The organism is Pectobacterium aroidearum (assembly GCF_041228105.1).
In the GTDB taxonomy this organism is placed as follows: domain Bacteria; phylum Pseudomonadota; class Gammaproteobacteria; order Enterobacterales; family Enterobacteriaceae; genus Pectobacterium; species Pectobacterium aroidearum.
The window spans coordinates 4265512-4323182 of record NZ_CP166097.1 but is presented as its reverse complement, the minus strand read 5'-3'; the positions used below and the strand labels follow the sequence as shown (position 1 = coordinate 4323182).

The 57671-nt window shown below is 54.0% G+C and carries 53 protein-coding genes and 4 tRNA genes (1 of these 57 running past the window's edge); 36 read left to right on the top strand and 21 right to left on the bottom strand.

Going from position 1 to position 57671, the window contains the following annotated elements:
- From AB8809_RS19480 to deoD, 5 genes are all read left to right on the top strand, one after another.
- Window positions 1–231 carry the end of an amidohydrolase gene (locus AB8809_RS19480; protein ID WP_349855311.1) on the top strand. It extends 1248 nt beyond the left edge of the window, so the window shows 231 of its 1479 coding nt (coding positions 1249–1479); the start codon falls outside the window, past its left edge; its stop codon occupies window positions 229–231.
- A 651-nt stretch (window positions 232–882) separates the two neighbouring features.
- The gene (gene deoC, locus AB8809_RS19475; protein WP_012773301.1) at window positions 883–1662 is read left to right on the top strand and encodes a deoxyribose-phosphate aldolase; all 780 of its coding nucleotides are present in this window, start codon (window positions 883–885) and stop codon (window positions 1660–1662) included.
- Window positions 1663–1808: 146 nt separating this feature from the next.
- Window positions 1809–3137, top strand: a complete 1329-nt coding sequence (gene deoA / locus AB8809_RS19470) for a thymidine phosphorylase (RefSeq protein WP_349855310.1) — start codon at window positions 1809–1811, stop codon at window positions 3135–3137.
- Window positions 3138–3224: 87 nt separating this feature from the next.
- Entirely contained in the window at window positions 3225–4448 is a 1224-nt protein-coding gene (gene deoB / locus AB8809_RS19465; protein WP_349855309.1) for a phosphopentomutase, read from the top strand.
- A 45-nt stretch (window positions 4449–4493) separates the two neighbouring features.
- The gene (gene deoD, locus AB8809_RS19460) at window positions 4494–5213 is read left to right on the top strand and encodes a purine-nucleoside phosphorylase (RefSeq protein WP_039485937.1); all 720 of its coding nucleotides are present in this window, start codon (window positions 4494–4496) and stop codon (window positions 5211–5213) included.
- A 50-nt stretch (window positions 5214–5263) separates the two neighbouring features.
- Here deoD and AB8809_RS19455 read toward each other — a convergent pair whose 3' ends face one another.
- The 5 genes from AB8809_RS19455 to AB8809_RS19435 form a co-directional block, all read right to left on the bottom strand.
- On the bottom strand, window positions 5264–7000 hold the full coding sequence (locus tag AB8809_RS19455; protein ID WP_349855308.1) for an SbmA/BacA-like family transporter: 1737 nt from the start codon (window positions 6998–7000) through the stop codon (window positions 5264–5266).
- 48 nt (window positions 7001–7048) lie between these two features.
- Complete coding sequence (locus AB8809_RS19450) at window positions 7049–9544, bottom strand: TonB-dependent siderophore receptor (RefSeq protein WP_349855307.1); 2496 nt, start codon at window positions 9542–9544, stop codon at window positions 7049–7051.
- Between the two features lie 148 nt (window positions 9545–9692).
- Entirely contained in the window at window positions 9693–10670 is a 978-nt protein-coding gene (locus tag AB8809_RS19445; protein ID WP_012773307.1) for a FecR domain-containing protein, read from the bottom strand.
- Window positions 10667–11209, bottom strand: a complete 543-nt coding sequence (locus tag AB8809_RS19440) for a sigma-70 family RNA polymerase sigma factor (RefSeq protein WP_349855306.1) — start codon at window positions 11207–11209, stop codon at window positions 10667–10669. The genes AB8809_RS19445 and AB8809_RS19440 overlap by 4 nt, the downstream gene beginning before the upstream one ends.
- 181 nt (window positions 11210–11390) lie before the next feature.
- Window positions 11391–12287 carry a LysR substrate-binding domain-containing protein gene (locus AB8809_RS19435; RefSeq protein WP_349855305.1) on the bottom strand — a complete coding sequence of 299 codons (897 nt, stop codon included), beginning with the start codon at window positions 12285–12287 and terminating at the stop codon, window positions 11391–11393.
- A 100-nt stretch (window positions 12288–12387) separates the two neighbouring features.
- On the opposite strand from AB8809_RS19435, the gene AB8809_RS19430 reads away from it, so the two are divergent.
- Complete coding sequence (locus tag AB8809_RS19430) at window positions 12388–12687, top strand: carboxymuconolactone decarboxylase family protein (RefSeq protein ID WP_012773310.1); 300 nt, start codon at window positions 12388–12390, stop codon at window positions 12685–12687.
- Window positions 12688–12691: 4 nt separating this feature from the next.
- Entirely contained in the window at window positions 12692–13081 is a 390-nt protein-coding gene (locus AB8809_RS19425; protein ID WP_349855303.1) for a tautomerase family protein, read from the top strand.
- A 139-nt stretch (window positions 13082–13220) separates the two neighbouring features.
- Here AB8809_RS19425 and AB8809_RS19420 read toward each other — a convergent pair whose 3' ends face one another.
- From AB8809_RS19420 to AB8809_RS19410, 3 genes are all read right to left on the bottom strand, one after another.
- Window positions 13221–13700, bottom strand: a complete 480-nt coding sequence (locus tag AB8809_RS19420) for a discoidin domain-containing protein (RefSeq protein WP_012773312.1) — start codon at window positions 13698–13700, stop codon at window positions 13221–13223.
- A 201-nt stretch (window positions 13701–13901) separates the two neighbouring features.
- Window positions 13902–14345, bottom strand: coding sequence for a ribosomal protein S18-alanine N-acetyltransferase (gene rimI / locus AB8809_RS19415; protein ID WP_012773313.1), 444 nt, complete (start codon window positions 14343–14345; stop codon window positions 13902–13904).
- Entirely contained in the window at window positions 14314–14727 is a 414-nt protein-coding gene (locus AB8809_RS19410) for a DNA polymerase III subunit psi (protein ID WP_012773314.1), read from the bottom strand. The genes rimI and AB8809_RS19410 overlap by 32 nt, the downstream gene beginning before the upstream one ends.
- A 159-nt stretch (window positions 14728–14886) precedes the next feature.
- On the opposite strand from AB8809_RS19410, the gene rsmC reads away from it, so the two are divergent.
- The gene (gene rsmC / locus AB8809_RS19405; protein WP_180777477.1) at window positions 14887–15930 is read left to right on the top strand and encodes a 16S rRNA (guanine(1207)-N(2))-methyltransferase RsmC; all 1044 of its coding nucleotides are present in this window, start codon (window positions 14887–14889) and stop codon (window positions 15928–15930) included.
- A gap of 6 nt (window positions 15931–15936) precedes the next feature.
- On the opposite strand, the gene AB8809_RS19400 is transcribed toward rsmC, so the two are convergent.
- A complete protein-coding gene (locus tag AB8809_RS19400) occupies window positions 15937–16929 on the bottom strand; it encodes an aldo/keto reductase (protein ID WP_205947085.1) in 993 nt (330 codons plus the stop codon).
- A gap of 113 nt (window positions 16930–17042) precedes the next feature.
- On the opposite strand from AB8809_RS19400, the gene AB8809_RS19395 reads away from it, so the two are divergent.
- The 4 genes from AB8809_RS19395 to AB8809_RS19380 all read left to right on the top strand — a co-directional run bounded on the left by AB8809_RS19395 (window position 17043) and on the right by AB8809_RS19380 (window position 18464).
- Window positions 17043–17948 carry a LysR family transcriptional regulator gene (locus AB8809_RS19395; protein ID WP_349855300.1) on the top strand — a complete coding sequence of 302 codons (906 nt, stop codon included), beginning with the start codon at window positions 17043–17045 and terminating at the stop codon, window positions 17946–17948.
- A 103-nt stretch (window positions 17949–18051) separates the two neighbouring features.
- Window positions 18052–18138: transfer RNA gene (locus AB8809_RS19390), tRNA-Leu, on the top strand.
- Window positions 18139–18211: 73 nt separating this feature from the next.
- A tRNA-Leu gene (locus AB8809_RS19385) sits at window positions 18212–18298 on the top strand.
- 79 nt (window positions 18299–18377) lie between these two features.
- Window positions 18378–18464: transfer RNA gene (locus AB8809_RS19380), tRNA-Leu, on the top strand.
- A 121-nt stretch (window positions 18465–18585) separates the two neighbouring features.
- Here the strand turns inward: AB8809_RS19380 and AB8809_RS19375 are convergent.
- Both AB8809_RS19375 and AB8809_RS19370 read right to left on the bottom strand, forming a co-directional pair.
- Window positions 18586–18876, bottom strand: coding sequence for a DUF1435 domain-containing protein (locus AB8809_RS19375; RefSeq protein WP_043881708.1), 291 nt, complete (start codon window positions 18874–18876; stop codon window positions 18586–18588).
- A 106-nt stretch (window positions 18877–18982) separates the two neighbouring features.
- Window positions 18983–19885 carry a LysR family transcriptional regulator gene (locus tag AB8809_RS19370; RefSeq protein ID WP_256542339.1) on the bottom strand — a complete coding sequence of 301 codons (903 nt, stop codon included), beginning with the start codon at window positions 19883–19885 and terminating at the stop codon, window positions 18983–18985.
- A 128-nt stretch (window positions 19886–20013) separates the two neighbouring features.
- On the opposite strand from AB8809_RS19370, the gene budA reads away from it, so the two are divergent.
- From budA to AB8809_RS19355, 3 genes are all read left to right on the top strand, one after another.
- Window positions 20014–20796: an acetolactate decarboxylase gene (budA, locus tag AB8809_RS19365; protein WP_012773320.1), complete on the top strand. Its 783-nt coding sequence runs from the start codon at window positions 20014–20016 to the stop codon at window positions 20794–20796.
- 21 nt (window positions 20797–20817) lie between these two features.
- Window positions 20818–22497 carry an acetolactate synthase AlsS gene (alsS, locus tag AB8809_RS19360; RefSeq protein WP_349855297.1) on the top strand — a complete coding sequence of 560 codons (1680 nt, stop codon included), beginning with the start codon at window positions 20818–20820 and terminating at the stop codon, window positions 22495–22497.
- A gap of 134 nt (window positions 22498–22631) precedes the next feature.
- Entirely contained in the window at window positions 22632–24095 is a 1464-nt protein-coding gene (locus AB8809_RS19355; protein ID WP_349855296.1) for an alpha/beta hydrolase, read from the top strand.
- 44 nt (window positions 24096–24139) lie between these two features.
- Here the strand turns inward: AB8809_RS19355 and fucO are convergent, their stop codons facing one another.
- Window positions 24140–25291 carry a lactaldehyde reductase gene (gene fucO, locus AB8809_RS19350; protein ID WP_349855500.1) on the bottom strand — a complete coding sequence of 384 codons (1152 nt, stop codon included), beginning with the start codon at window positions 25289–25291 and terminating at the stop codon, window positions 24140–24142.
- A 562-nt stretch (window positions 25292–25853) separates the two neighbouring features.
- Here fucO and gcvT point away from each other — a divergent pair.
- From gcvT to AB8809_RS19305, 9 genes are all read left to right on the top strand, one after another.
- Window positions 25854–26969, top strand: coding sequence for a glycine cleavage system aminomethyltransferase GcvT (gcvT, locus tag AB8809_RS19345; RefSeq protein WP_181829665.1), 1116 nt, complete (start codon window positions 25854–25856; stop codon window positions 26967–26969).
- Window positions 26970–27144: 175 nt separating this feature from the next.
- Window positions 27145–27537, top strand: coding sequence for a glycine cleavage system protein GcvH (gene gcvH, locus AB8809_RS19340; RefSeq protein ID WP_012773325.1), 393 nt, complete (start codon window positions 27145–27147; stop codon window positions 27535–27537).
- Window positions 27538–27654: 117 nt separating this feature from the next.
- A complete protein-coding gene (gene gcvP, locus AB8809_RS19335; RefSeq protein ID WP_349855294.1) occupies window positions 27655–30528 on the top strand; it encodes an aminomethyl-transferring glycine dehydrogenase in 2874 nt (957 codons plus the stop codon).
- A gap of 144 nt (window positions 30529–30672) precedes the next feature.
- Window positions 30673–31143, top strand: coding sequence for a GNAT family N-acetyltransferase (locus tag AB8809_RS19330; protein WP_181847027.1), 471 nt, complete (start codon window positions 30673–30675; stop codon window positions 31141–31143).
- A 178-nt stretch (window positions 31144–31321) separates the two neighbouring features.
- Complete coding sequence (locus tag AB8809_RS19325) at window positions 31322–32194, top strand: carbohydrate ABC transporter permease (RefSeq protein ID WP_012773329.1); 873 nt, start codon at window positions 31322–31324, stop codon at window positions 32192–32194.
- A gap of 25 nt (window positions 32195–32219) precedes the next feature.
- The gene (locus tag AB8809_RS19320) at window positions 32220–33083 is read left to right on the top strand and encodes a carbohydrate ABC transporter permease (protein WP_369987615.1); all 864 of its coding nucleotides are present in this window, start codon (window positions 32220–32222) and stop codon (window positions 33081–33083) included.
- 37 nt (window positions 33084–33120) lie between these two features.
- Window positions 33121–33945, top strand: a complete 825-nt coding sequence (locus tag AB8809_RS19315) for a phosphodiesterase (RefSeq protein ID WP_012773331.1) — start codon at window positions 33121–33123, stop codon at window positions 33943–33945.
- Complete coding sequence (locus AB8809_RS19310) at window positions 33945–35033, top strand: ABC transporter ATP-binding protein (RefSeq protein WP_180777488.1); 1089 nt, start codon at window positions 33945–33947, stop codon at window positions 35031–35033. Before AB8809_RS19315 ends, AB8809_RS19310 begins: the two co-directional genes overlap by 1 nt.
- Complete coding sequence (locus tag AB8809_RS19305; protein ID WP_012773333.1) at window positions 35026–36333, top strand: ABC transporter substrate-binding protein; 1308 nt, start codon at window positions 35026–35028, stop codon at window positions 36331–36333. Before AB8809_RS19310 ends, AB8809_RS19305 begins: the two co-directional genes overlap by 8 nt.
- Before the next feature lie 44 nt (window positions 36334–36377).
- Here AB8809_RS19305 and AB8809_RS19300 read toward each other — a convergent pair whose 3' ends face one another.
- The 4 genes from AB8809_RS19300 to AB8809_RS19285 form a co-directional block, all read right to left on the bottom strand.
- Window positions 36378–37640 (bottom strand): MFS transporter, encoded by a 1263-nt coding sequence (locus tag AB8809_RS19300; RefSeq protein ID WP_181829662.1) that lies wholly within the window; start codon window positions 37638–37640, stop codon window positions 36378–36380.
- A gap of 92 nt (window positions 37641–37732) precedes the next feature.
- Window positions 37733–39877 carry an alpha-galactosidase gene (locus AB8809_RS19295; protein WP_349855293.1) on the bottom strand — a complete coding sequence of 715 codons (2145 nt, stop codon included), beginning with the start codon at window positions 39875–39877 and terminating at the stop codon, window positions 37733–37735.
- 214 nt (window positions 39878–40091) lie between these two features.
- Window positions 40092–41096 carry a LacI family DNA-binding transcriptional regulator gene (locus tag AB8809_RS19290; RefSeq protein WP_349855292.1) on the bottom strand — a complete coding sequence of 335 codons (1005 nt, stop codon included), beginning with the start codon at window positions 41094–41096 and terminating at the stop codon, window positions 40092–40094.
- Between the two features lie 43 nt (window positions 41097–41139).
- On the bottom strand, window positions 41140–41748 hold the full coding sequence (locus AB8809_RS19285; RefSeq protein ID WP_181829659.1) for an HD family hydrolase: 609 nt from the start codon (window positions 41746–41748) through the stop codon (window positions 41140–41142).
- Window positions 41749–42160: 412 nt separating this feature from the next.
- On the opposite strand from AB8809_RS19285, the gene AB8809_RS19280 reads away from it, so the two are divergent.
- The gene (locus tag AB8809_RS19280) at window positions 42161–42808 is read left to right on the top strand and encodes a hemolysin III family protein (protein ID WP_012773338.1); all 648 of its coding nucleotides are present in this window, start codon (window positions 42161–42163) and stop codon (window positions 42806–42808) included.
- Between the two features lie 54 nt (window positions 42809–42862).
- On the opposite strand, the gene ygfZ is transcribed toward AB8809_RS19280, so the two are convergent.
- Complete coding sequence (ygfZ, locus tag AB8809_RS19275) at window positions 42863–43864, bottom strand: tRNA-modifying protein YgfZ (RefSeq protein ID WP_182100312.1); 1002 nt, start codon at window positions 43862–43864, stop codon at window positions 42863–42865.
- A 235-nt stretch (window positions 43865–44099) separates the two neighbouring features.
- Between ygfZ and sdhE the strand changes: the two genes are divergently transcribed.
- The 3 genes from sdhE (at window position 44100) to rlmF (ending at window position 45765) form a co-directional block, all read left to right on the top strand.
- Window positions 44100–44366 (top strand): FAD assembly factor SdhE, encoded by a 267-nt coding sequence (sdhE, locus tag AB8809_RS19270; RefSeq protein ID WP_012773340.1) that lies wholly within the window; start codon window positions 44100–44102, stop codon window positions 44364–44366.
- Window positions 44347–44760, top strand: a complete 414-nt coding sequence (locus AB8809_RS19265; RefSeq protein WP_012773341.1) for a protein YgfX — start codon at window positions 44347–44349, stop codon at window positions 44758–44760. Before sdhE ends, AB8809_RS19265 begins: the two co-directional genes overlap by 20 nt.
- Window positions 44761–44829: 69 nt before the next feature.
- Window positions 44830–45765, top strand: a complete 936-nt coding sequence (gene rlmF, locus AB8809_RS19260) for a 23S rRNA (adenine(1618)-N(6))-methyltransferase RlmF (RefSeq protein ID WP_349855291.1) — start codon at window positions 44830–44832, stop codon at window positions 45763–45765.
- Between the two features lie 45 nt (window positions 45766–45810).
- Here rlmF and AB8809_RS19255 read toward each other — a convergent pair whose 3' ends face one another.
- The 4 genes from AB8809_RS19255 to AB8809_RS19240 all read right to left on the bottom strand — a co-directional run bounded on the left by AB8809_RS19255 (window position 45811) and on the right by AB8809_RS19240 (window position 48928).
- Complete coding sequence (locus AB8809_RS19255) at window positions 45811–46134, bottom strand: hypothetical protein (RefSeq protein ID WP_180777498.1); 324 nt, start codon at window positions 46132–46134, stop codon at window positions 45811–45813.
- Between the two features lie 28 nt (window positions 46135–46162).
- Window positions 46163–46681 (bottom strand): flavodoxin FldB, encoded by a 519-nt coding sequence (gene fldB, locus AB8809_RS19250; protein ID WP_012773344.1) that lies wholly within the window; start codon window positions 46679–46681, stop codon window positions 46163–46165.
- A 330-nt stretch (window positions 46682–47011) separates the two neighbouring features.
- Entirely contained in the window at window positions 47012–47398 is a 387-nt protein-coding gene (locus AB8809_RS19245; RefSeq protein WP_349855290.1) for a thioesterase family protein, read from the bottom strand.
- Window positions 47399–47599: 201 nt separating this feature from the next.
- Window positions 47600–48928, bottom strand: a complete 1329-nt coding sequence (locus AB8809_RS19240) for an MFS transporter (protein WP_012773346.1) — start codon at window positions 48926–48928, stop codon at window positions 47600–47602.
- Window positions 48929–49239: 311 nt separating this feature from the next.
- Between AB8809_RS19240 and xerD the strand changes: the two genes are divergently transcribed.
- The 8 genes from xerD to AB8809_RS19200 all read left to right on the top strand — a co-directional run bounded on the left by xerD (window position 49240) and on the right by AB8809_RS19200 (window position 57427).
- Window positions 49240–50139 (top strand): site-specific tyrosine recombinase XerD, encoded by a 900-nt coding sequence (gene xerD / locus AB8809_RS19235; RefSeq protein WP_349855289.1) that lies wholly within the window; start codon window positions 49240–49242, stop codon window positions 50137–50139.
- Window positions 50140–50264: 125 nt separating this feature from the next.
- Window positions 50265–50981 carry a bifunctional protein-disulfide isomerase/oxidoreductase DsbC gene (dsbC, locus tag AB8809_RS19230; protein ID WP_349855288.1) on the top strand — a complete coding sequence of 239 codons (717 nt, stop codon included), beginning with the start codon at window positions 50265–50267 and terminating at the stop codon, window positions 50979–50981.
- A 6-nt stretch (window positions 50982–50987) separates the two neighbouring features.
- Complete coding sequence (recJ, locus tag AB8809_RS19225; protein WP_349855287.1) at window positions 50988–52748, top strand: single-stranded-DNA-specific exonuclease RecJ; 1761 nt, start codon at window positions 50988–50990, stop codon at window positions 52746–52748.
- 114 nt (window positions 52749–52862) lie between these two features.
- Window positions 52863–53961 (top strand): peptide chain release factor 2 gene (gene prfB / locus AB8809_RS19220; RefSeq protein WP_012773350.1). Its coding sequence is split into 2 segments (ribosomal slippage): window positions 52863–52937 and window positions 52939–53961, totalling 1098 coding nucleotides; the frame shifts between segments, so codons are not numbered across the junction.
- Between the two features lie 8 nt (window positions 53962–53969).
- Window positions 53970–55487: a lysine--tRNA ligase gene (lysS, locus tag AB8809_RS19215; RefSeq protein WP_012773351.1), complete on the top strand. Its 1518-nt coding sequence runs from the start codon at window positions 53970–53972 to the stop codon at window positions 55485–55487.
- A 282-nt stretch (window positions 55488–55769) separates the two neighbouring features.
- Window positions 55770–56525 (top strand): helix-turn-helix domain-containing protein, encoded by a 756-nt coding sequence (locus AB8809_RS19210; RefSeq protein ID WP_012773352.1) that lies wholly within the window; start codon window positions 55770–55772, stop codon window positions 56523–56525.
- A 62-nt stretch (window positions 56526–56587) separates the two neighbouring features.
- Entirely contained in the window at window positions 56588–57271 is a 684-nt protein-coding gene (locus AB8809_RS19205; RefSeq protein WP_349855286.1) for a LysE family transporter, read from the top strand.
- Between the two features lie 82 nt (window positions 57272–57353).
- Window positions 57354–57427 (top strand) — tRNA-Gly (locus tag AB8809_RS19200).
- Window positions 57428–57671: the final 244 nt, after the last annotated feature.

Sequence of the window (57671 nt, the reverse complement as noted above, 5' to 3'; positions counted from 1 at the left end):
CACAGCTGGCAGGCGGTGGCATCCGGCGGCATGGCGATTGGCTATAAAGGCATGGACGTAGCGGCTAAAACGCTGGCCGTTACAGGAGCCAAGCTATTGAGCGATCCTGCATTGATTCAACAGGCGAAAGCTGAGTTTGATAAGAACCGTGGCGAGAACTTCCACTATAAGCCGCTATTAGGCGACCGGGAACCCGCACTGGATTACCGTAAACCTTCCGCAGGGAAATAATTTTCCTGCTCTGCCTACGCTTTCTCTCTGTGTTTAGGGAGAAAGCGCTATGCTTACTACATACCCGTCATACTTCAAGTTGCATGTGCGTTGGCTGCGTTCAGTCACCCGAATCACTTACTCAAGTAAGCTCATCGGGACTCCTTCGCTTGCCGCCTTCCTGAAACTTGAATTATTTAGGGTATATATGACTTCAACCAGAAGCATCGGGCGATCTGTGACCGCGTGCTGCCGCCTCTTTATTCCTTTATGAAGGGCGGAGCTGGCCGACAAGGCTGTCAGCTCTCTTCCCCCGGCTTGGCCTTATTCAGGGAAGTATGTGTGATTGAAATCACATATAATCACTATCTATTGCATTTCTCTTACATCAAGTGTGAATGAATGCACAAAATAGTCCGGCATGGCGTGTTCAAATGTTTGATATGCCCACGTGTATAAAGAGTTTCTTTCGGTATCGTTCTTTCGGTGTTGAAATCATCACAGGATGAATTGTAGAGGAAGGCTGATTGCGGTGAGAAGGATCTCGGTGCCGCTACAGGTTGTTTCTCCTGAGCGCTATCTTCAAGGAACCAAGTCCGCTCGCCAAACGTGCTGGTTTTACACCAGTTTATGTTCAGGCCGGTTAGACCGGCTGACGAGTTGGAGAGTTGTATGAACAAGCTGACCACGGCCGCGCAACGTGCGCTGGAGCTGATGGATTTAACTACGCTGAATGAGGATGATACGGATGAAAAAGTGGCGGCGCTCTGCCGTCAGGCGAATAGCCCGGCAGGGAAAACTGCTGCTATCTGTATCTATCCCCGTTTTATCCCCCTGGCGAAAAAGGTCCTGCGTGAGCAGGGTACGCCGGATATCCGTATTGCGACGGTAACCAACTTCCCGCACGGCAATGATGATGTTGACATCGCGGTTGCAGAAACCAAAGCGGCGATCGCCTACGGCGCTGATGAAGTTGATGTCGTCTTCCCCTATCGCGCCCTGATAGCAGGCAACGCGCAGATCGGTTTTGAGCTGGTGCAGGCATGTAAAGCCGTGTGTCAGGATGCCCACGTGCTGTTGAAGGTGATCATCGAGACGGGTGAACTAAAACAAGACGCGCTGATTCGTCAGGCCAGTGAGATTGCGATTGATGCGGGTGCGGATTTCATTAAAACCTCAACTGGCAAAGTACCCGTAAACGCGACACCAGAGAGTGCGGCGATCATGCTGAAGACGATCCGTGATAAAGGCGTAGGCGAACGCGTTGGTTTTAAAGCCGCGGGTGGCGTACGCAACGCGGAAGATGCCGCCATCTATCTGCAACTGGCAGACGATATCATGGGCGCCGAATGGGCGACGGCGCTGCACTTTCGCTTTGGCGCCTCCAGCCTGCTGGCAAGCCTGTTGACGACGCTCGGCCATGCCGCCGTCGCTCCACAGGGCAGCTACTGATCGCACGCATACGACGCACGATGTTATTCGTGACCACATTTTTTTCATGACAGCATTCTGTTTATGACGGCATTGGCTCACAACAGTACATGCGCTCGCAGCGACAGGCTGCGGGGCCATATCAGAATTCATCAGGAGTACAGACCTTGTTTCTGATTCAGGAAATTATTCGTAAGAAGCGTGACGGAAAAGCGCTAAGCGAAGAAGAGATCCGCTTCTTTATCAACGGTATTCGTGACAATACCGTCTCTGAAGGCCAGATCGCGGCTCTGGCGATGACCATTTATTTTCATGACATGTCGATGGATGAACGTGTGGCGCTGACGCTGGCGATGCGTGATTCCGGCACGGTACTGGACTGGAAGAGTTTGAACCTGAACGGCCCGCTGGTGGACAAACACTCTACCGGCGGCGTGGGTGATGTCACTTCGCTGATGCTGGGGCCGATGGTCGCTGCCTGCGGGGGATACGTTCCGATGATTTCCGGGCGTGGCTTGGGACATACCGGCGGCACGCTAGATAAGCTCGAAGCGATTCCGGGATTGGATATCTTCCCGAACGATGACGATTTTCGTCGCATCATCCAGCAGGTCGGCGTCGCGATTATTGGGCAGACCTCCTCGCTGGCTCCGGCGGATAAGCGCTTTTACGCCACGCGTGACATTACCGCCACGGTCGACTCCATCCCGCTCATTACCGCGTCGATTCTGGCGAAGAAGCTGGCTGAAGGGCTGGATGCGTTGGTGATGGACGTCAAAGTGGGTTCTGGGGCGTTTATGCCGACCTACGCGCTGTCCGAACAGCTGGCGCAGGCGATTGTCGGCGTAGCGAATAACGCGGGATGTCGCACCAGTGCGCTGCTGACGGACATGAATCAGGTGCTGGCTTCTAGTGCGGGTAATGCGCTGGAAGTGCGGGAAGCCGTACGTTTCCTGACGGGGGAGAGCCGCAATCCGCGTCTGTATGATGTTACTATGGCGCTCTGTGGCGAGATGCTACTGGCGGGTGGGCTGGCAAGCTCGGCAGACGACGCGCGTTCACGCCTGCAGGCAGTGTTGGATAACGGCAAAGCCGCTGAAGTCTTTGGCCGCATGGTGGCCGCACAGCGCGGCCCAGGTGATTTTGTCGAACACTACGATCGCTACCTGCCGGTGGCGACATTGAGTAAGCCAGTGTTCGCGGCGCGGGAAGGTATCGTGACGGCGATGGACACCCGCGCGCTGGGCATGGCAGTCGTATCGCTGGGCGGCGGGCGCCGTCAGGCTACCGATACGATCGATTACAGCGTCGGTCTGGATAGCATGATTAGCCTGGGTGAGCGCGTTGACGCGCAGCGCCCGCTGGCGGTGATCCATGCCAATACGGAAGCGCAATGGCAACAGGCGGCAAATGAGGTTCGCGCTGCGATCCAACTGGGCGACACGGCGCCAGAAAAGACCCCGATGGTCTATCGCCGGGTGAGCGCAGAAGCGTGATCGCCAGAGTGGGTTATTGGTCGTCTTGAAATTGATATTCCCCTGCTTAGGCAGGGCGTTAGCGCAGAGCTGCGCAGGAGAAAAAGAATGAAACGTGCATATATTATGGTTCTTGACTCGTTTGGCATCGGCAGCAGTGCGGATGCAGAACGTTTTGGTGATGCGGGTTCGGATACGCTGGGTCATATCGCTCAGGCGTGTGCAGCGGGAACGGCGGATAAAGGGCGCAGCGGCAAGCTGCATTTGCCGAACCTGAGCCGTCTGGGGCTGGGTAAAGCCGCTGAGGCCTCAACGGGAACGTTCCCGGCAGGACTGGATGAAAATGCAGACATCATCGGTGCTTACGCACACGCCAGTGAAATCTCTTCGGGTAAAGATACGCCGTCTGGCCACTGGGAAATTGCCGGTGTGCCTGTCCTGTTCGACTGGGGCTATTTTAAAGATGAAGAAAACAGTTTTCCGCAGGCGCTGCTGGATAAACTGGTGAAACGTGCCAATCTGCCGGGCTATCTGGGCAACTGCCACTCTTCCGGTACGGTGATTCTGGATCAACTGGCAGAAGAACACATGAAAACCGGCAAGCCGATCTTCTACACCTCTGCTGATTCCGTGTTCCAGATTGCCTGCCATGAAGAGACGTTCGGCCTGGATAAGCTGTATGAGCTGTGCGAGATTGCCCGCGAAGAGCTGACCGAAGGGGGCTACAACATCGGACGCGTGATCGCCCGTCCGTTTATCGGCGACAAACCCGGCCACTTCGAACGTACCGGCAACCGTCACGATCTGGCCGTTGAACCGCCAGCGCCGACCATTCTGAAAAAGATGGTGGATGAAAAAGGCGGTGAAGTGGTTTCCGTTGGGAAGATTGCCGATATCTATGCGCAGGTTGGTATCACGAAGAAAGTGAAGGCGACCGGTATTGATGCGCTGTTTGACGCCACGCTGAAAGAGATGGATAGCGCGGGTGACAACACCATCGTATTTACCAACTTTGTTGATTTCGATTCTGCCTACGGCCACCGCCGCGATATTCCGGGTTATGCTGCCGCGTTGGAACTGTTTGACCGTCGCTTGCCGGAAATGCTGTCCCGCGTAAAAGGCGACGACATCCTGATTCTGACGGCCGATCACGGCTGTGACCCGAGCTGGCACGGCACCGATCACACCCGTGAGAACGTCCCCGTGTTGATCTATGGCCCGAACGTGAAGCCGGGCTCATACGGCCACCGTGAAACCTTCGCCGATATCGGGCAGACGGTTGCGGCCTACTTTGGCCTGTCGCCTATGGACTACGGTAAATCGATACTGTAAAACACACCGTTTTTACGTGAACTTGATTAATTAAGGAATAAACGCATGGCTACGCCACATATTAATGCAGAAATGGGTGATTTCGCGGACGTTGTTCTGATGCCGGGCGATCCGCTGCGCGCTAAGTACATCGCAGAAACCTTTCTGGAAAATGCCCGCGAAGTGAACAACGTGCGTGGTATGCTGGGTTTCACTGGCACGTATAAAGGCCGTAAAATTTCGGTGATGGGCCACGGTATGGGGATCCCCTCCTGCTCAATCTATGCGAAAGAGCTGATTACCGAATTCGGTGTGAAGAAGATCATTCGCGTGGGTTCCTGCGGTGCGGTACGTGAAGATGTGCAACTGCGTGACGTGGTGATCGGCATGGGGGCCTGTACGGATTCCAAAGTAAACCGTATGCGTTTCAAAGATCACGACTACGCGGCGATTGCCGATTTCGACATGGTGCGTAATGCCGTTGATGCTGCCAAAGCTCGCGATGTTTCTGTCCGCGTCGGTAACATCTTCTCCGCCGATCTGTTCTATACGCCAGACCCGCAGATGTTCGACGTGATGGAAAAATACGGCATCCTGGGTGTGGAAATGGAAGCGGCCGGTATCTACGGCGTCGCGGCAGAGTTCGGTGCGAAAGCGCTGGCCATCTGTACCGTTTCTGACCACATTCGTACGGGTGCGCAGACCACGTCAGAAGAGCGTCAAAACACCTTTAACGAGATGATCGAGATCGCGCTGGAATCCGTTCTGCTGGGCGATAACGAGTAATATCATACTAGCCCGGACATCCGTTCCGGGCTGTTTTTCTGTATTTCCCTTCATATCCTGCCGTAAGCAACCTGCTGATTGTCCGCTGCTGGCGGCGCAACATAAGGCTCGTCTGTGTGCGCTTTCTTCTCTGGCGCGAGTGGTGTTAACCGTATCTGATGCGTGAAACAAGCCAGCACGGCAGGCTGATGGCTGACGGCTAACACGATAGTGCGTGGCAACACAGTCCTGATGTGATCTAACAGCTGAAGCGCCGCCGCGTCATCGAGCTGGCTGGTGGCTTCATCCAGACAAAGCAGCGTCGGGCGCAGCAGCAGCGCGCGGGCGAGTGACAGGCGCTGTTGTTCGCCGCCTGATAGCACCCGGCTCCAATTTTCAGTGTCGTCCAGACGAGGAATCAGCGAGGCCAGCCCGGTTTGTTCCAGCACCGCGATCAGCTGTGCGGTATCCGCTAACTGCACCTGCGGATAACACAGTACCTGACGCAGCGTGTCCTGCGGTAAATAGGCCTTTTGTGGCAAAAACAGCGTGTGGCCAGCGGGGAAATGCCAGTCTCCTTGTGAAACAGGCCACAATCCTGCCAGCGCACGCAGCAGCGTGGTTTTTCCCGTGCCGCTGGCTGCACTGAACGCCGCCCATTCGCCAGCCTGAAGCGTGAGCGTCAGCGGGGCGAAATGCGGCGAACCATCAGGGCGCGGTACGGATAGCGCGTTGATATGCAGAGTATGGCCTTCATGGCGCGGTGTCTCTGGCGCAGGCAGCTGCTGTAAGCGCTGCTGGAATTCCCACAGCCGCTCAATCGTGGAAGACCATTGAACTAGCTGACGATAGGCATCGATAAACCAGCCAAAGGCATCCAGCACATAGCCGAAGGCGGATCGCGCCTGCATAATCGCCCCGAGGCTTACCTGACGAGCAAGAAACAGCGGCAGAGTAGCGAACACCGGAATAATCAGGCTGAAACGGAAATAGCTGGTGGTAAAGCTTTCCAGCCGAAATTCCCGCGCCATTAGGCGCTGCCAGTTTTGCACGATGGGCAGGAAATGTTGCCGCATCCGCTGCTGCTCGGCGTCACTCCCCTGATAAAACGCAATTTGTTCGCTGTTATCCCGAACCCGCAGCAGCGTGGCGCGGTAGTCGGCCTCCGCCCGCTGACGTTCAATGTTCAACTTGTGCAGGCGGTGACCCAGCCGATGTGTGACCACGCTGGCGAGGGCGGCGTAGGCGAGGGCAATCCACACCAGATAGCCGTGTATCGTGATGGTATAGCCGCTTAATGTGAAAGTATGAACGCCAGAAAGCTGCCATAGAATGGCGATAAAAGAGAAAAAGCGGGCGGTATTTTTCAGCAACGAGAGCAGGAGTTCGAGGCTTTGTTCGATCAGCAGGCGAATATCTTCCGCGATACGCTGATCGGGGTTATCCAGCCCGGCACTGAGCTGATAGTGGGCGTGATTGCGCAGCCAATCCTGCTCATACTGATGCGTCATGGTATCGCGCCAGCGGATAATCAGCTGTTTCTTGAGCCAGTTGCCGCAGATGATCACCAACACGAACAGCAGCGTATAGGCCAGATAGCGCACCGCCATATCGTAGATGGAGGCGTGCTGAAAGTAGTCGGCCAGCGCGTCGTAAAAATCCCTGCTCCAGTTATTGTACTGCACGCTGATCCACACGACGGAGAGCGTCAGGCTCATAATCAGCAACAGCAATAACCACAACAGCGTGGCGCGTGTAGTCAGCCAGAAAGGTGCGACCAGAGAATAAAAGCGTTTAAGCGTTTGCATAATGGGGTGAGCGATGGCCTGCCAGCAGAGGCTGGCAGGCGCAGACGCTTAGAAATTCCACTTCGCGGTCAACATGAAATTACGCGGATCGCCGTAATAGTTGTTGCCGCTAAGATGGCGGTTGTTCAGGTTTAAGAAGTAGGTTTTATCCGTCAGATTATTGCCCACCAGATTGAAGCTCAGGTTCTTGCTGTACTGATAGCGGACATTGGCGTTAAACAGCGTATAGCCGCCCTGAGACAGGCCAAAAGTGCGGTTTGGATAGGTTTGCGTCTCAGTTTGTGCCGTCATACCCGCGCCAATCGTCCATTGGTTCAGTTCACCCGGCAGATTGTATGAGGTGTAGAGCTTGAACATGTGCTTTGGCGTACGCGGGCTAAACTGCGCGGCTCTTTCACTCGCGCTGCCTTCAAGATATTTACTGTTGGTCAGGGTATAACCCGTCTGAACCTGCCAGCCTTCAGCCAGTTTCCCCGTGACATCCAGTTCTACCCCCTGGCTTTGTACCTTGCCTTCGGGCTGTGAGCAACTTGTGCCGATCAGGCAAACCGAGCTATTTGCGACGGTCATTGCCCGATTTTCCTGAATGATGCGGAACAGGGCCAACGAGGTATTCAGATCGCCATCAAAGAACTCGCCCTTTATGCCGGTTTCATAGTTGGTGCCGGTAATGGCGGGCAGCAGGTTGCCGTTGCGGTCTTTTTCGCTCTGTGGCTTGTAGATTTCGGCGTAGCTCAGGTACCAGGTGTAGTTATCGGCGAAGTCCCACAGCAGGCCGCCGTAAGGTACAAACTCATTGCTGGCATGCAGGCTGCTGAGTGAGGACGTATTACGGAGATGGTTAGTGAAATACTCATCATAGCTGTAGGCGCTGTAGCGGCCGCCCAGAATCAGCTTCCAGTCATCGGCCAGTTCTAATCTGGCCGTGGCAAACGCGCCGCGCTGATACAGATTAAAGCGGTCGTTATAGTGGTTGTTGTAGAGACTCGTATTTGACCAGTCCGGTTCTGCCAGCGAATTGGGCTGCCAGTTAAAAATGTTCACGGTGCTGGTGTTGTTAATGCGGATGTGGTTGTTATCGAAGTTCTCTTTCTGATAATCACCGCCCACCACCAGTTCGTGACTGCGCCCCAACAGCTCGAACTGACCGTTCAGGCTCAGGTTGTAGCCCCACTGTTCGGCCTTATTGTCGTAGCGCAGGTTATTGTTCAGCACCGAGTTTCCCGTTGCCGGATTCACGCCGCTTGTACCGTTTATGATACCGATATAGCTACTTGCCGCGCGGGAATGGATATAGTTCAGCGCGGTTTTCAGCGTCCAGTCATTATCGAAGTGGTGTTCCAGTTCGACAAACGGGTTAATTTTTTCAAATTCGATGCGGTTCCAGCTTGCGCCCAGATAGGTGGATCGTGGCAGGTTCAGGCTGCTTTTATCGGTGGCGAACGGGACGCCATACACATCAGGCACGCCTCGGGTTTTTTGCCAGTTGATGCCCCCAGTTACCGTGGTGGACGGCGTCAGGTCGTAGGCCAGCGTACCGAACAGCACCTTTCTTTCACTGTGTTCGTAATCTTTAAAGCTTTGTTTATCCTGATAAACGCCAACGAGACGGCCGCGCAGGCTGGCATCGTCGTTCAGCGGCCCAGAGACATCGAGTTCACTGCGGTAATTATCCCAACTGCCCGCGCCAACGCTGCCGGAGGCCTGAAAGTTGTGAGTCGGCTGCTTGCGCACCAGATTAACGGTGCCGCCCGGCTCGCCATTCCCTTGTGACAGACCGGACGCCCCGCGCAGGATCTCCACGCGGTCATAGATCGCCAGATCGGGCGATTCACTGGAGGACTGAACCGCGCCCATGTTGGAGACGCTGTTCTGGCTGGAGAAGTTAACGCCGTCTTCCTTGATATTATCCATCACGAAGGCGCGTGATTCGTATTTCACCTGATAGCTGTTCTGATTGACCACGTTAATGCCGGTGGTTTGCTTCATGGCCTCATCCAGCGAGGTCATATTCTGATCGTCCATACGCTGGCGTGTCACGACGCTCACCGACTGCGGCGTTTCTCGCGGCGACAGGTTCAGCTGTGTCGCGGTGTTCATGCTGCGCGTGGTGTAGGACTGAGTGCCTTCGGTCACGCCGTTGCGATTGACCCCCGCTACGACCAGCATCTCATCTTCCTGCGGTATTCTCTGTAAGCGCCAGGCGCCGTTAGGCTGCGGAATCACCTGAAGTCCGCTTCCGGCTAGCAGAGCCGAAAACCCGCCATCGACGCTGTAATTCCCTTGCAGGGACGGCCCGGTTTTTCCTGTCGCCAACTGTGCATCGCCGACCAGATAAACGCCCGACTGGGCGGCAAACTGGTTTAGCTGCTGGTTAAGCGGTCCGGCGGGGATTGCGTAGGTTTTGGTTGCCGCCACGACTGCTGTTTCTGCGGCGGTTACGGTGGAATGCGCGAAAAGCGGTGCGCCGCACAGTAGCAGATGAACGGCAATCGCCAGTTTGGAAGGAGTGCGCTGTGTTGAGAAAAATGGAATCAATGCCATGAAAATTCGCCTTCTGACCCAGAGTAAAAATTGGTGGTTTTACTGTGAATCGAACGACAGCAGGAAAAGGGGAACTCAAAAGAGAAAATTTTTTATCTGTCCCCTAAAAAGCAGTATCCGGAAAGTGGGGACGGTTATGCGGACGATATCAGCGCGGTTCGACTGTCACCCACCACGGAAAACGGCGATGGATGCGAACCGGGAAGGCTTGCGCCAGCATGTTCAGCGCCATGTCGGTATCGGTTAAGGGGAAGGTGCCCATCACGCGTAAATCGGCAATGGCGGGTTGGCACGCCAGATAGCCATGACGATAGCGAGACAGCTGCGCCACAACCTCTCCCAGCGGCATGTTGTCCGCCTGTAGCCTGCCGTGTGACCAGTCGGCATCGTTCTGCTGATTGGGCAAAATGCTACCCTGACCGTCGGCATTGAAGCGCAGATGGTAGCCAGCGTTAACCCGACGCGCGGCAGAGGCGTATCTGGCGCTGGCATCGACCGCATGTTGGTAAACGGTCAGCGTGGTGGCCTCCGGTTCTTGCGCGACGCTAAAACGCGTGCCCAGTGCCTGCATGCGCCCTTGTGCGGTGGTGACAAAGAAAGGTCGCGCGTCGGCAGCGGTCTCAATCAGAATGTCCCCGGCCAGCAGGGCGATTTCCCGCCGCTGGTCGCTGTAGCGGATATCAATCGCGCTGGCGGTATTCAGCCACAGCCGGGTATTGTCCGGTAACGTCAGCGATTTGATTTCTCCTACCGCGCTGTGATGATCGGCCGTCATCGCCAGCAGCGAGTCTTTTAGCGGCGTGTGGCGGTAAGTCAGCCAGGAGAGGAGTGTGCCGGTGCTGAGCAGCGCAGCGAGTTTGAGCGCGCGACGACGTGTCATCGACGCAGGTTTGTGCAGCAACGTATCCAGCGCGGGTTGTTGGCCATCGCCACGCAGCGGCTGGAAACGCTGGCTGACCGTGAGCACAAACTCCCAGGCATGGCGGTGTTCCTCGCTTTCGTCCATCCAGCGCTGCCAGTGGTGGTAGTGCTCATCGCCAGGTTCCCGATCGCACAGCTGGGCGTACCACTGTGACGCCTGCTGCAAGGCAATAAAGCTGGGTTTGTTCAGGCTGGGGTTATTCATGGACGAGCGTCCTGACCGTCCGCGTCTATCTCCGCTTCCAGCAGCACACAATGCAGCATGGCTTGCGCCATGTATTTTTTCACCATGCGTTCGGAAACGCCCAGCGCCTCGGCAATGTCCCGATAGGGGCGTCCCTGTACCTGCGCCATGATAAAAGCGGCACGCACCTTCTCGGGCAACGCACGCAACATGGCATCGACCTGATACAGGGTTTCGAGAATGATATTGCTGTCTTCCGCTGACAGGGCAACCGGCTCCGGCTGTTCGGCGAGCGAGGCGAGCCAGACGCGCTCGATTTCCCGCTTGCGCCAGAGATCGACGCACATGCCTTGCGCCATCACGCTCAGATAAGCCCGCGCACCCGCGTGGCTGTCGAACTGACGTGGCTTCAGCAAGAGCCGTACAAAGACATCCTGCGCCAGATCTGCTGCATCACACAGATTCCCCAGCCGTTTGCGTAATAGCCCCTGCAACCAGCCATGATGCTGGCAATAGAGCTGATGCATATCTGCTGAGGTATCAATATTGGCTGATGACATGTCTGGTGCCTGAACCGGAACGATAGGAGGTCAAATTTCAGGCGCATCTTAGTTGAGAATGATTTTTATTTCAACGCTAAGGAAAATGTGGGTACCGATGATGGAGGGAAAATATCCCACCCGCGTACGACTATCAGGGGGCGTTTAAGTAAAATCAGTGGGAGACTGACCTTTAGGTTGATCATGGCGACTCAAGCTTCAAATTTAACAGCGCTTTTTCCATCAACTGTCCCAAAACTGCCTGCACGTTGTGAACGGCTTGATTCTCAGTCCTTTGCTCCAGCCTAATGCCGAGAGTCCCTGGTGAGGGTAAAATATTCCCCATTATGTGGAGATTGTTGGGTATCCCGATACGCGTACGCACGGTAATACCCAGTCCGGCCTGCACTGCTGCCCAGATACCGCTCAGGCTATGGCTGATAAACACCACTTTCCACGCTATACCAGCCCGGTCTAAGCAGGTTGTGGCACGTGAACGCATCAGGCACGGGCTTTCAAGCATCACTAACGGCAAGGGGTCCCCCTGTGCCAATAGTGTCTTGATGTCTAAATCTGGATGCTTTATCCACTCCAGCTGGCACTGGTCGATCAATCGGCCTTCACGCGTGGTGTTCTCCGGCTGCCACAGTAGTGCCATATCAAGTGCGTTGTTATCAAGCGCGGTGAGCAGCGCCTGGTTACGATCTATTCGCGCAATAATCCGCAGCCCCGGATGGTGGCGTTTGAACTCGCCCAAAATACCAGGCATCAGCGATTCGCCAAAATCTTCCTGCATGCCAATGCGGATTTCCCCCTGCAATAGTTCACCTTTCACCGCTCGCTGCGCCTCATCATTCAGTGCCAACAGACGACGGGCATAGCCTATCAATATCTCGCCTGTATGGGTCAACACCAAGTGACGGCCCTGCTTTACCACCAGTTTGGCACCGCACTGTTGTTCCAACTTTTTTAGTTGAGCGCTTATCGCCGAGGTTGAGCGGCAAAGTCGTGTCGCAGCCAGTGCAAAGCTGCCGTACTCCATACCTGTCACAAAACTGCGTAGCGCATCGAGGTCAAGCGTCAGTGAAAGTTTGTCCATTATCGTCCTGAAATTCGGGATGGTTGTTTGAAAATAATTTGATTTTCGGGATGAAACTATCGCGCCAGAATTGATCTACTGTCAATACGGAGAAAATACCATGGCGAAATCGCTTGATCGTGAAACGTTGGCCCGCGTCGCACCGAAACTGGCCGAACTGAGCATAGACACACTGTTTAATGATATTTGGAAACGTGAAACGCTTTCCCCGCGCGAGCGTAGCCTGATCACACTGGGTGCCCTGACGGCGCAAGGGCGCGTTCAGCAGCTTCCTTGGCATATCAACTTCGCACAGCAAAATGGGTTAACCCGTGAAGAAATCGTTGAGGTTTTCACTCATCTGGCATTTTACGCAGGCTGGCCAGCCGCAGTTTCCGCCCTCGGTTGTTTGGAGGAATAAGGAAATGCCTTTCACCCGTATCACCCTGCGTCAGGGTTATAGTGACGTACAGATAAGTCAGATCTCCGATATTCTGCAACAAAGCCTGATAGGTGAGTTTGCTGTCCCGCCTGCCGATCGTTTTCAGATATTTGAAACGCTGCCAGCCGGCCAGCGCATATTTGACAGACATTATAAAAGTGGCGGACGTAGCGACGATTTTATTCTGTTCCATATTTTTGCGGGAAAACCCAGAACCCGTGAGCAAAAGCGAAACTTCTTCCGCATGCTAATCGAGCGACTGCATGGCGTGCTGAATATTCATCCAGATAATGTGATGGTGATAATCCAGTTCAACACTGCCGATGAATGGAGTTTCAGCAACGGGCAAATGTTGTCGGAGGAGATATTATGATTGTGATGCAATACCGTTTCACACTGCTAGCTCCCAACTAAGCAAAAAAGCTGCTATCGCATAATGAAATAGCAGCTTTTACCAACATATTCTCTTAACTGGCCAGTATGAGACCCAGGCTCTAGGCCAGCCGACAATGTTACTTAATGGCCTGAGCAGGAACCTGCGCGGCACTGTTAAAGCTGATCTCGTTGATCGCGCTCCATTTGTTTACATCGGTGCCAAACGTATCCAGTTTGAAGAACTTGGCTTTAACGGCAGGGAAAGTGAATTTTTCACCGTCTTTGGCATTGCTGGAGGTGACCAGATTGTCAGCCAGCTTTTTCCAGGTTTTACCGTCGGTGGAGTAGGAGACGGAGAACTTCAGTTTGCGCTCGTCCGCTTTGAAAGGAACAAGAACAAAGTTCTCAACCGATTGTTCTTTATCCAGTTCTAACTGAACCCAGCTCTCACCATTTGCCGCCCAGCGCGTTTTTACGTCGCCATCGGCAATGTTGGCCGGTTTGTGGCCCTTGTCTGAATCATAAGCGGAGGCTGTCACCGCCGTTATTTGTACCGCGTAAGCGGAAAGAGAGAATAAGCCGCACAGAAGCGTCGTAGCCAGAGTGTATTTTTTCATATTATTCCTCGTTGATAACGGATAAACCATGCATGCCTGTAAACCAGAAACATGAAATGGAATGTCATTATGATAAAAAAGAAACAATGTTTTATTTGTAGCGATCACGTTGCGAGGATTTTTCTGGCAGGAAAAAAGGCAGAGCGGGACGGGGCGCACATTATGGCACCCGCCTTGCCGCGAGGAGTATAGATAAAGAGATTAGCCGAGCGGCAGCGCCATGAGAATCGCGTCTTCTCTACCTTGTGCCGTAGGGTAATAATCACGGCGCACGGAGACTTCGTTGAACCCCAGACTTTCATAAAGCGCGATGGCGCGTGCGTTTGACTCACGGACCTCCAGCCATAGAGTCAGAATACCGCGTCGCTCCATTTCGTCGATCAGGTGTTCCAACAGTTGGCGGCCCAACCCCTGACGTTGGTGATCGGGGTGTACGGCGATATTGAACAATGTCGCTTCATCCAGCACGACCTGGGTAATGGCGTAAGCGGCAAGCTGACCGTCATGGTTCAGTTTGATGTTGAAATAACGTTCTCCCTGATTGCTGACAAACGTTTTTTCCGTCCACGGGAAGGCATGGCTGGCCTGTTCAATTTTAAAGGCTTGCGCCAGATCAGCTGGCGTCAGAGAAGATATCGTGTTCATGTTCACAGATCTGTTGCCACAGCGCCCGTTTGGCGTCGGCATTTTGATAAAGTTCGGAAAGCAGAGGGCTGGAAAGCTGAACGCCCTGTAGCGCAATCGGCTCTTCAATACCCAACCGCCAGCTATGGCAGCGTACGTCGGCGGGCAGCATCTCGATCTGCTGCGGCGTCAGGCGATAGGCTTGTGAAGGAGTCAGCGCCAGACTGTGCAGGACATCGGCCAACAGCGGTTCATCATCGGCCAGCGGCTCGGCGGAGACGATCACCAGACGCACCTGTGCGGGCAGACTGACGGCGATTTCGCCTTGCAGCACCGTCGGGCGACGCAGCGTCCACTGCGTAATTCCCAGTTGCTGTAGCAGCCTGTCACGTCTTGATTCCATGCGTTATCCTGTCTGGCGGGCGAGAAAATGCGTCGTGCCTATGCTAACAAACCCCGTCAGGCTGCGCCAATGTCGGCGCGGTTATTTCCTCTGCGCGCTGCAACTTCGGGAACGAAGCGTATATAATCCCCCGCTCAATGATTAAGGAGCCGTAGCCTGATGTCCGCATTAACCCCCGCCAGTGAAGTTATACTGCGCCATAGCGATGAATTTCTCTCACGCCGCGTTCTGTTTGCCGGTGATTTGCAGGATACCCTGCCTGCGCAATTTGAGGCGGCGTCAGTGCGTGTCCATTGCAACCAATATCACCACTGGCAGCAGATGACAAAGCCGCTTGGCGAGAATGCGCAATTCGGTCTGGTGGCGGATGCGGCGCTGGTGGCGGATAGCGACACGCTGATTTATTACTGGCCGAAAAGCAAACAGGAAGCGGAATTCCAGCTGCGTAATCTGTTGTCCCTGCTGCCGGTCGGCGCGGAAATCTTCGTGGTTGGGGAAAACCGCAGCGGCGTGCGCAGCGCCGAAACCGTGCTGTCTGACTTCGTTGAGCTGGTGAAAATCGACAGTGCGCGTCGCTGTGGGCTTTACCACGGTCGAATTGATAAGCAGTCCAGCTTCACGCTGGATGACTGGTGGGATGAGTATGTGACGGATGGCGTGATCGTCAAAACGCTTCCGGGCGTCTTCAGCCGTGATGATCTGGATCCGGGCAGTCGACTGCTGCTGTCTACGTTTGAGCCGCACATGAAAGGCAAAGTGCTGGATATCGCCTGCGGTGCGGGCGTGCTGGCATCGGTACTGGCGAAACAGTCGCCGAAAATCCGTCTGACGCTGAGCGATGTCAGCGCGGCGGCGGTGGAGTCCAGCAAAGCTACGCTGGCGGCGAATGCGTTGGAAGGCGAGGTGATTGCGAGCAACGTCTATTCCGACATTAATGGCCGCTTCGATATGATCGTCTCCAATCCGCCATTCCACGACGGCTTACAGACCAGTCTGCAAGCCGCGGAAATGCTGATTCGTGGCGCGGTGACCCATCTGCCGATTGGCGGGCAGTTGCGCATCGTCGCTAACGCCTTCCTGCCGTATCCCGCGCTGTTAGATGCCGCATTTGGCAGTCATGAAGTGCTGGCGCAGACCGGGCGCTTCAAAGTGTATCAGGCCACCGTGGGTCGTCCGCCGCGCACAGGTAAAGGCCGTCGGTAATCCCAATTACTGATTAAGGGCTGCCATACTCTCCTTGCCGTAGCGTTCACCTGCTGCGGCATCGGGCGGGAAGATAGCATCAATGGCGGCCAGTTCCTCTTGCGTCAGTGTGACCTCCAGCGCCGCGACGTTCTCTTCCAGATAGCGGCGGCGTTTGGTGCCCGGAATCGGCACGATATGCTCGCCCTGTGCCAGTACCCACGCCAGTGCTAACTGTGATGGCGTCACCTGCTTTTCCTGCGCCAGTTGGTTAATTTTCTCGACCAGCAGCAGATTCTTGCCGAAATTTTCCCCCGAGAAACGTGGATTGGTACGACGGAAATCGTCGGCGGCCAGATCGTCCGGACTGCGAATCGCACCGGTCAGGAAGCCGCGCCCCAGCGGGCTGTAAGGCACAAATCCGATCCCCAGACGTTCACAGGTGGGCAGAATGTCGGCTTCCATATCGCGCGTCCACAGTGAATATTCGCTCTGTAACGCCGTAATGGGGTGTACGCGGTGTGCGCGTTCCAGCGTGGTGACAGAAGCTTCACTCAGGCCGATATAGCGAATCTTGCCTTCCTGAACCAGCTCGGCCAGTGTGCCGACCGTCTCTTCAATGGGAACCGTCGGGTCGATACGGTGCTGATAGTAAAGATCGATAACGTCCGTACCAAGGCGCGTCAGGCTGCCTTCTACCGAACGGCGGATGTAGTCCGGTTTACCGCAGATACCGCGTGCGTTGGGGTTCGCCGGGTCGCGGATGATGCCGAATTTAGTCGCCAGAAAGACCTGTTCGCGCTTGCCTTTTATCGCTTTTCCGAGAAGCTGCTCATTAGTATGGGGGCCATACATATCGGCGGTATCCAGCAGTGTGACGCCCAACTCCAGTGCGCGATGCAACGTGGCGATGGATTCTTTTTCATCCTGCGCAGTGGAGTAGAAATCACTCATCCCCATGCAGCCTAGCCCAATCGCTGACACCAGTGGACCGTTCGCACCTAATTTGCGCTGTTGCATTGTCATCTTCCTCATCTCGTTGGCAGTGAAAGCAGTCTGGTTGTTTATCCAATAAAGATAAATACCGCTTTTTATGCAACACTATTCAAAAATAGCTAACAATGGTGGCGGCGATGGATCATATTCAGTCGATGCGGGTTTTTGTGCGTATTGTCGAACTGGGCAGCTTCAGTCGTGCAGCGGAACGGCTGGCGCTACCGCGTGCGACGGTGAGCAATACCATCAAGCAGCTTGAAGGGCGGTTAGGAGTACGTTTGCTGCAACGTACGACCCGCCAGGTGCAGATCACCGATGAAGGGCGCGTTTATTATGAGCGCTGTCTGCAACTGCTCGCGGAAATTGAAGAGATCGACACGCTGTTCACGCAGCAAAAGCAGCAGCCGGTTGGGAAAGTGCGGGTGGATATGCCGCATTCGCTGGCGCGAGACATTGTTGTTCCGGCGCTTGGGGACTTTTATGCGCGTTATCCGCAGGTGACGTTGATGCTAAGCGCCAACGATGCGGCGATTAATGTGCTGCGTGAGGGCGTCGACTGTGTGCTGAGAGCTTGGCAGACGGACGACGAGACGCTGGCGACCCGCCATTTGCCGTCAATGCCGCAGATTACCTGTGCGTCGGCCGATTATCTGGCGCGATACGGCGTGCCACGTTCGCTTGATGACCTGTCTGGGCATCATATGGTCGGCTATTTCTCTCTGCGTACTGAATATCTTTATCCGCTGGAATTCATGTCGGGCGATGAGTGTATTACGCGTATGTTGCCCAGTATTTTACAGGTGAACGGCGCTGATGCCTATATCGCCAGCGCATGTGCGGGGCTGGGGATTATTCAGGCGCCGCGTCGCGGCCTGCGCCCGTTTCTGGAAAGCGGCGAACTGGTGGAGATCCTGCCGGAAATACCGCCGCCCGCGATGCCGCTTTACGTGATGTATGCGCCCGGTCGTTTTCTCGCGCCGCGGATTCGGGTGTTTATAGAATGGCTCGATGAACTCTTTACGCACAGCGCTGCCGCGAGATGATGATTTTTGCAGCAAACCCCGCATCCCAGAGGAAATAATCATTGACGTGAACGCGAAAACCTCTAGAATTCGCCCCCGTAGTGATATTGCGTAAAGCAGTGTTGCGAAGGTGGCGGAATTGGTAGACGCGCTAGCTTCAGGTGTTAGTGTTCTTACGGACGTGAGGGTTCAAGTCCCTCTCTTCGCACCAACATCACTATGACGGTTCTTGTTTGTCGAACCGAAGCAGTAAATCAGTATTGCATGAGCAGCATGACAGAATTGCGAAGGTGGCGGAATTGGTAGACGCGCTAGCTTCAGGTGTTAGTGTTCTTACGGACGTGAGGGTTCAAGTCCCTCTCTTCGCACCATGTCGTGATAGATTTAGCGCATAAAGCTGATTTTCCGCATAAAGCAGTCTTACTGCATAAGACAAACAACGTTCTCAGTGCGAAGGTGGCGGAATTGGTAGACGCGCTAGCTTCAGGTGTTAGTGTCCTTACGGACGTGAGGGTTCAAGTCCCTCTCTTCGCACCACAGATTTATTCTGTATCTTCCTGATTTTCTTTCCTATTTATTCTCTTTTATCCCTTCTGTATCTATAACGCTTTTCCGCGTTCACTGACCTTTCTGAATGTGTGCACCGCTCCGTGTTGATTTACAGCGTCGTCAGGTTAAACATGACGGATAGCGCCGCCAACCCGCCAGCGAGCGCAACGCAGGACGGCAGCAGTAAATAGTGGCGTAAGCGTTGGTGGAACAGCATCACCAGCGTCGCCAGCAGGGCGATGGCGATAATCACTTTCAGGTGCGTCAGGTTCAGATCGAGCAGCGCTAGTAGCGGCATAATGGCACAAGGCAGCAGCACGCCCCAGGCGCTGGACAGATGCTTCCCCATACACCAGCTCACACTCCATAGCCCGCAGGCTGTGATCATTGCTGTCAGCATTTTTCCACCCGTCAAAAATGATAATGATAACTAATATCATATAAGAATTTATATCAATTACTAGCTTTTTGACGAGCAGATTGCCGGAATTTTCTTTACCGTGGCGTTAATCGGGATGCTGGCTGCTCAGATGCTGGCGTATCAGGTGGATGAGATTCACGATAACGGCCGATCGTTCATGTTTACGCCATATAGCCGCAATTTGCGTATGGATTTCGGGCATGCCGATATCGTGATAGGTCACATTATCGGCCTTAATGCAGGCGAGTGATTCCGGTATTAGGGTAATGCCGAAGCCGGCGGCGACCATCCCGATCGTTGCCGTCAACTGCGGGGCAAATGGGCTGGGTTTGGGGCCATAACCCGACAGATAGCAGGTGCGGATAATCATATCGTGCAACCCCGGACACACCTCGCGTGGGAAAATAATCAGCGGTTCCTGACGCAGTTCGCTGAGCGAGACTTGCGCTTTATGGCTCAGTGCATGCCCCGCAGGTAGCACCAATTTCATCGGCTCTTCGGCCAAAATTTCCCCGTTAATATCATCACTGAGTTCGCAGGGTAAGCGCAGAAATGCGATATCGATATTGCGTTCTTGCAGCGCAGTAATCAGCGTTGCCGGGTTTTCTTCTTTTGGCTGCGGTTGGACGTATGGATGCTGCTGACAGTAGCGATGGAGTAGGGAAAGCACCGTGGGGTGGTACATGGCCGAGGGTGAAAAACCCACGTTCAGGCTACCTTTCTCGCCTCGCGCGATACTCCTTGTCCGTGCGATCGCCGAATCGGTGAGTTGCAGAATACGGCAGGCGTCTTCATACAGCGCCTGTCCCGCCTCCGTCATTTCTACACCGCGCGTCAGTCGCTTGAACAGCGGCGTGCCGATCTCCTGCTCGAATTTCTTGATCTGCTGGCTAAGAGGGGGCTGTGATATCCCCAGGTTTTCTGCCGCACGCGTGAAATGTCGAGCTTGTGCAACGGCGACAAAATAGCGCAGGTAGCGTAGTTCCATTTACGTAACTCCATATCTTTCCGATCTTGAAATGCCCTTAATTGCATATTGGAATTTTGTTCTCTCTCGCGTCAATCTTTATCTAAATATTAGCAGTGTTTAAGTAAATGGTGCGGTGGGAAGACAGTATGAAAACGAATGTCAGTGAACAATCCTGCGAGGAAGCCTTTGCCAGCTATGCCTATGATTTCCATCGGCAGCGTGCAGACAGCGTTATTTATCAGACCTCATTAATGAGCGGACTAATAAATGGCGTATACGAAGGTAACCGAACGATGGCTGAATTACTGGAACACGGTGATTTTGGATTAGGAACATTTAATAGTTTGGATGGGGAATTGGTTGCGTTAAATAGCCAGATTTTCCAGCTGTTATCCGATGGCAGCGCACGCGCGGCGAAGCCAGAGCAGAAAACGCCATTCGCTGTCATGACATTCTTTCGCCCGACGGAAACGATCCGTTTTGATCGCTGGACCTCGCGTGAAGACGTACATCGCCAGATCGACGAGATTGTGGGCACGGATAATTTATTCTGCGCGTTGCGGATTGACGGGAATTTTCGCTGTGTTGAAACCCGTACCGTCCCCCGGCAGTGCCGGCCTTATAAACCCATGCAGGAAGCGGTTGAAGGACAGCCGACATTTCATTTTGAGCACCGTAACGGCAGCGTTATTGGTTTTCGTAGTCCAGCTTACACTCAGGGAATTAATGTCGCGGGTTACCACGAACATTTCATTACTGACGATCGCCAGGGCGGCGGCCATATTCTGAATTATGACGTCGAACACGGCACGCTAACGTTTGGTGTGGTTGCCAAACTGATCATCGATCTGCCTCAGGATCGGGAATTTCTCAATGCCGATCTGTCCTCAGAAAACCTCAATAGCGTAATCAAGTCAGTAGAGAGCTAGTCATTTCATCGGAGTTATGTCATGGAAAAGTCCACCGAGCAGCAAAGCTGGAGTTGCGGAGCCGAGCTGATTGTAAAACACCTGGAAGCGCAGGGCGTAAAGCATATTTTTGGTATTCCCGGCGCTAAAATCGATCGCGTGTTTGATGAGCTGGAAGACTCGACGATTCAAACGATCCCGGTACGGCATGAGGCGAACGGCGCGTTTATGGCGGCGGCGATAGGTCGCCTCACGGGGAAAGCGGGGGTGACGCTGGTGACATCTGGCCCCGGCTGCTCCAATCTGGTCACTGGGCTGGCCACGGCAACCGCAGAAGGCGATGCGGTTGTGGCATTAGGCGGGGCGGTTAAGCGTGCGGATAAGCTTAAACTGACGCACCAGAGTCTGGACACCGTCAGCCTGTTTCAGCCAGTCAGTAAATTTAGCGCGGAAGTCACCGCATCCAGTGCCATCTCGGAAGTGCTGGCGAATGCGTTTCGGGCAGCGGAAAGCGGCCGTCCGGGGGGCGCGTTTGTCAGCCTGCCACAGGATATCATCAATGAACCGGTGAGTAGCCCGGTGCTGGCTTGTCCGAATTTACCGCTGTTAAACGGTGCGCCACATAGTGACGTTGCCGAGGCGGCTAAACGACTGCGGGAGGCTAAAAATCCGGTGTTACTGCTTGGATTAATGGCGAGCCAGCAGGAGAATGCAGAGGCGCTGCGTCGTTTTTTACACCGCAGCCAACTGCCGGTTACCAGCACGTACCAGGCCGCTGGCGTGATCGACCAGCAGCAGTTTGGTCACTTTGCCGGACGTGTTGGGCTGTTCAATAATCAGGCTGGGGATAAACTGCTGCAACAGGCGGACGTGATCGTTACCGTGGGCTACAGCCCGGTTGAGTACGATCCGGTGTTATGGAATAGCGGCAAAGCAACGCTGATCCATATTGATGTGCTGCGGGCTGAGATCGACAGCGCCTACCATCCTGATATCGAGCTGCTCGGGAATATCGCGATGACGGTGGATGCGTTGAATGCATGTATGAGCGAGCCAGTTATCTTATCGGCGAGCACGCAGGCCGTATTGCAGGATCGTCAGCGTCAGCGTCACGATCTCAGTACGCGCGCCATCAACATGGCAGGATTTGCAATTCACCCGCTGCGTCTGGTGCGGGCGATGCAGGATATCGTGAATGAAGATGTCACGCTGTGTGTGGACATGGGAAGTTTTCATATCTGGCTGGCGCGTTATCTGTATAGCTTCCGGGCGCGGCAGATTCTGATGACCAACGGCCAGCAGACCATGGGCGTGGCACTACCCTGGGCGATAGCCGCATCATTGATACAGCCCGGCAAAAAAGTGGTGTCCGTTTCCGGCGACGGCGGGTTTATGCAGTCCAGCATGGAGCTGGAAACAGCGGTGCGCCTGAAAAGCAATCTCCTGCATATTATCTGGGTGGATAACGGCTATAACATGGTGGAAATCCAGCAAATCCATAAATACCATCGCCCGGCGGGCGTGACATTTGGCCCGATTGATTTCAAGGCGTATGCGGAAGCGTTTGGCGCGAAAGGGTTTGCAGTTGAATCTGCGGATGAACTGGTTAGCAAACTCCGTCAGGCGATGGATGTTGACGGCCCCGCGGTGATTGCGATCCCGGTTGATTATTCCGATAACCACTGGCTGATGGGGAATCTGAATATTAGCGTTCTGATCTGATATTTTAATGGGTTACCCGCCCGTAGGGTATCGGGCGGGGCAGCATCGTTTCTCCCTCAATAATACGGTGTGTCGCTGGATAGTTTTCTTTAGAATCGTCTGCATGGTCACACGGTAACAGGAAGGGACACACCATGCTGAAATCTGTACGGCGACTCATCAGACGCGGTCTTATCGTCATCGGTGTTATTGCAATGACGCTGTTGGCTATTCGTATTTATGACACGCAAAGTGGGCCGCCGCTGTCGCCGTGGCACACCTACGTGCCGGATGAGCTGTCAACGGATGAGCTGGATAAGGGCGACTGGGCGGCGTATTTAAAGCAGGAAGCACTTATCTTTCAGCAAGTGAATCAGCATGTCACTCAGGAACTGGATGAGGATGAACAGCGTCCGGTTAACCGCTATTTTTCGGGTAGCCCGGTTTACCCTGGGAAATTCCAGCATGACTGGAACCGATCCTATGAACTGTCGCCGGAAGGGGAACTGAAAGGCGCGGTGGTGATGCTGCACGGTCTGACCGATTCACCCTATAGTTTGCGGCATATCGCGGAACGCTATCGTCAGCGTGGTTTTTTCGTTGTTGGCATTCGTTTGCCTGCGCACGGGACGGTGCCGGGGGCGCTGACCGATGTGCAATGGGAAGATTGGCTGGCAGCCACGCGTCTGGCAGTGCGTGAGGCGACGTCGCACCTGACGTTACAACAAGGCCAAAGGTTGCCGCTGCATATCGTTGGTTTTTCCAACGGCGGGGCGCTGGCGTTGAAGTACACGCTGGATACGTTGGATAATCCTGCGCTAGCGCGTCCCGATCAGCTTATCCTTATTTCCCCGATGATCGGTATTACCAGCTATGCGCGTTTTGCGGGGCTGGCTGGGCTACCCGCTATCTTTCCGGCCTTTGCCAAGTCTGCCTGGTTGGGCATCTTGCCGGAATTTAATCCCTTCAAGTACAACTCATTTCCGGTAAATGGTGCGCGCCAATCGTGGTTGTTAACCCATGAGCTTCAGAGTCAGTTAAGCCGTAAAGCGCAAGCGAATGCGTTGGTTGATTTACCGCCAGTGCTGACGTTCCAATCGGTGATGGATTTCACCGTAAGCACGCGTGCGGTCATTACGGCGTTTTATAACCTGCTGCCAGCTAACGGGAGCCAGTTGGTTCTCTTTGATGTCAATCGTACCGTCAATTTTGGCCCGCTTCTGCGTGAATCGACGAATGGTGCCGTAAACCAGCTATTACCTGCCACTCCACGTCATTATGATACGACGGTGATTTCTAACGCTGCGCCGAACAGTTCTCATGCCGTGGCGTTCGATGTTGCTGCAGGGGCGGTGCAGGAACAGACTCGCGAACTGGGGATGGACTATCCATCGGATGTGTATTCGCTATCGCACGTATCACTGCCGTTCCCAGATTCGGATTCGCTGTATGGCCGTTTCTCACAGAACCCTACCGAATTTGGTCTGCCGCTGGGGAAAATTACCCCAAGAGGAGAACGTTCCGCTCTGGTTGTCGATCTGGATACGCTGCTGCGGCTGTCCTCTAACCCGTTTTATCCCTACTTGATTCAGCGTATTGAAGAGAAGATCCCGCAATAGTGAATAGCCACCCGCGGTGCGTTGCGGGTGGTGCCAAGCGTGCGTCAATAAATAGACCGATACAGCGCGTTAATCTCGTCGATATTCGTATCGCGCGGATTGCCGCCGGTGCAGACATCGTCAAAGGCGGCCTGTGCCAGTGCCGGAATATCTTCTTCTCTCACGCCGACATCGCGCAGTCTCGGCGGAATATCCACATCGTGAGAAAGTTGGCGAACAGCGTTAATGGCGGCTTCTCGCGCTTGGGCAATCGGCATTGCTGCCGCGTTTTTTACTCCCATCGCAATGGCGATGTCCCGGAATTTTTCACCGGTATAATCCGCGTTGTAGGCCATGATATGCGGCAGCAGGATGGCATTCGCTACGCCGTGTGGGGTGTTGTAAAACGCGCCGAGTGGATGCGCCATGCCGTGTACCAGACCAAGCCCAACGTTTGAAAATCCCATACCGGCGATATATTGCCCCAGCGCCATCTCTTCCACGCCTTTTGGTTTCCCTGCGACGGAATCACGCAGCGAGCGGCTGATAATTTCAATGGCCTTCAGGTGCAGCGTATCGGTTAGCTCCCAGGCGGCTTTGGTCGTAAAGCCTTCAATGGCGTGCGTCAGGGCGTCGATCCCCGTGGCAGCTTTCAGTGAGGCTGGCATGCTTGCCATCATGTCGGGATCGACGATAGCGACAATCGGAATATCATGCGGATCGACGCACACGAATTTGCGGCGTTTTTCTTCATCCGTGATGACGTAGTTGATGGTGACTTCTGCGGCAGTACCTGAGGTGGTCGGGATCGCGATAATCGGGACTGCGGGGCGTCGGGTAGCCGCAACGCCTTCGAGGCTGCGGACATCGGCAAATTCAGGGTTATTGATAATAATCCCGATAGCCTTACAGGTATCCTGCGGTGAGCCGCCGCCAATCGCAATCAGGTAATCAGCCTGTGATGCTTTGAATCGTTCAATGCCTTTTTCCACCACGCTGATGGTTGGATTGGGAATCACCTCATCGTAAATATCGTAGGGTAACCCTGCCGCATCCAGCTTCTCAGTGACCTTGGCCGCGACGCCAAATTTAACCAAATCCTTGTCCGTCACCAGCAGTGCTTTCCTGAATCCTCGTCGTTTTACTTCATCGACGATATGGGCGATAGCGCCTGCACCAAAGTAGGATGTTTCGTTAAGAATCATTCTGTTAGCCATCATTTATCTCCTAATCACGTTTAACTTTGATAAAGCGAAAAATACATGCCGCACAATTCCATGTAATCAGTATGGATAAGGTTGACTGCCAGCACCTTCCACCTGCTGCCATGCCACGTTGTGTGTTGGCACTGAGGTAAAGACGCCTGAGAAGCGCCTCACAGAATCGTGATGATGGCGGTATAAGGAAGAGAGTAAGGCTGGGATCCGTTGTGGGTTTTTGATTGAAAAAATCTAATTTAGCGCTGTTTTTATCATTAGATTATCTAATTCGAATGGTGTTCTTGTGTGGTCGGTATTGCCTGAGTTATCCAGCTTTAATGCCATTAATTTGTGAATGTGGCTGGTTTAAATAAATTATATGCTTAGTTTTGTCTTTTATTAAGAATGTTACGCTGCTTTGTTTTTTGTGGACGATTCGACTTTCTTCGCCTTTTATATAATTTATCTTATGTCTGAGAGTGTGGTTTAACCTGCGCTTCGGTGGTAAGTTCAGTCAGAAGATATCGTTTGCGCAGTGTGTTTTATCGCCTGAACGCCATGCGCTGAAGAGGGATGAAGAATGGCAAAGCAGACCCCGTTGTATCAACAACATCTGGCCGATGGCGCCAAAATGGTGGATTTTCACGGCTGGATGATGCCGCTGCATTACGGTTCTCAACTGGATGAGCATCATATTGTGCGCCGGGAAGCCGGTATTTTTGATGTTTCCCACATGACTATCGTCGATTTGCATGGTGCGAGAACGCGTGAATTCCTGCGTTATCTGCTGGCGAATGATGTCGCCAAACTCACACAGCCGGGCAAAGCGCTTTATACCGGCATGCTGAATGCTTCCGGTGGCGTCATCGACGATCTGATCGTTTATTTTCTTACGGAAGACTATTTCCGGTTGGTCGTGAACTCTGCGACCCGCGAAAAAGATCTCGCCTGGATTGAACAGCACGCTGCACCTTTTGGTATTGAAATCCGTGAGCGTGAGGATCTGGCTCTGGTCGCGGTACAAGGTCCGCAGGCGCAGGAAAAAGTGCAAGCAATCCTGAAGGCAAAAGGTCTGAGTGATGCCGACGTGGCTGCCGTTGCCAGCATGAAGCCGTTTTTTGGCAAGCAGGCGGGGGATTTCTTCGTAGCCACGACGGGTTATACGGGCGAAGCGGGTTATGAAATCGCGCTGCCGAATGAGCAAGTGGTCGATTTCTGGCAGCAACTGCTGGCCGCGGGCGTGAAGCCATGCGGACTGGGCGCACGCGATACGCTGCGTCTGGAAGCGGGAATGAACCTGTACGGTCAGGATATGGATGAGGGCATTTCGCCGCTGGCGGCCAACATGGGCTGGACGATCGCCTGGCAGCCGGAGGATCGCCAGTTTATCGGGCGTGAAGCCTTAACGCATCAGCGTGAGAAAGGAACCGATCAACTGGTTGGTTTGGTGCTGACGGAAAAAGGCGTATTGCGCAATGATTTACCTGTGCGCTTTACTGATAGTGATGGCGTGATGCGCGAAGGTGTCATCACCAGCGGCTCGTTCTCGCCAACGCTTGGCGTGAGCATTGCGCTAGCGCGTGTTCCGTTGGGAATTGGTGAACAGGCGATTGTGCAGATTCGTAACCGCGAACTGCCCGTCCACGTCACCAAGCCCGGCTTTGTCCGCGCTGGAAGAGCCATCGTTCAGTATTGAATAACTTCTTATGTCATACCCTAAATAATTCAGGTTGCATGAAGGCGGCGACACAGTGAATCCCCAGGAGCTTACACAAGTAAGTGACTGGGGTGAGCGAGGAAAGCCAACGCACATGCAGCTTGAAGTATGACGGGTAGCGCACGGGATTAACGACTTTAGGAAAGGGGATGCAATGAGCAATGTACCAGCAGAATTAAAATACACCACGTCGCACGAATGGGTACTGCACGAGGGCGGCGGTATCTACAGCGTGGGCATTACCGAACACGCGCAGGAGCTTCTGGGTGACATGGTCTTTATCGATTTACCGGAAGTGGGCACGGTAGTCGCCGCAGGCGATGACTGCGCGGTGGCGGAGTCGGTAAAAGCGGCGTCGGATATTTATGCGCCCATCAGCGGTGAGATCGTGGAAGTGAACGACGATCTGGAAAGCTCCCCTGAACTGGTCAACAGCGCGCCTTATGCGGATGGCTGGCTGTTCCGCATCAGAATTTCTGATGAGTCTGATTTGGACGAACTGCTTGATGCCGAAGGCTATCAGGCATCGTTAGAAGAAGACGAGTAGTTATCACGCCCCCGGTTTTGTTGAACCGGGGGCGTTTTGTTTTATGCGCCGCGTCGTCTTTCAACGCGGTAGCTATCACGATTGATGCAAGCACGATTAATGCAGGAAATTACTGTAATGACCCAGACACTCAGTCAACTCGAACATGACGGCGCGTTTATCGAGCGCCATATCGGTCCTTCCGTCAGCCAACAGCAGCACATGTTGTCGGTGGTGGGGGCGACATCGCTGGATGCGTTGATTCGTCAGATTGTCCCGCAGGATATTCAATTGCCCAGCCCGCCAGCGGTGGGAGAGGCGGCGACGGAACATGAGGCGTTAGCTGAGCTGAAGGCCATTGCAGGACGCAATCAACGTTATAAAAGCTACATCGGTATGGGTTACAACGCGGTGCTGATGCCGCCGGTGATTTTACGCAACGTGCTGGAAAACCCTGGCTGGTATACCGCTTATACGCCGTATCAGCCGGAAGTCTCTCAGGGACGTCTTGAAGCGCTGCTGAATTTCCAGCAGGTCACACAGGATTTAACCGGTCTGGATTTGGCTTCCGCTTCGCTACTGGATGAAGCAACCGCGGCGGCGGAAGCGATGGCGATGGCAAAACGCATCAGCAAACTCAAACAGGCTGAGCGTTTCTTCGTCGCCGACGACGTGCATCCGCAAACGCTGGATGTAGTGCGTACGCGTGCGGAAACCTTCGGTTTTGAGATTGTCGTCGGTAAGGCGGAAGATGCGCTGAAAGACGATGCGGTATTTGGCGTACTGCTGCAACAGGTTGGGACGACGGGCGAACTGCACGATTACAGCGACCTGATGGCCGCACTGAAAGCGCGTAAGGTCGTCAGCTGCGTGGCGTCGGACATCATGGCGCTGGTGCTGCTGACCGCACCGGGCAAACAGGGCGCGGATATCGTCTTCGGTTCCGCACAGCGCTTTGGCGTGCCAATGGGCTACGGCGGACCGCACGCGGCGTTTTTTGCCTGCCGTGATGAGCATAAACGTGCTATGCCGGGACGTATCATCGGCGTGTCGCGCGATGCAGCAGGCAACACTGCGCTGCGTATGGCGATGCAAACGCGTGAGCAGCACATTCGCCGTGAGAAGGCGAACTCCAATATTTGTACCTCGCAGGTGTTGCTGGCCAACATTGCCGGGATGTATGCGGTATTCCACGGGCCGGAAGGGCTCAAACGTATCGCAGGACGCATCCACCGTCTGACCGATATTCTGGCGGCAGGGTTAACGCAGGGTGGACTGCTGCTACGCCATCGCAGCTGGTTCGACACGCTGACCATTGAAGTCGCAGATAAAGACGCGGTACTGAGTCGGGCATTAAGCTTTGGCATCAACCTGCGCAGCGATTTGGCAAGTGCCGTGGGCATCACGCTGGATGAAGCGACCACCCGTGAAGACGTGCTGGCGCTGTTTGCGGTGCTGTTAGGTGACGATCACGGGTTGGATATCGAGGCGCTTGATGCGGCCATTAGCCAGCAAGCCGCGACGATCCCTGCCGGGCTCCTGCGTCAGGATGCGATCCTGTCGCATCCGGTTTTCAACCGCTATCACAGCGAAACCGAGATGATGCGTTACCTGCACCGTCTGGCACGTAAGGATCTGGCACTGAATCAGGCGATGATCCCACTCGGTTCTTGCACCATGAAGCTCAATGCGGCGGCGGAAATGCTGCCGATTACCTGGCCGGAATTTGCTGAGCTGCATCCGTTCTGCCCGCCGGAACAGGCGCTGGGCTACCGTCAAATGATTGAGCAACTATCGGGCTGGTTGGTTCAACTGACTGGCTATGACGCGATTTGCATGCAGCCCAATTCGGGGGCGCAGGGCGAGTACGCGGGGCTACTGGCGATCCGTCGCTATCATGAAAGCCGCAATGAAGGCGGCCGTCATCTCTGTCTGATCCCGAGTTCCGCCCACGGTACGAACCCGGCATCGGCGCAGATGGCGGGTATGGACGTGGTGGTGGTGGCCTGTGACAAGCAGGGTAATATCGATCTGCACGATCTGCGTGAGAAAGCGCAGGCGGCGGGCGAACAGCTTTCCTGCATTATGGTCACCTATCCGTCCACCCACGGCGTCTATGAAGAGACGATCCGGGAAGTGTGCCAGATCGTGCATCAATACGGCGGCCAGGTGTATCTGGACGGCGCGAACATGAACGCGCAGGTTGGTATCACGACGCCGGGCTACATTGGTGCAGATGTATCGCACCTGAACCTGCATAAAACCTTCTGTATTCCGCACGGTGGCGGCGGACCGGGTATGGGGCCGATTGGCGTGAAAGCGCATCTGACACCGTTTGTGCCGGGGCATCAGGTGGTAAAAATCGATGGTGTGTTAACGGAGCAGGGTGCAGTCTCTGCGGCACCGTTCGGCAGTGCCTCCATTCTGCCGATTAGCTGGATGTACATCCGCATGATGGGCGCAGAAGGGTTGAAGCAGGCTAGCCAGATGGCGATCCTGAACGCCAACTACATCGCGACGCGCTTGCAGCAGGCTTATCCGGTGCTTTACACCGGCCGTGATGGTCGTGTGGCGCACGAGTGCATTCTGGATATTCGCCCGCTCAAAGAGAGTACCGGCATTAGCGAGATGGATATCGCCAAGCGCCTGATCGACTACGGTTTCCACGCGCCGACCATGTCGTTCCCGGTCGCGGGTACGCTGATGGTCGAGCCAACGGAATCGGAGAGTCAGGTCGAGATCGATCGCTTTGTTGACGCGATGCTGGCGATCCGTGCCGAAATCAACCGCGTTGCGCAGGGTGAATGGCCGTTGGACGACAACCCACTGGTGAACGCACCGCATACGCAGGCGGAGCTGGTGGCGGACTGGGCACACCCCTATAGCCGCGAACTGGCGGTATTCCCGGCTGGCAGCGAACACAAATACTGGCCGAGCGTGAAGCGTCTGGACGATGTTTACGGCGACCGTAACCTGTTCTGTTCGTGTGTGCCGATGAGCGACTATGCGTAATTAACTGCGATCGTTGAGATTGTTACTGCCAGTGATAGGCGGACACTGAGTTATCGCATTAACGATAGTTTTCAGATACCGCCTTGTATCACTTAATCAGTTAGGCATACGCAGGGGATAGGGATAGCCCAAAATGGAGAAAAGATGAAAGTCAGACTTGCAGAACCTGATGAAGCAGAAGAATGTTGGGAGATCAGGAATCAGGCTATTCGCCATGGATGCAAGAGCAGCTATGAAGCGGCAGTCATTGCTGCATGGACGCCAGAATCTATGCCGGAGGGATACAGGCGCGCTATTGCTACTAACCCTTTTTTTGTTGTTGTGGATTTAGATAACAGGCCGGTTGCTACGGGCTTTCTTGATATTTCTTGTCGCAGTGTTGAGGCTATTTTTACCTTGCCTGAATATGTTGGGAGAGGGTTGGGTGGAATGATTCTTGACGCTATAAAGCATGAAGCACGCGAACGTGGTTATGAGCAATTAACATTATCCTCAACCCCTAATGCTCACTCTTTCTATCAAAAGCATGGTTTCTTGTTTCAGCAGGAAAGCTTATATAAATCCACTCTTACTGGGAGTGAGATGCGCTGTATAGATATGGTTTTCAAATTATAGCATTGGCTGCTTTGCAGCTCGTAGGGTGCTAGCGCATTGTGTGCTCATATTTAACCCCTCAACTTAGTCAGCGAATTATTTACTTTCGAAAACAAACTGTCATTAAACTGACGCCCCAGTGACACGCTAGCGTTCTAGGGTAAGGCCTCTGTGTTTCACACTGAGCGGCCTTTGAGTTATGCGTGCAAAATTTTTTCCCTATCTTGTGCTGTTGCCGACGCTGGTTTTTTTGCTTGCCTTTACCTATTTTCCCCTGCTGCGTTCGGTCATCGACAGCCTGTATGACACCCGGCTGAATGCCGATGCGCCGCTGTTCGTCGGGATGGATAATTTTGTGCGTTTGGTGCAGGACGCGGTGTTCTGGCAGGCCTTGCTGAACAACGTGCTTTATATCCTGATGACGGTGGTACCCGGCGTGCTGCTGGCGCTGTTGCTGGCGGTACTGCTGTGGGAAAACACGCGTGTTAACCGCTGGCTGCGTACCGCTTTCTTCTTTCCGATGATTATTCCGCTGGTGAGTGCCGCGACGCTGTGGCTGTTCATCTTTATGCCGGGATTGGGGCTGCTGGATTACTATCTGGCGAAAGTGTTCGGCCCGATGAATAACAACTACCTCGGCATGAGCGACAGCGCGTTGGTGGCGGTAAGCGTCATCGGTATCTGGAAATTCGCCGGTTACTACATGCTGTTTTTTCTCGCCGGTCTGCAAGCCGTTTCGGCTTCCGCACGCGAGGCGGCGCTGATGGAAGGCGCATCACGACGTCAGGTGTTTTTCTACGTCACGCTGCCGCTATTGCGGCCAACCATCGCTTTCGTCGTCACCATCGCCTTTATCTACGCCATTACCCAGATCGACCATGTTGCCGTGATGACGCGCGGTGGACCGAATAACGCCACAACCGTGCTGCTCTATTACATCCAGGATCTGGCGAATGATACGCACGATCTGGGCAAAGCCTCTGCGGCTACCTTCCTGACGCTGGCGATGCTGTTCGCCTTTTCCATTATGAATCTGAAAGTGCTGGAGAAGGGGGCACACTATGAGCGCTGAAAATCAGATTGTTGACGTTCGGAGCATGAAAAGTCAGCACGTTGAAAACCGAAGCGTGACCAACCCGCTTCGCATCACGACGCGATTCACGCTGCCGCTGCTGCTGATTTGCGCTGCGTTACTGTGGGTCAGCCCGTTTATCTGGATGCTGTCTTCTTCTGTCAGCTCCAGCAGCTTTGGCGTGGATATGGCCTCGCTGCTGCCGCGCTTCCCACTCACGCTGGATAACTTCCGCGACGCATGGGACAGCGCCAACTGGCTACAGCTTTACACCAACACGCTGATTTTTGCGGTCGGCACGTTTCTGGTGCAGTTGGTGACGATCACCACAGCGGGCTACATCTTTGCCTACCACGAATTTCGCGGCAAAACGCTGCTGTTCTACCTGCTGCTGATTCAACTGATGATCATGCCTGTCGTCATGATGGTGCCAAACATGATGACGCTCAAACAGCTCGGCCTGCTCAATACCCTGACCGGCGTAATGATGCCGTATTTCGCCTCGGCGTTTGGGGTGTTTCTGATGCGTCAGGCGTTTCTCAATATCGCCAAAGAGATTGAAGAAGCCGCATTAATGGAAGGCTGTCGCTGGTGGCAGGTGGTGTTTCACGTCCTGATTCCGATGACCTGGCCGTCGATTCTGGCGTTCGCCACGGTCAGCATTACCTATCACTGGAACGAATATCTCTGGCCGCTGATGGTGCTCAACGACCCGGACAAACAGGTGCTGACCATCGGGCTGGTGTCGTTTGCTATGGGGGCGGAGTCCGGCGGGCAGTGGGGATTGATCTGCGCGGGTACGCTGCTGGTGTGCCTGCCGCTGATGGTGGCCTTCGTAGTGTTCCAGAAGCAGTTCCTGAGTAGCTTCGGCTTCTCGGGCATTAAGTGAATCGCCAACGGGCGAAATAACGATAGAGGTGGTGGTTATGTTGTTGGCACAGATTTCCGATCTGCATTTTCGCAGTGAGGGGCGCAAGCTCTATGAATTTATTGATATTAACGGGGAAAATGCCAAAGTCATTAATCAGCTCAACGCGCTGAGCGAGCGGCCGGACGCGGTGGTGATTAGCGGCGATATCGTCAACTGCGGCAGTCCGCAGGAGTATCAGGTGGCACAACGCGTGTTGCAGATGCTGGATTACCCGATGTACGTGATCCCGGGCAATCATGATGACAAACAGCATTTTCTCAACGCGATGCGTCCACTTTGCCCGCAATTGGGCGATGATCCTGAAAATATCCGCTATGCGGTAGATGACTTCCCGATGCGCCTGCTGTTCATCGATACCAGTCTGGCCGGGCAGGCGAAAGGCTGGCTGACGCCGTCCACGCTGGGCTGGCTGGAGCAGCAATTGCAAGAGCACAGCACGCGCGAAACGGCGATCTTCATGCACCATCCGCCGTTGCCGTTGGGATCGGCGCATATGGATCGGATCGCCTGCGAAAATGGGAGCGAGTTGCTGACGCTGATCGAACGTTTCCCGCAGCTTACGCGGATCTTCTGCGGCCATACGCACCGTTTGATTATGACGCAACATCGGCAGGCGATTATTGCCACCGTACCGGGCACTGTCCATCAGGTACCGTATTTCTACTATGACGACACGTCGTACTACAACCTGGAGCCTGCCAGCGTAGTGATGCACCGCTATGTGCCGGTCACCGGGCTAGTGAGCTATAGCCAGTCGATCGCCTCGAACTCCGGACCTTACCTCTACGATCCGCGAATCAGCTGTCCGGTGGATGCGTAATGGCCGTGATTCAGTTACGTAATATCAGCAAACGCTTCGAGCATACGCAGGCGCTGGCATCGCTGTCGCTGGATATTGCTGACGGCGAATTTCTGGTGCTGGTCGGGCCGTCTGGCTGTGGCAAAAGTACGCTGCTGCGCATGCTGGCCGGACTGGAAGAGGTGAGTGACGGGCAAATTCTGCTGGGTGATGACGACATTACGACGTGGAGCCCGAAGCAGCGTAATTTCTCGATGATTTTCCAGAACTATGCGTTGTTTCCACACCTGACGGTCGAGCAGAACATCACGTTCGGGATGCGGATGCGCGGTGAGCCGAAAGCGGACTATCCACAGCGTGTGCAGCGCGTTGCCAGCCTGCTTCAGCTTGAGCCACTACTGAAACGCAAACCGGGAAAACTGTCCGGCGGCCAGCGGCAGCGTGTGGCGATGGCGCGGGCGATCGTACGCGATCCGCATTTATTTCTGATGGATGAGCCGCTATCGAATCTCGATGCCCGTCTGCGCAGCGATGTGCGGGACGGCATTATGGATCTGCATCGGCAGTTGAAAACGACCACCGTTTACGTCACGCACGATCAGATTGAGGCGATGACGATGGCTGACAGGATCGCCGTGCTCGATCGCGGAGTCTTGCAACAGGTCGGCACACCGGAGCAGCTGTATTCGCATCCGGCTAACGTCTTTGTCGCCGGATTTATCGGTACGCCCGCGATGAACCTCGTAACACTGCCCTGCACCGACGGCCACGCAATTTTACAGACGCTGCCCGTGGCGCTGCCTGCCAGTGACGAAACGCATTCATTAACCCATGTGCTGCTAGGGATTCGCCCTGAGCATATTACCGAACACGCCGCGTCAGACGGCGAGTTGTCATTGCCGGGAACGGTGAAGCAGCGGGAGCTGTTTGGCGCGGAGTATCTGATACATGTGGATACGCCGTTGGGCAATATTCGCTACCGTCGGCCAAATCGCGATGGCGTGCCGGATGTTGGCGCGTCCGTTGTGCTTCATTTTTCACCGCAGGATTGTCATTGGTTTTCCGGGCAAACCGCCCGTAATTTATCCCAGGAGAAAAGACATGCGTAAGCCCCGTATGATGGCGCTGGCAATCACCTTGCTGATGTCTGGCTCGGCGTTGGCAAAACAGAATATTGATTTTATGTTCCCCGCACCGGTTGATGGCAAGCTGACGATGGAAATGACGCGCATCATCAAAGAGTACAACCAATCGCAGGATCAGGTTGAAGTGCGCGGGATCTTCACCGGCAATTACGACACGACCAAAGTGAAAGCGGAAGCTGCCGCCAAAGCGGGCGATCCGCCAGCGCTGGTGATCATGTCGGCCAACTTCACCGCCGATCTGGTCATCAAAGATGAAATCCTGCCGATGGACGAGTTGTTCAAATACGGCAACGAAAAAGCCACGCCTTTCCTGACCAAAAATTTCTGGCCTGCGCTGCACCAGAATGCGCAGGTGATGGGAGTGACCTACGCGATCCCATTCCATAACTCGACGCCGATCCTCTATTACAACGAAGACATGCTGAAGAAGGCGGGCTTTAACGAGCCACCGAAAAACTGGGATGAGGTGGTTGCGGTCGCGAAAAAACTGACCGATCCGGCGAAGGGGCAGTGGGGCATCATGATTCCGTCCACGAATGATGACTACGGCGGCTGGATGCTGTCTGCGTTGACGCGTGCTAACGGCGGGGCGTATTACAATGCTGACTACCCAGGCGAAGTCTATTACAACACGGCATCGACCAAAGGTGCGCTCCAGTTCTGGCGTGATTTGGTGTACCGCGACAAAGTGATGCCGGCTGGCGTGCTGAATTCCAAACAGATCAGCGCCGCGTTTTTCTCCGGTAAATTGGGTATGACGATGCTGAGTACTGGTGCGCTGGGCTTTATGCGTGAAAATACCAAAGATTTTCAGTTGGGTGTGGCGATGATGCCGGAAAAAGAGCGTCGCGGCGTGACCATCGGCGGGGCGAGTCTGGTGAGCTTCAAAGGGATTTCCGAAGAGCAGAAGAAAGCGGCCTGGCAATTCATGAACTATCTGGTCAGCCCAGAAGTTAGCGGCAACTGGAGCCGTTTTACCGGCTATTTCGCGCCGCGTATGGCGGCCTACGACCTGCCGGAAATGAAGGATTATCTGGCGAAAGATCCGCGTGCGGCGATTGCGCTGTCACAGCTGCAATATGCCCATCCGTGGTACGCAACCTATGAGACGGTCGCGGTGCGTAAAGCGATGGAAAATCAGCTGGCGGCGCTGCTAAACGATCCGGCGAAAAAGGTTGATGATGCCGCTGCCGCTGCACAAAAAGAGGCGGATGGCATCATGAAGCCTTATGTGGATAAAACCGCGCTGCGGGACGTGAAATAGTAACATCGCGCCCCATCGGCTTAATGCCAACGGGGCGCGATATGTTAATGCGCAGCCTGAGAACGCATACTCGCCGTACTACGTGAAGATGACAGCGTAAAGGCGGAGATCGCGGTAAAGGTGAGCGCGATACCACCCAGAATAAGGTAAGTCTGGTTGAAGCCGATGCGATCGTACAGATTGCCCGCCGCAGAGGAGAGGAATATCGCCATAAACTGCTTAGCGAACTGGAAGCCCACCAGATAAATGGTCGCCGACAAGCGAGAATCAAACGTGTTGGCGATGTATTTGAAAATACCGATGAGAAGCAGCGGCACTTCGAAGGCGTGCAGCATTTTCAGTATGATGACTTCCGTGACGGATGTGGCACAGGCCGAGCCCAAAATCCTGATCGACATAATCGTTCCTGCCACCAGCAATGCATTTTTAGCGCCGATCCGGTTAATGAGCCACGGCGTGCAGAACATGACCAGCGCATTTGCCGCTTCCCCGGCGGTGGTGACAAAACCAAAGATCTGGTTGCCTTGTTCCTGCGAACTAAAGAACGATTTAAAGAAATTAGCGAATTGCTGATCGTAGACGTCATAAATACAGGCGACGCCAATCACGTATAACACCAGCAGCCAGAACTGACGGTTGGCCAGCAAGCCTAATGCCAGTTTTACACTAAAAGGTGAGGCGTTGGCGCCGAGCGAGTCCATGACGGCAGCGGTTGGATTGCTTTCCGTCTTCGCCAGGCACAGCAGCACGATCAAGATAATCGCCGACCCAGATCCCATCCAGAACACGATATCGGGATTGATATTAAACAGCATACCCGCCGTTGAAGCGCAAATTCCCCAGCCAAAGCAGCCAAACATGCGCGCTTTGCCATACTCAAAGTGGTGCTGTCGGCTGATGCGCTCGATGTAGGCTTCAATCGCTCCCGCTCCCGCACTAAAAGAGAACCCGATATACAGACCGCCGACCAGAGCGCCCAGTATCACGTTGATTTTTAACAGTGGGGCGAAGACATACAGGAAGAAAGGGGCAAAAAAGAGCAACAGGACAGAGATCACCCATAGCAGGTGTTTCTTCATCCCCAGTTTGTCGGACAGGATGCCGAGGAACGGCTGAAACAGAATCGCGAACAAGGATAGGAAGGAAAAGACGATACCGGTATCGGTTTTGTTAAGCCCGATAACGTCCGCCAGCCAGATCGGTAAAAACGGAAAGCACGTCGCCATGATAAAAAAATAAAGAAAGAAGAACGCGCCGAAAATCCAGAAGTTACGGTTGTTTTTGTAGTAGCACGAGGTGGTAGGCATCTTTATTTCCCCCGGAGGGTAGACGTTATCATGACGCGGGACAATGCTGTCCCGCGCGGTCGTGTCGCGAATGTGTAGGGCAAAGGAAAAAGCTAGCTGCCAGCGGTATCCGTCACCGCGGAAAGCCCGATCAGAATGGCGGTCTCCGGCGTCAGAACGGGGAGGGCAAGTCCGGCCTGCATTAGCCAATCTCCCGAAACCACGATTGGCTGGCGTAACCAGGGCGGGAGCTCGCGCATGGTGCCGCCGCCCTCGCGCACCGTTTTGATTTCCGGGCTATCCAGCAGTGTGACTTCATAGCGAACGTCGGGCTGTAGGCCGGGGAAGCGAAGCGTGCCCGCCAGCGAATAATCCGGCATACGCAACTGTGCTACCTGAAAAACAGCGTGCTGCCGATCGTGGCTTACCACGCCAGTGGCCTGCACCGTATCGTCCGCCATGTCGACCCGCCAGGTGGTGCCGCTGTGCAGCAGCGGACGCAGGGTTTTATGCAACTGGATGTAGTGACGATAGCCTTCCAGTTCGTCGTCATCGGCCTTCACGGGGTCCAGCTCGATGCCCATATGGCCGAACAGGGCGGTCAGGCCGCGGAAGGCGATGGTGTGACGTCGATATGTGGCATGGCACCGTGCATGCCCGATGTGTTGCCCCATCACCTCGGGCGGAAAGAAGTAACTCATGCCGCGTTGAATGGTCTGGCGTTCCAACGCGTCGTTGTTATCCGACACCCAGAACCGCTGGGTGCGTTCCAGCACGCCGTAGTCGATACGACCACCGCCGGACGCGCAGGATTCAAACTCAACATGAGGAAAGCGCTGACGCAGGGTATCGAGCAGGCGATAGAACTGTCGGGTTTGCGCATCGGCGGCCAGCCGCCCTTCATGACCGGGCTGCACCAGTTCACGGTTCATATCCCATTTCACATAATCGACAGGATGTTCGCCCAGCAGCCAGCTCAGCCGCTCCAGCAGGTAAGTGAAGGCATCGGGCTGATTTAAATTCAGCACGTACTGATAGCGTCCCGTAGGCTGTGCGTAGCCGGGCAATTGCAGCACCCAGTCGGGATGGGCGCGGAACAGATCAGAATCGGGGTTGATCATCTCCGGTTCGACCCAAATGCCGAATTCCATCCCCAGTGCTTTGACATGCTCGATGACTGGCATCAGCCCGTTCGGGTATTTTTCCTCGTCGAGATACCAGTCGCCGAGCGCGGCTCGGTCGTGGTGACGCCCACGGAACCAGCCGTCATCAATAATAAAGCGCTCCACGCCGACGTCAGCGGCCTTGCTCGCCATCTGCATGATGTATTCAGGGTCGTGATCGAAATAGATTCCTTCCCACGTATTGAGGTGCACCGGACGTGGCTTATCACCACAGAATTGGATGAGGGACTGACGCAGGAAGGCGTGATAGCACTGGCTCATGCCGTTCAAGCCGCTATCTGAGAAAGCTGCGTAGACCCACGGTGTAGTGAGAGACTCCGACTGCGTCAGCGTGATTTCGCCCGGCAGATACAGGGCTTCCGCCTGCACAACGCGGCGTCCGTCCGTTTTGATATCGGCACGCAGGCGGTGGTTGCCGCTCCAGCCTAAATGCACGCCCCATACTGAGCCATGTTGCTCGTTGAACGCGGATTCACCGAGGATAAACGCGGGGAAATATTCGTGGGAGCTTCTTCCCCGACGGCTTTCCTGAATAAAGCCGCCGTGCTGCAACGTGAGGCGGTGAGTCTGAAACTCACGTAGCCAGCGGCCGTGAAACGCCATGACGTCGCTCGCCCGTTCCGGGACGGGGAGCGTGACGGCCAGGCGCTGTACTTGCCAGACATCAGCACGCAGATTCTGTAGCGTGTGGCGCAGTTGCAGCACATCGGTCTGCGGATCCAGACGCAGTTCACTGGTGAGGCGAAGCCCTGCCAGTGTATCTTCTGCCGTGATGGTTAGCGTATTGCCCTGAACGTCAGCCTGCGTGGTCGTGAAGATCGGCGCGGCGTCATAACCTGAGCGGTGCCCTTCAATCCCCGGTGAACCGAACTGACCACGTCCGTATTCCATCGCCAGCGTCAGAGGAAGATCCACATCCAGACGACCATTCGCCACGGGACGTTGCAGAGAAACAATATCCTCTGGCGAAAAACCACGTAACCGTGGCCCCCAGTAGAGAATTTCCGCCGCCGGGGCGCAGCGTACGATGACATCGCACTGCGCGCTGGTTAATTGAACAAGATCACGCATCATGAGGAAGTCTCCCAATTACAACTTGATTAGTTCCTCTGAGTGAAAACTTAAACGTTTAAGTCATCAACTTAAACGTTTAAGAAATGTGATTTTGTTAAAATAATCGTTAAGGAAGGGAGAAAGGTTGCGATGAAGATGTGAAGAACATCTCGTTGGCGGCTGGAGCCAATAAACCAACTGATGTCTTTATAAAGGTGGAAGAGGGCGGAATAGATTAGGCGGGAAAGCTCGTCTTACCGATGCGTAACGTCGGTTGCCATAACACCTGCAAATTTTCTACGGCTTCGCCTGCGATAAGCGCCTGCGTCATGCTGGCAATCTGTTCACCAACCTGCTCGCGCGTGGCCTGTTCTATTGCAGTCACGTTGAGGTCGGTCAGGCTGTCCTGCGGCAGGCCATCGTACATCACCAGAGCGATGGGGTGAGAACCGGAAAGCCGACCTGCCTGCTGTAACGCGGCAACGGCACCGTCGCCGTGCACATTGCCATCCATCACTATCGCCGTTGGCGGTTCAGGCAGCGCCAGAAGGTCGAGCATGGCCTGATATCCTGCACGGCGCGTGGGGCTGACACAGCACAGATAGGCATCGTGAAACGGCAGGTTGTGGCGTTGTAGCGCATCGCGATAGCCCTGACGACGCTGCATGATGAACGCCTGCGGATGGTCTTCACTTAAAATAGCGATACGGCGATGGCCGAGCGCGATTAGGTGTTCGGTCGCCAGCGCCATGCCCGCACGGTTGTCAAAATCGAACCAGGCGTAAGGGTGGGGGAGCTGGCTGCGCCCCAGCGCCAGAAAAGGCGCGTTGTGGCGTTGCAATAGCGCCAGTCGTGCATCCTGTTCGCACGTATGCGCCACAATCAGCGCATCAATGCGGTGGCTAGCGATCAGCCGGGCGGCACCCTGACAGGCATCTTGCTCGTCGGCCAGCAGGAGAAAATCGACCTCATGCTGTGCCAGCTTGTGGCTGATCGCGCCAATCATCTCAAAAAAGATATCGTTACTCAGAGAAGAGGCGTAGGGATAGATCAGTCCGACGGCGTTGCTTTTACCCATTTTCAGGCGACGCGCATGGGTATTGGGCCGATAGCCGATACGCTCCGCTTCTTCCTGAATACGCTGGCGCGTGGCATCGGAGATATCCCGATGGCCGTTCAGAGCACGGCTCACCGCTGCTACGGACAAACCCAGGTTATTCGCGATTGTTTTTAAAGACATCACCCTCTCCTGACGTGAATGCCCGGCTAGCGGGAAAACCGAATTATAGCAACCACCCTTTGGCTTTGGCCTCTTCCAGATGCTGTTTCAGGTATTGCCACAGCTCTGGGTTGATCGCGGCAATGAACTCCGCACGCTCAAGAACCTGTTCCAGACGAATGCCGTTTTCCACCCAGCTTTGACCCGCATTCGACAGGTTCATCAGCATCGGCATAACGCGGTCGAGCACCATAGCGAATTGGGCGCTGGGCGTTTCATTGGCTTCGTACTCTTCCCACAGATCGTGGAATTGCTGGCGCTGCGGCTCCGGCAACAGGCCAAAAATGCGGGCGGCGGCGGCGACTTCCTGATCGTGAATCGCCAGACGGGCGGAAAGATCGTAAACGATCACATCGCCTGCATCGATTTCGACGATGTCGTGAATCAGGGCCATTTGGATCACGCGCTGAATATCCACGCCTTCACCCGCATAAGGTGCCAGCGCCATCGCGGCGACGGCGAAATGCCAGCTGTGTTCGGCAGAGTCTTCGTGGCGTTCGCTGCCGATGATTTTGTTACGGCGCTGCACGCTTTTTAATTTATCGATTTCTATCAGAAAGCCGAAAACATCGGTCATGGAGCCGAAATTCAGAGTGGATGGGGAAGATGACATGAAAAGCTTACCTCTTGCAGTGAAAACGATGCAGTAAAAATCATGCAATGAAAACGTGATGTAGTGAAAACCACGGGAAGGCGCTGTGAGCGTCAGAACCGGATGACCGTTGATGCGAATAACCGGTAAAAACGGCAGAGCCCTTCAAAAAACAGGGAGATATCAAGGTCGATCATTGTAGGGGATGTTGCCCGAGATTGACATGCATGATTACACGTTAAGTCAGAGAGTTCATGGGAGAATAATTATTTTAGCTTACACGTGTACACTGAAACTATTCTCAGTTACTCTGCTCAAAGGTTAAACACCTGCGCTAGCTTTCCTTGCATGAAACCGGGAAAGGTAAGGCGGATAACGCCAGCGCATGATGATGTGAAATGTGTACCGTTGCCGAATATTGCGGAATCTATTGATGTCAAAAAATGCACAGATGCCGGATTACTCTCTGGCAGAGGAAATTGCGAATAGCATAAGCCATGGAATCGGTGTGATTTTCGGGATTGTGGGTCTGGTTTTATTGCTGGTTCAGGCGGTCAACAATGACGCCGGCAGCGTGGCGATTACCAGCTACAGCCTCTATGGCGGCAGTATTATCCTGCTATTTTTGGCGTCGACTCTGTATCACGCGATACCGTCTCAGCGTATTAAGCCGTGGCTGAAAAAATTCGACCACTGTGCCATCTATCTGTTGATTGCCGGAACCTATACGCCGTTTTTGCTGGTGGGGCTGGATTCACCGCTGGCGCATGGTCTTATGGTTGTTATCTGGGGGATGGCGCTGCTGGGTGTGATCTTCAAACTGGCGTTTGCCCACCGTTTTGAAGTGCTGTCATTGATTACCTATCTGGTGATGGGCTGGCTGTCGCTGGTGGTGATTTATCAGATGGTGATGAAACTGGCGCCAGGGAGTGTGACGCTGCTGGCAGTCGGCGGCGTGGTGTACACGCTGGGGGTGATTTTCTACGCCTGCAAGCGTATTCCTTATAATCACGCGATTTGGCACGGGTTTGTATTGGGTGGGAGCGTCTGCCACTTTCTGGCGATTTATCTTTATATTTAAGTCGGTATAAAGCGCATGAACCCGTTTGGTTCATGCGCGATGTCACCCGCCGAATTAATCCGTTATTTCATACGGCAGAGGCTGAACGGTGAGCTGGCTATCGGCATCTTCACGTACGCGCAGGACGTTCTCTGCGGTGAGGTCGTTATTCAGCACCGCCTGTACCCACACCTCGCCGTTCTGCAATTGGCTAGCCGCCAACACCGTACCGGTACGACGCCAATTCTCGCCGAGCTGCAATTCGAGATCGTCCCCCGCTTGCGGCACCTGATTGGCCTTACCCGCCAGCCAGTAAAGCGCACGCTTGTTCGCCCCACGATATTTTGCCCGAGCGACCATTTCCTGACCGGTATAGCACCCTTTGCTGAAGCTAATCCCATTTAATGCCTGTAAATTAGTCGCTTGCGGGATGAACTGCGCGCTGTTTGCGCTGTCAATGATGGGCTGACCTGCTTCGATATCCAGCGTCAACCATTGGCGGCTGTCATTCAGGCTGACTTTATCGCCGAGCTGCTCAAGCAGCGAAGCGCTTTGCTCAGGAGACAGCACCAGCAGGAAACGTTCTGCGGGATGGGCAAAATGCAGTAAGGTTGCCCCTTCGTGCTGAACAACAGGGTGCTCGGCGTCTGGAAGCTGGCTAAATGCAGAGGCCAGCAGTTCGCGGATGCCCGCCCCTGCCGCACCAAGCAGTACGGCGTTGTCGTCCGGTGTGATGGTGGTTTTCGAGAAAACGGCGTATTTTTTCAGTTCGCTAAGTTGGGCGTCACGTAGGTTACGACGTTCAATAAAAGCAAAGCCTTCGCCGTGATGGAACAGGCGCAGGTTGCTCCACATTTTCCCTTTTGCGTCGCAGTGGGCGCAAAGGATGTGCCGATCGTCAGCGAGTGCGCTGACATCTGCGGTGACCTGTCCCTGAAGGTATTTGACGGTATCCGGCCCGACCATCGTGGCCAGCGCCCAGTCATCCAGCGAGATGAGCGTGGGAGCCAACTGAGCGGAAGCCAATGGGGGTTGTGATGCAAAAGGAAGCTGATGAGCCGTATGTTGGTTAACCATATAGTACAATCCTGCGCTAAGGGCGATACCCGAATGGCTTAATGGTAAAAGAGCGCTCAGGGTTTGCAAGTGGTTATTCACGCAGCGTTATTGCATAGCACATCCTGATACTGATCGGCACGCTCGGCACGGCGCACGCGGGTAAACTATGTCAAAATGTTACTATTAGTTGATACCCGCTACCGGAATCGGAGTACACTAGCGGCAAGTTGCGATAACAAGGTGGACATGAAACATGGAAATCGATAATAAATCACGCATTCATTGGGCATGCCGCCGGGGTATGCGTGAGTTGGATATCGCGATCATGCCGTTTTTTGAGCATGACTACGACACACTCAGTGACAGCGATAAGCGCACCTTTGTGCGCCTGTTACAAAGCGATGATCCCGATTTATTCAACTGGCTGATGAACCACGGCGAGCCGAAAGACGGAGAGCTGAAACGCATGATTTCTCTTATTCAAACGCGAAATAAAGATCGTGGCCCAGTGGCAATGTGATCTTCGCGTTTCCTGGCGTATGCAACTGCTTTCATTGATTGTGCATGGCCTATTAGTATTGCTCATTCTTCTGGCGCCGTGGCCGGACGGCTATGCATGGCTGTGGCTATGCCTGGTCACGATGGTGATGTTCGGTTTTATCCGTAGCCAAAGGAATATCAAATCCCGGCAGGGGGAAATCGTTTTGCTCAGCGAAACGACCCTGAACTGGCGGCAGCAGGAATGGCAGATCGTTAAACGACCGTGGTTGCTGAAAAATGGCGTATTGCTGTCATTGCAGGCAGTGAACGGTAAAGACAGACAACAACTGTGGCTGGCATCGGACAGCATGGGCGATGACGAATGGCGTCATCTGCGTCAGCTTCTTTTGCAGCAGAAAAACTGGGCGAGATAGTGGTGTGTTGAACATAGGCTTTATTGGGTCATCGTCTGGCCGTACTTTGAAATTGATTGGATATAACTGATGACTAAGCCCGCAGTGCAAAAAAATGGTCTGCATCCTCGTAATCGCCATCGCGACCGTTATGATTTTCCCTCGCTCAAACAGAGCTATCCCGCGCTTGTCCCGTTTGTCACGGTAAATGCCTACGGTGATGAGTCAGTGGATTTTGCTAATCCCGAAGCGGTGAAAACGCTGAATCAGGCGCTGTTACAGCATTTTTATCAGATTGAACATTGGGAAATTCCAGACGGCTTTTTGTGCCCACCGATTCCTGGTCGTGCCGACTACATTCACCATCTGGCTGATTTGCTGGCGGAAGATAACCGCTCGGTGGTGCCGCGAGAGGCGTCCGTGCTGGATATCGGCTGCGGCGCCAACTGCATTTATCCGCTGATTGGTTATCGTGAATACGGCTGGCGTTTTACCGGCAGCGAAATTAATCCGATAGCGATGAAAGCGGCCAACCAGACGATTGAGGCTAATCCCGGTTTGAACCGAGCGATTCGCCTGCGCCGTCAGAAAAGCAGCACAGCGATACTCGCAGGGATTATTCACAAGAACGAGACGTTTGATGCGGTCATGTGTAATCCGCCATTCCACGCCTCCGCTGAGGATGCACGTCAGGGATCGCAGCGCAAACTGCATAATCTGGGGCTGGATAAACGCTCACCGCTGAATTTTGGCGGCCAGCAGGATGAGCTGTGGTGTGAGGGCGGCGAGTCAACTTTCATTGGTCAGATGATCAAGGAGAGTGCCGGTTTTGCCCGCCAGTGCCTGTGGTTTACGTCGCTGGTGTCACGCAAAGAGAACCTGCCGGAGATTTATCGCGCGCTGGAAGCGGTTGACGCGGAAAAGGTCAGAACCATCGATATGGCGCAAGGCCAGAAGCAAAGCCGCTTTGTCGCGTGGAGTTTCCTTGATACCGCCGCGCGTACCCGCTGGTTACAAAAGCGCTGAGCCACTTCAACGGATGCGGATACCGATAAGGTATCCGTGAACGTATTACTCAACGGTAATCGTATCCGGTTCCTGCTGGGTCACCTTCAACGACGTTCCCTGAATCGCCATAAACACCGCTTCCCGTCTGGTCAGATAGCCTTTGACGGGATGCGGCTTAATCGCGCCAGTCAGCGTGGTATCGGTGATGATGCCACAGCCCGTCGCGTGCGCGATTTGCTGCGCAGTTTCATCAAACCTTGAGAAATCGATAGCGTAATATTGCGGCACATCGCATTTACCGCCCAGATTTCTGGCGTATTCCTGCGTATCTGTTTGAGCACAACCAGCAAGCAACAATCCTGCGACCGCTATGAGTAACATTTTCATCGTGCTTACCTCTGTTGAGTCTTACTGTTTACAGTAGTGACGCCATTTCTTGCAGAATCTGTTCGCACCACTGCTCTAACCGTTCATCGCTGAGATCGTATTGGTTCACTTCGTCCAGCGCCAGCCCGACAAAGTGTTTACCGTCAGCGGCCAGCGGTTTTGGACTGATGAAGTCATAGCCTTCTGTCGGCCAGTATCCAACGAATGTGACACCCAGCGGCAGCAGTTGGTCATGTAGCATGCCCAACGCATCAAGGAACCATTCGCTGTAACCAAGTTGGTCGCCCATACCGTAGAGCGCCACGACTTTTCCTTTGAGGTTTAGCGTCGCTAATTGACCCCAGATGTTCTCCCAGTCTTCCTGAATCTCACCGAAATCCCAGGTTGGGATGCCGAGAATCAGCGTACTGTAGTCTTCCATACGTTGAGGTTCGACATCCTTAAGGTTGTGCAGATCCACCAGTTCTTCGCCCAGAATGTCGCGAATTTTTTCCGCCGCCATTTCGGTGTAGCAGGTGCTTGAGCCGTAAAACAGACCGATTTTCATACTATCTATAAGTCCATGATTTAATTATTTTCTAAAATCAATGCATTGATTCAGTCTCTGTGCTGTGACGTCACTGCCTAAATGCGGCAAATCCATCGACTATGTGCAGCAGAAAACAGGCAATGGGTGCCATATTCGATGATATTGAGGTCTTTTACAATCGCTGGTGAAACTCGCGGAGCGGAGCGATTGGCTAAAGTGAGAGGCAAAAGAACCGTACTTGAGGGAGTGTTCTCAGTGAGAAAAACGTCTCTCGTTGCAACATGCAGAGTTCTCTTTGTTAGCGCTACAGACTGGGGCTAACGAAGAGAACCCTGATAACACAGACGATTAAAGGGCTAATGCATTCGTTACCGCTTCCGGCATCGATGGTCTGCCATTGGTCAGACAAGTGGCGACAAACGTGGCTTCAGCATAAGTAACGTCGCCAACCTTAATCTGCTGAACGAAATTGACACGATTACGTTTTTCGTTCTTTTCCAACTGGCAGGTGACTTCTAAACGATCGCCTTTTTGCAGGCTTTTACGGAAGCGCAGAGTGTACTCAAGTACCATGTAAATCTTTCCCTTCTTGAACTCTTCTTCAATATCAATGCCCAGCGCTTCTTTCATAAAGGCATGTCGCGTCCACTCCATGTAGAACGGGTAGTAGAGGCCGTCGACGACGCCCTGAAAGTCGATATGACTGTCCTCAACGTCATAATGTTTTGAAAACATTTTTGCATCCTAATTTGATTGTTGTACCGAACGGATTTGTTACATCGACAGGCCTGTTGGTATACCTCACTTAATTAGCCTGGTAAATGCGGAAATGTATCAAAGTGATAATAACGTGAGGGTATGATTTGAGCGGGGGGGGACGGGCATTATGAAGAAAGAAAGGTGCAGTGAGGGCCGTGGCCCTCACTGAAGGGACATTTATCCCAAAGACTGGTGACGTGTTTCTCTGGTCGCCAGCAGCGCAATCAGCGTCAGTGACGCCATGGCCGCCAGATAAACGCCGACGTAGAACAGGCCGTAGTTGGCCGTCAACCATGCTGCGATGTACGGTGCGACCGATGCACCCAGAATCGACGAGACGTTATAGGAGAATGACGCGCCGGTATAGCGTACTTCTGTCGGGAACAGTTCCGGCAGCAAGGCACCCATCGGGCCGAACGTCAGTCCCATGATGCTCAGACCCAACACTAGGAAGCCCATCACCAGCGCCTGATTGCCAGAACCAAGCATATAAGGGAACAGCATGGCAAAGACGATCATGAGGCAAGTAATGGTAATCATGGTCTTACGGCGGCCAAAGGCATCTGCCAGATAGCCTGCGACTGGCACCATCAGACCAAAACCGATCACTGCGATCATCAGCATCAACAGGAAGCTGTTACGTGAGAAGCCAAGCCCTTTAGGCACAGGCGAAGTGCCGTACGTCATGGAGTAAACGGTCATGATGTAGAACAGTGTGTAGGTCGCCAGCATGATGAAGGTGCCGAGGATCGTGACTTTCATATGTTTGCTAAGCAACGTTCCCAGTGGCATACGCACCTGTTTGCCAGCTTTGACCGCTTTGGTAAAGACCGGGGCTTCATGCAGAGAGATACGAACATACAGGCCAACCAGCACCAGCGCGGCGGACGCGACGAACGGTACGCGCCAGCCCCAGCTCATGAACTGCTCTTCCGTCAGCAGCCAGGACAGCAGCAGGAAGGTGCCGTTTGCGAAGAAGAAGCCAATCGGTGCGCCAAGCTGGGGGAACGACCCATACAGCGCACGTTTATGGGATGGGGCATTCTCCGTCGCCAGCAGCGCCGCGCCACCCCATTCACCGCCCAGCCCCAGACCCTGACCGAAGCGTGCCAGTGCCAGAAGAATCGGTGCAAAAATACCAATGGTTTCGTAGGTTGGTAACAGTCCAATCAGAACGGTTGAAATCCCCATGGTCAGCAGAGAAGCGACCAGCGTGACTTTACGTCCGACACGGTCGCCGAAATGACCGAACACCGCCGAACCAATAGGGCGGGCTACAAAGGCAATCGCAAAGGTGGCCAACGACTGTAGCGTGGCGGCAGTCGGATCGCCCTGCGGGAAGAAAATGTGCGGGAAAACCAGCACCGCGGCAGTGGCATAGATATAAAAATCGAAAAATTCGATGGCGGTGCCAATCAGCGACGCAACAATCACTTTGTTGCGTGAGTTTACGGGTGGCGCTTCCGCTTCGGCATCGAGCGTGGGAGTGATGGTGGTGGCTTGCATAATGTTTCTTTATTTTAACAACACGAACGACCATTCTACGCACAGAAAAATCGGCTTTTCAACGTTGATTAAGTAAGGGCAATGCCAGTCGGCACGCGGCTTCAAGGAGCCTGTTCCGATATATTCTCAATACATAAAATATAATGTGCCACAGCCTTATTTTTGCCGGAGAATGTTATGGCGATGTTGATGTTCGCGGGATATGTGAGATCGCGCACAATTCTGGCTGCGAGAGAATACGGTCTTGATGAAGGTGTAAAGTCGCCGCTTCATCGGCATAATATTGCCAATCAGTGAGGAAGGACACCGCGATGCAAGAACACGATCAGGCGCTTATCGAACAGTTTCTCGATGCGCTGTGGCTGGAAAGAAATCTGGCCGAGAATACGCTGGCGTCTTATCGGTTGGATCTGCGCACGCTCGCGGAATGGCTGGCACATCATGATAACGACTTATTGCAGGCGCAGGTGCTCGATCTTCAGGCGTTTCTCGCCGATAGGGTTGATGGCGGCTACAAGGCGACCAGTTCGGCCCGTTTGTTGAGCGCGATGCGTCGCTTCTTCCAGTACCTTTATCGGGAAAAGCTGCGCAGCGACGATCCCAGTGCGGTGCTATCGTCCCCGAAACTGCCGCAGCGTCTACCCAAAGATTTGAGCGAGGCGCAGGTTGATGCGTTGCTTAACGCACCAAGCATTGAACAGCCGCTGGAATTACGCGATAAGGCCATGCTTGAGGTATTGTATGCGACGGGGCTGCGTGTTTCTGAGCTGGTCGGTTTGACGATGAGCGATGTCAGCCTGCGGCAGGGCGTGGTTCGCGTGCTGGGAAAAGGCAATAAAGAACGATTGGTGCCGCTCGGTGAAGAAGCGGTGTACTGGATCGAGTATTATCTGGAACATAGTCGCCCGTGGCTGCTGAATGGGCAAACGCTCGATGTGCTGTTTCCCAGCAATCGTGCACGGCAAATGACGCGCCAGACGTTCTGGCATCGTATCAAGTATTATGCGGTACTGGCGTCCATCGACAGCGAAAAGCTCTCGCCGCACGTCTTGCGCCACGCGTTTGCTACCCATTTATTGAACCACGGCGCGGATTTACGGGTCGTACAGATGCTCTTGGGGCACAGCGATCTTTCTACGACGCAGATTTACACCCATGTGGCGACGGAGCGGCTGAAACAGCTTCACCAGCAGCACCATCCGCGCGCATAGCATAGAGTAAGTAGACAGAGTAACAGGATGTTATCTGACTGGCGGGGCCTCTCGCCAACCACCTTGGCGTATTGCTACGAGCGACGTATTCACCATGGCGTTGCGACACAAACAGGATTGATGAAATGAAAAAAGGGTTATTACTGCTTTCTTTACTGGTAGCGACGGCAACCAACTTTGCTCACGCCGATGATGCCGCGATCAAACAGACGTTGACGCGTCTGGATATGCAGGGGGCGGAAATCCTGCCTTCGCCGATGGCGGGCATGAAAACCGTCATTACCGATAGCGGTGTGCTGTATATCAGCGAAGACGGCAAGCATTTGCTGCAAGGCCCGCTTTATGACGTGAGCGGCACCATGCCGGTCAACACCACCAATAAAATCCTGATTGGCAAGATGGATGCGCTACAGGAACAAATGATTGTTTATAAAGCCGCGCAGGAAAAACACGTTATTACTGTTTTCACTGACATCACCTGCGGCTATTGCCACAAACTGCATGAACAGATGAAAGATTACAACGCGCTGGGCATTACCGTGCGTTATCTGGCCTTCCCGCGTCAGGGCATGAAATCGCCAGCAGCAAAAGATATGCAGTCCATCTGGTGCGTGGCCGATCGTAATAAAGCGTTTGATAGCGCGATGAAGGGCGACGCGATCTCGCCAGCAACGTGCAAAACCGATATCTCCGCGCATTACCAACTGGGCATCCAGTTTGGCGTGCAGGGCACTCCTGCTATCGTGCTGCAAGACGGTATGGTCGTGCCGGGATACCAAGGGCCAAAAGAAATGCTGGCGATGCTGGAAGCACATAAAGCCTCGAAGAAAACCGGCGGTTAATGCTACGTGGATATGATTACCCAACTCCGTCGGCGTCCGCTGGCGGAGGACATTGATTTACCTGACACCGTTCCGCCCTTGCTACGCCGCCTCTATGCGCAGCGCGGCGTTAAAGCGGCTCAGGAGCTGGAACGTAGCCTGAGTGGTTTACTCAATTACCGGTTGCTAAGTGGTATTGATAACGCGGTCGACCTGTTGCACAAAGCACTGGCTGAGAAGCGCTGTATTGTCATCGTTGGCGATTTTGATGCCGATGGTGCTACCAGCACGGCGCTTACTGTACTAGCGCTGCGCAGCATGGGCTGCGTGAACGTGAAATATCTGGTGCCTAACCGTTTTGAAGACGGTTACGGGCTAAGCCCGGAAGTCGTGGCGCAGGCTGCTGCACTAGGTGCTGAAGTGATTGTGACCGTGGATAACGGGATCTCTTCTCATGCAGGCGTCGAAGACGCGCATCGCCGTGGTATCACCGTGCTGGTGACCGATCACCACCTGCCGGGCGAAATATTGCCTGACGCCGACGCCATGATTAACCCCAATCTGCCTGACTGCCAGTTTCCCTCTAAGGCGCTGGCGGGCGTAGGTGTCGCGTTTTATCTGATGATGGCGCTGTTCGTGCGCCTGCGTGATAGTGACTGGTTTACGCAACCCTTGTTTACGCAACAGGGGCTGGTGAAACCGAATCTCACCGAATTACTGGATTTGGTGGCGCTGGGCACGGTCGCTGACGTCGTACCGCTGGATGCCAATAACCGAATTCTGGTGGCGCAGGGGCTGAACCGCATTCGTGCGGGCGAATGTCGTCCGGGTATTCGGGCGCTGCTGGAAGTGGCGAACCGCGATGCCAGCCAACTGGTCTCCAGCGATTTAGGCTTTGCGTTAGGCCCACGGCTGAACGCCGCCGGGCGACTACACGACATGAAGATCGGGGTCGAATTACTGCTCAGCGATGACATCGTACAAGCGCGCATCCTTGCCAACGAACTGAATGACATGAATCAGGACAGGCGGGACATTGAGCAGGGAATGCAGGCAGAAGCGCTACATCTGTGCGAATCGCTGGAACGCACCCGTACTGAGTTACCTTACGGGCTGGCGATGTACCACCCGGAGTGGCATCAGGGCGTTGTCGGTATTCTGGCGTCGCGTATTAAAGAGCGTTTTCATCGCCCGGTGATTGCCTTTGCGCCTGCGGGCGACGGCATGCTGAAAGGGTCAGGGCGCTCCATTGCGGGTTTGCATCTGCGCGATGCGCTGGAACGGCTGGATACGCTGTATCCCGGTATGATGGAAAAATTCGGCGGACATGCGATGGCGGCAGGATTATCTCTGCACGAAGATCGGTTCGAGGATTTCCGTCAGCGCTTCGGTGAACTGGTTGGCGAATGGCTCGATCCGTCTCAACTTGAAGGCGTCGTCTGGTCCGATGGTGAACTGGTACTGCCGGAGCTGGATCTGCTTTCAACGGCAGAAATGCTGCGTTACGCGGGGCCGTGGGGTCAGTCATTCCCTGAGCCGACATTTGATGGGCGCTTTCGGATTCTGCAACCCCGTCTACTCAAAGAACGTCATTTAAAAGCGATGTTTGAACCGGTCGGCGCGACAGGGCAGGTGCCGTTGTTGGATGGCATCGCGTTTAATGTTGATACCACCATCTGGCCGGATCCGAGTATCAAAGAAGTGGAAATCGTGTACCGGCTGGATATTAACGAGTTTCGCGGTAAACGTTCGGTGCAATTGTTGATTCAGCATCTGTGGCCGCGCTAGCCGTGTGAACCGAATACGGCGGGCAGAAAGTCTATAAAATGGGCCTTTTATCCGCTAGAATGGCGGGTTACACCATTCCGTTGTCAACGACTTAACGTAAGAATATAAAAAATCATGTTTGAAATTAATCCGGTAAAAAACCGCATTCAGGATCTGTCTGAACGTAGTGCCGTTCTTAGGGGGTATCTTTGACTATGATGCCAAGAAAGAACGCCTCGAAGAAGTAAACGCCGAACTGGAGCAGCCTGATGTCTGGAATGAGCCTGAACGTGCTCAGGCATTGGGAAAAGAGCGCTCCTCGCTGGAAGCCATCGTAGATACCATCGATCAACTGACTCAGGGTCTGGAAGATGTGGCCGGTCTGCTTGAGCTCGCGGTGGAAGAAGACGACGAAGATACGTTCAATGACACCACGGTAGAACTGGACGCGCTAGAAAATAAATTAGGCCAGCTTGAATTCCGTCGCATGTTCTCCGGCCAGTACGACAGTGCGGATTGTTACCTGGATATTCAGGCAGGTTCTGGCGGTACGGAAGCGCAGGACTGGGCCAGCATGCTGGTGCGTATGTACTTGCGTTGGGCGGAAGCCAAAGGGTTTAAAACCGAAATTATTGAAGAGTCAGACGGTGACGTGGCTGGTACGAAATCTGCCACCATCAAGATCATCGGTGACTATGCGTTTGGCTGGCTGCGTACCGAAACCGGCGTGCACCGTCTGGTACGTAAGAGCCCGTTCGATTCCGGCGGCCGCCGTCATACCTCATTCAGCTCCGCGTTCGTTTATCCGGAAGTTGAGGACGATATCGATATCGAAATCAATCCGGCAGACCTGCGTATTGACGTTTACCGCGCATCCGGTGCGGGTGGTCAGCACGTTAACCGGACAGAATCTGCGGTGCGTATTACCCACATGCCTACCGGTATTGTCACGCAGTGTCAGAACGACCGTTCTCAGCATAAAAACAAAGATCAGGCGATGAAACAGCTGAAAGCCAAGCTGTACGAGTTTGAGATGCAAAAGAAAAATGCTGAGAAACAGGCGATGGAAGACAACAAATCTGATATCGGCTGGGGCAGCCAGATTCGTTCCTATGTTCTGGATGATTCGCGCATCAAAGACTTACGTACCGGAGTGGAAACACGTAACACTCAGGCCGTACTGGATGGCGATCTGGACAAATTTATTGAAGCAAGTTTAAAAGCGGGGTTATAAGAATTCACATGGCTGAATCACAATCACAGGGTGCCGATCAGGCGCAGGATCTGAATAACGAATTAAAAACGCGTCGTGAGAAGCTGGTGGCGCTGCGTGAAACCGGGATCGCATTCCCGAATGATTTCCGCCGTGACAGCACGTCCGATCGTCTGCATGCTGAGTTCGATGGCAAAGAGAACGAAGAGCTGGAAGAACTGGGCGTTGAAGTGACCGTAGCGGGCCGTATGATGACCCGTCGCATCATGGGTAAAGCCTCTTTTGTGACCTTGCAGGACGTCGGTGGCCGTATTCAGCTGTATGTTTCCCGCGACGATCTGGCGGAAGGCATCTATAACGAGCAGTTCAAAAAGTGGGATCTGGGCGATATTCTGGGCGCGCGCGGTAAGCTGTTCAAAACCAAAACCGGCGAACTGTCCATCCACTGCACCGAACTGCGTCTGCTGACTAAAGCGCTGCGTCCGCTGCCGGATAAATTCCACGGCCTTGCCGATCAGGAAACCCGCTATCGTCAGCGCTATCTGGATCTGATCGCTAACGACGAATCTCGCAATACCTTCCGTATTCGTTCCAAAGTGATGGCGGCGATCCGTAGCTTTATGGTCGATCACGGCTTCATGGAAGTTGAAACGCCGATGATGCAGGTGATCCCTGGCGGTGCATCTGCCCGTCCGTTCATCACGCACCATAACGCGCTGGACATCGACATGTACCTGCGTATTGCGCCGGAACTGTACCTGAAGCGTCTGGTCGTTGGTGGCTTCGAGCGTGTGTTTGAAATCAACCGTAACTTCCGTAACGAAGGCGTTTCCCCACGTCACAACCCTGAATTCACCATGATGGAACTTTATATGGCGTATGCCGATTATAAAGATCTGATTGTGTTGACGGAAAACCTGTTCCGTACGCTGACGCAGGACGTGCTGGGCTCGACGACGGTTGAATATGGCGACCAGACATTCGACTTCGGTAAGCCGTTCGAGAAGCTGACGATGCGTGAAGCGATCTGCAAATACCGTCCTGAAACCAACGTCGCCGATCTGGACGATCTAGAGAAAGCGACCGCGATCGCCCAGTCTTTGGGGATCAAGATCGAGAAAAGCTGGGGTCTGGGCCGTATCGTTACCGAGATCTTCGAAGAGACGGCAGAAAGCAGCCTGATCCAACCGACCTTCATCACCGAATATCCAGCTGAAGTGTCGCCGTTGGCGCGTCGTAACGATCAGAACCCAGAAATCACCGATCGCTTTGAGTTCTTCATCGGCGGGCGTGAAATCGGTAACGGCTTCTCCGAGCTGAATGATGCCGAAGATCAGGCAGAGCGTTTTGCTCAGCAGGTGAATGCGAAAGACGCGGGCGATGACGAAGCGATGTTCTACGACGAAGACTACGTGACGGCGCTGGAACACGGCCTGCCGCCGACTGCGGGTCTGGGTATCGGTATCGACCGTATGGTGATGTTGTTCACTAACAGCCACACCATCCGCGACGTGATCCTGTTCCCGGCGATGCGTCCACAGAAATAAGGCAGAGAAAGTCAGCCTGATATTGTTGTCATACTTTATTGAACCGGTGCAATTGCACCGGTTTTTTTTATTATCGACAATGCCAAATATTAGGGGAAACACGGGGATGAGATTCCCGTAGGGACATCTCGCACCGTGGTAGCCCCGTGTATCTCGATCTCACCTCGATAGTCTCTTCACTTATCCCGTTTTATCTCCGCATTCTTGCCGTCATTCTGTGATTGTCGCCCTACGGGGGAAGATGCTATTTTCAGGCATTCATTCACTGCCGGAACACCCATCATGATGACGTACCGCGATGCCTGGTTCGAACTGGCGCTGTTAACCAACGGCCGCAGTTTTCCACGACATACGCACGATGAGTTCGTCATCAGCGCCAATCTCAGCGGGTTGGAAACGGTCTGGCTGGATGGAGAAACCTTTGTTGCTACCAACGATATGGTAACGACCTACAATCCCAACCAACTGCAAGGCAGCGAGAACGCGTTTGACCGCTGGCAGTGCGCATCGCTGTACGTTCACCCGCAGGCGTTTGAGCATTATTTCCACCAAACCTTTCGATTCTCACGGGGCTGGAATCCGTCGCCGCAATTGGCAGCCGAGTTAAAACAGCTGGTCATCTCTGATTTGGACGACAGCACGCGTCAGGAACGTATTATCCTGCTGCTCGCGGGGTTGATGGAAAACCAGCATCACGAGCCATCTCAAAGTCAGGTTAAAGAAGCAGAGCGGATCACGCGGATCAAAGACGGGTTGCTGAGCGATCTCAGTGATGTTCCCACGCTCGACCAGCTTGCGCAGCAGGAGAATCTGTCGGTCGCCCATCTGGTACGCTCGTTTAATCAGGCGGTTGGGTTGCCACCGCTGGCGTGGCTGATGCAGCGGCGCATGTGTAAAGCGCGGGAACTGCTGCGGCAGGGGACTGCGATTAGTCAGGTCGCGGGCGATGTCGGGTTTGCCGATCAGGCGCATTTTACGAAAGCCTTCAACCGCTATAACGCCATGACGCCGGGGCAGTTCCGCCGTATCAATTTTTGACAATACAGCGTTTCCTTTGAGCTCTAGACTCGCGTTATTGCTTATTGTTCGAAGGGAATGCCATGCTGTTGGTTGTGTTCATGGGGATGCTGCTATCCCTGTCGCTGTGTCTCGATTTGGGGATGGTCAATACCGCGATTATTAACCGTGGGCTGCGGCATGGACCGCGCTCGGCGTTTTATATCGGGCTGGGATCCTGTTTCGGCGATCTATTTTATGCCACGCTGTCGGTACTGGGTCTGGCGGTGGTCTTTAATCTGACGCCCGTGCGCTGGGTGCTGTGGATTGGCGGTGGGCTGATTCTGATCTGGATGACGTTCAGTATGGCGCGCGCAGCATGGCGTGACTATCAGGTTAAACGCTTCGCCGACCTTTCTGCGACAGCGAATGGGGCGGATTTTACTGCGCCACCAGCTCGCTATACCGAGTTTTTCAGCGGCGTCGGCATGGCGCTGGCGTCACCAACGGCGTTGCTGTGGTTTGCGGCGATTGGCGGCACCATTATTGCGCAGTCTACCGATGGCTCAGCTTTCATGATTAGCCTGTTTCTGCTGGGCTTTTTCGTGGGCGGCGTGCTGTGGACATTTTTCCTCGCCGCGTTGGTGAAGTACGGTCAGCGTCTGCTGAAAGAACGTATCTCATTCTATTGCAGCCTGATTTCCGCGCTGTTATTTGCCTACTTTGCCTGGCACGTTATTTCCAGCGGCTATGAGACGCTGTTTCTGCCGCTCTCCACGACTGCATAACCGGCTAAAATATCAACACGTTGCCGGGTTTTTTTACTTGCTCGGCAATGGCACAGCGCTATAATGCCATTCGCTTCTGTGTGCGAGTGTAGTTCAATGGTAGAACGGCAGCTTCCCAAGCTGCATACGAGGGTTCGATTCCCTTCACTCGCTCCAATGTATTTACAAATCAACATGTTATAATTTATCAGTTAGTTAAGTTGTTGCCCCGCTAAAGCAGGTACAACTTAAACTACCCATTGTCCTACGTCCGCACCTACCGCGTGATTGGTCTGTGGTACAAGGGGGCAATCATCACGTCCACGTTCTTACCGCGAAAACACAACAACAAACAAAAAGCCGTATACTTGGCATAACTCCCAAAACTTTCAGTGAAGCGCATTTAGCCCGATGCCGCCAC

Coding starts and splice junctions, on each gene's coding strand:
- deoC (WP_012773301.1), top strand. CDS start 883: ATGAACAAGCTGACCACGGCCGCGCAACGTGCGCTGGAGCTGATGGAT.
- deoB (WP_349855309.1), top strand. CDS start 3,225: ATGAAACGTGCATATATTATGGTTCTTGACTCGTTTGGCATCGGCAGC.
- deoD (WP_039485937.1), top strand. CDS start 4,494: ATGGCTACGCCACATATTAATGCAGAAATGGGTGATTTCGCGGACGTT.
- AB8809_RS19455 (WP_349855308.1), bottom strand. CDS start 7,000: ATGCAAACGCTTAAACGCTTTTATTCTCTGGTCGCACCTTTCTGGCTG.
- AB8809_RS19450 (WP_349855307.1), bottom strand. CDS start 9,544: ATGGCATTGATTCCATTTTTCTCAACACAGCGCACTCCTTCCAAACTG.
- AB8809_RS19445 (WP_012773307.1), bottom strand. CDS start 10,670: ATGAATAACCCCAGCCTGAACAAACCCAGCTTTATTGCCTTGCAGCAG.
- AB8809_RS19440 (WP_349855306.1), bottom strand. CDS start 11,209: ATGTCATCAGCCAATATTGATACCTCAGCAGATATGCATCAGCTCTAT.
- AB8809_RS19435 (WP_349855305.1), bottom strand. CDS start 12,287: ATGGACAAACTTTCACTGACGCTTGACCTCGATGCGCTACGCAGTTTT.
- AB8809_RS19430 (WP_012773310.1), top strand. CDS start 12,388: ATGGCGAAATCGCTTGATCGTGAAACGTTGGCCCGCGTCGCACCGAAA.
- AB8809_RS19425 (WP_349855303.1), top strand. CDS start 12,692: ATGCCTTTCACCCGTATCACCCTGCGTCAGGGTTATAGTGACGTACAG.
- AB8809_RS19420 (WP_012773312.1), bottom strand. CDS start 13,700: ATGAAAAAATACACTCTGGCTACGACGCTTCTGTGCGGCTTATTCTCT.
- rimI (WP_012773313.1), bottom strand. CDS start 14,345: ATGAACACGATATCTTCTCTGACGCCAGCTGATCTGGCGCAAGCCTTT.
- AB8809_RS19410 (WP_012773314.1), bottom strand. CDS start 14,727: ATGGAATCAAGACGTGACAGGCTGCTACAGCAACTGGGAATTACGCAG.
- rsmC (WP_180777477.1), top strand. CDS start 14,887: ATGTCCGCATTAACCCCCGCCAGTGAAGTTATACTGCGCCATAGCGAT.
- AB8809_RS19400 (WP_205947085.1), bottom strand. CDS start 16,929: ATGCAACAGCGCAAATTAGGTGCGAACGGTCCACTGGTGTCAGCGATT.
- AB8809_RS19395 (WP_349855300.1), top strand. CDS start 17,043: ATGGATCATATTCAGTCGATGCGGGTTTTTGTGCGTATTGTCGAACTG.
- AB8809_RS19375 (WP_043881708.1), bottom strand. CDS start 18,876: ATGCTGACAGCAATGATCACAGCCTGCGGGCTATGGAGTGTGAGCTGG.
- AB8809_RS19370 (WP_256542339.1), bottom strand. CDS start 19,885: ATGGAACTACGCTACCTGCGCTATTTTGTCGCCGTTGCACAAGCTCGA.
- budA (WP_012773320.1), top strand. CDS start 20,014: ATGAAAACGAATGTCAGTGAACAATCCTGCGAGGAAGCCTTTGCCAGC.
- alsS (WP_349855297.1), top strand. CDS start 20,818: ATGGAAAAGTCCACCGAGCAGCAAAGCTGGAGTTGCGGAGCCGAGCTG.
- AB8809_RS19355 (WP_349855296.1), top strand. CDS start 22,632: ATGCTGAAATCTGTACGGCGACTCATCAGACGCGGTCTTATCGTCATC.
- fucO (WP_349855500.1), bottom strand. CDS start 25,291: ATGGCTAACAGAATGATTCTTAACGAAACATCCTACTTTGGTGCAGGC.
- gcvT (WP_181829665.1), top strand. CDS start 25,854: ATGGCAAAGCAGACCCCGTTGTATCAACAACATCTGGCCGATGGCGCC.
- gcvH (WP_012773325.1), top strand. CDS start 27,145: ATGAGCAATGTACCAGCAGAATTAAAATACACCACGTCGCACGAATGG.
- gcvP (WP_349855294.1), top strand. CDS start 27,655: ATGACCCAGACACTCAGTCAACTCGAACATGACGGCGCGTTTATCGAG.
- AB8809_RS19330 (WP_181847027.1), top strand. CDS start 30,673: ATGAAAGTCAGACTTGCAGAACCTGATGAAGCAGAAGAATGTTGGGAG.
- AB8809_RS19325 (WP_012773329.1), top strand. CDS start 31,322: ATGCGTGCAAAATTTTTTCCCTATCTTGTGCTGTTGCCGACGCTGGTT.
- AB8809_RS19320 (WP_369987615.1), top strand. CDS start 32,220: ATGAAAAGTCAGCACGTTGAAAACCGAAGCGTGACCAACCCGCTTCGC.
- AB8809_RS19315 (WP_012773331.1), top strand. CDS start 33,121: ATGTTGTTGGCACAGATTTCCGATCTGCATTTTCGCAGTGAGGGGCGC.
- AB8809_RS19310 (WP_180777488.1), top strand. CDS start 33,945: ATGGCCGTGATTCAGTTACGTAATATCAGCAAACGCTTCGAGCATACG.
- AB8809_RS19305 (WP_012773333.1), top strand. CDS start 35,026: ATGCGTAAGCCCCGTATGATGGCGCTGGCAATCACCTTGCTGATGTCT.
- AB8809_RS19300 (WP_181829662.1), bottom strand. CDS start 37,640: ATGCCTACCACCTCGTGCTACTACAAAAACAACCGTAACTTCTGGATT.
- AB8809_RS19295 (WP_349855293.1), bottom strand. CDS start 39,877: ATGATGCGTGATCTTGTTCAATTAACCAGCGCGCAGTGCGATGTCATC.
- AB8809_RS19290 (WP_349855292.1), bottom strand. CDS start 41,096: ATGTCTTTAAAAACAATCGCGAATAACCTGGGTTTGTCCGTAGCAGCG.
- AB8809_RS19285 (WP_181829659.1), bottom strand. CDS start 41,748: ATGTCATCTTCCCCATCCACTCTGAATTTCGGCTCCATGACCGATGTT.
- AB8809_RS19280 (WP_012773338.1), top strand. CDS start 42,161: ATGTCAAAAAATGCACAGATGCCGGATTACTCTCTGGCAGAGGAAATT.
- ygfZ (WP_182100312.1), bottom strand. CDS start 43,864: ATGGTTAACCAACATACGGCTCATCAGCTTCCTTTTGCATCACAACCC.
- sdhE (WP_012773340.1), top strand. CDS start 44,100: ATGGAAATCGATAATAAATCACGCATTCATTGGGCATGCCGCCGGGGT.
- rlmF (WP_349855291.1), top strand. CDS start 44,830: ATGACTAAGCCCGCAGTGCAAAAAAATGGTCTGCATCCTCGTAATCGC.
- AB8809_RS19255 (WP_180777498.1), bottom strand. CDS start 46,134: ATGAAAATGTTACTCATAGCGGTCGCAGGATTGTTGCTTGCTGGTTGT.
- fldB (WP_012773344.1), bottom strand. CDS start 46,681: ATGAAAATCGGTCTGTTTTACGGCTCAAGCACCTGCTACACCGAAATG.
- AB8809_RS19245 (WP_349855290.1), bottom strand. CDS start 47,398: ATGTTTTCAAAACATTATGACGTTGAGGACAGTCATATCGACTTTCAG.
- AB8809_RS19240 (WP_012773346.1), bottom strand. CDS start 48,928: ATGCAAGCCACCACCATCACTCCCACGCTCGATGCCGAAGCGGAAGCG.
- xerD (WP_349855289.1), top strand. CDS start 49,240: ATGCAAGAACACGATCAGGCGCTTATCGAACAGTTTCTCGATGCGCTG.
- dsbC (WP_349855288.1), top strand. CDS start 50,265: ATGAAAAAAGGGTTATTACTGCTTTCTTTACTGGTAGCGACGGCAACC.
- lysS (WP_012773351.1), top strand. CDS start 53,970: ATGGCTGAATCACAATCACAGGGTGCCGATCAGGCGCAGGATCTGAAT.
- AB8809_RS19210 (WP_012773352.1), top strand. CDS start 55,770: ATGATGACGTACCGCGATGCCTGGTTCGAACTGGCGCTGTTAACCAAC.
- AB8809_RS19205 (WP_349855286.1), top strand. CDS start 56,588: ATGCTGTTGGTTGTGTTCATGGGGATGCTGCTATCCCTGTCGCTGTGT.